Origin of the sequence: Atopobium sp., assembly GCF_034113385.1 — a bacterium.
Taxonomy (GTDB): Bacteria; Actinomycetota; Coriobacteriia; order Coriobacteriales; family Atopobiaceae; genus Atopobium.
The window spans coordinates 1-57,671 of record NZ_JAXEXL010000009.1 but is presented as its reverse complement, the minus strand read 5'-3'; the positions used below and the strand labels follow the sequence as shown (position 1 = coordinate 57,671).

At 47.1% G+C, this 57,671-nt stretch carries 45 protein-coding genes (1 of these 45 running past the window's edge); 11 read left to right on the top strand and 34 right to left on the bottom strand.

Annotated elements, in window-relative coordinates; translation table 11 throughout:
- Positions 1-1,053, bottom strand: the 5' portion of a protein-coding gene (dcm, locus tag SPD80_RS01910) for a DNA (cytosine-5-)-methyltransferase (RefSeq protein ID WP_320828249.1). Its footprint begins 222 nt before the window's first position; the window shows 1,053 of its 1,275 coding nt (coding positions 1-1,053); its start codon is at positions 1,051-1,053; its stop codon lies off the left edge, out of view.
- 228 nt (positions 1,054-1,281) lie between these two features.
- On the opposite strand from dcm, the gene SPD80_RS01905 reads away from it, so the two are divergent.
- Entirely contained in the window at positions 1,282-2,766 is a 1,485-nt protein-coding gene (locus SPD80_RS01905) for a MutH/Sau3AI family endonuclease (protein WP_320828247.1), read from the top strand.
- A gap of 129 nt (positions 2,767-2,895) precedes the next feature.
- On the opposite strand, the gene SPD80_RS01900 is transcribed toward SPD80_RS01905, so the two are convergent.
- From SPD80_RS01900 to gatC, 24 genes are all read right to left on the bottom strand, one after another.
- Positions 2,896-3,411, bottom strand: coding sequence for a ferritin (locus SPD80_RS01900; RefSeq protein WP_320828246.1), 516 nt, complete (start codon positions 3,409-3,411; stop codon positions 2,896-2,898).
- 143 nt (positions 3,412-3,554) lie between these two features.
- Complete coding sequence (locus SPD80_RS01895; RefSeq protein WP_002563995.1) at positions 3,555-3,758, bottom strand: cold-shock protein; 204 nt, start codon at positions 3,756-3,758, stop codon at positions 3,555-3,557.
- Between the two features lie 184 nt (positions 3,759-3,942).
- Positions 3,943-4,338, bottom strand: coding sequence for a hypothetical protein (locus SPD80_RS01890; RefSeq protein WP_320828245.1), 396 nt, complete (start codon positions 4,336-4,338; stop codon positions 3,943-3,945).
- Between the two features lies 1 nt (position 4,339).
- Positions 4,340-5,401, bottom strand: coding sequence for a Holliday junction branch migration DNA helicase RuvB (gene ruvB / locus SPD80_RS01885; RefSeq protein ID WP_320828244.1), 1,062 nt, complete (start codon positions 5,399-5,401; stop codon positions 4,340-4,342).
- Positions 5,402-6,034: a Holliday junction branch migration protein RuvA gene (ruvA, locus tag SPD80_RS01880; RefSeq protein WP_320828243.1), complete on the bottom strand. Its 633-nt coding sequence runs from the start codon at positions 6,032-6,034 to the stop codon at positions 5,402-5,404.
- Positions 6,035-6,045: 11 nt separating this feature from the next.
- Complete coding sequence (ruvC, locus tag SPD80_RS01875; RefSeq protein WP_320605347.1) at positions 6,046-6,543, bottom strand: crossover junction endodeoxyribonuclease RuvC; 498 nt, start codon at positions 6,541-6,543, stop codon at positions 6,046-6,048.
- A 41-nt stretch (positions 6,544-6,584) separates the two neighbouring features.
- Positions 6,585-8,399 (bottom strand): nitrilase-related carbon-nitrogen hydrolase, encoded by a 1,815-nt coding sequence (locus SPD80_RS01870; protein WP_320605345.1) that lies wholly within the window; start codon positions 8,397-8,399, stop codon positions 6,585-6,587.
- A gap of 151 nt (positions 8,400-8,550) precedes the next feature.
- Complete coding sequence (locus SPD80_RS01865; RefSeq protein WP_320605344.1) at positions 8,551-8,943, bottom strand: desulfoferrodoxin family protein; 393 nt, start codon at positions 8,941-8,943, stop codon at positions 8,551-8,553.
- Between the two features lie 183 nt (positions 8,944-9,126).
- The gene (locus tag SPD80_RS01860) at positions 9,127-11,241 is read right to left on the bottom strand and encodes a sulfatase-like hydrolase/transferase (protein WP_320828241.1); all 2,115 of its coding nucleotides are present in this window, start codon (positions 11,239-11,241) and stop codon (positions 9,127-9,129) included.
- Positions 11,242-11,293: 52 nt separating this feature from the next.
- The gene (locus SPD80_RS01855) at positions 11,294-13,459 is read right to left on the bottom strand and encodes a sulfatase-like hydrolase/transferase (protein WP_320604973.1); all 2,166 of its coding nucleotides are present in this window, start codon (positions 13,457-13,459) and stop codon (positions 11,294-11,296) included.
- On the bottom strand, positions 13,449-15,365 hold the full coding sequence (locus SPD80_RS01850; protein ID WP_320828240.1) for a YidC/Oxa1 family membrane protein insertase: 1,917 nt from the start codon (positions 15,363-15,365) through the stop codon (positions 13,449-13,451). The genes SPD80_RS01855 and SPD80_RS01850 overlap by 11 nt, the downstream gene beginning before the upstream one ends.
- 90 nt (positions 15,366-15,455) lie before the next feature.
- The gene (locus SPD80_RS01845) at positions 15,456-16,391 is read right to left on the bottom strand and encodes a DMT family transporter (protein ID WP_320828239.1); all 936 of its coding nucleotides are present in this window, start codon (positions 16,389-16,391) and stop codon (positions 15,456-15,458) included.
- 23 nt (positions 16,392-16,414) lie between these two features.
- A complete protein-coding gene (locus tag SPD80_RS01840; protein ID WP_320828237.1) occupies positions 16,415-18,199 on the bottom strand; it encodes a phosphotransferase in 1,785 nt (594 codons plus the stop codon).
- 183 nt (positions 18,200-18,382) lie between these two features.
- Complete coding sequence (locus SPD80_RS01835) at positions 18,383-18,811, bottom strand: peptidylprolyl isomerase (RefSeq protein ID WP_320828236.1); 429 nt, start codon at positions 18,809-18,811, stop codon at positions 18,383-18,385.
- Between the two features lie 52 nt (positions 18,812-18,863).
- Positions 18,864-22,757: a DNA polymerase III subunit alpha gene (gene dnaE / locus SPD80_RS01830; protein ID WP_320828235.1), complete on the bottom strand. Its 3,894-nt coding sequence runs from the start codon at positions 22,755-22,757 to the stop codon at positions 18,864-18,866.
- Positions 22,758-22,835: 78 nt separating this feature from the next.
- Positions 22,836-26,417, bottom strand: a complete 3,582-nt coding sequence (locus SPD80_RS01825) for a UvrD-helicase domain-containing protein (RefSeq protein ID WP_320828234.1) — start codon at positions 26,415-26,417, stop codon at positions 22,836-22,838.
- Positions 26,417-29,527, bottom strand: coding sequence for a PD-(D/E)XK nuclease family protein (locus SPD80_RS01820; RefSeq protein ID WP_320828232.1), 3,111 nt, complete (start codon positions 29,525-29,527; stop codon positions 26,417-26,419). The genes SPD80_RS01825 and SPD80_RS01820 overlap by 1 nt, the downstream gene beginning before the upstream one ends.
- 53 nt (positions 29,528-29,580) lie before the next feature.
- The gene (locus SPD80_RS01815; RefSeq protein WP_320604283.1) at positions 29,581-29,769 is read right to left on the bottom strand and encodes a type II toxin-antitoxin system RelB/DinJ family antitoxin; all 189 of its coding nucleotides are present in this window, start codon (positions 29,767-29,769) and stop codon (positions 29,581-29,583) included.
- Positions 29,770-29,931: 162 nt separating this feature from the next.
- Positions 29,932-31,335, bottom strand: coding sequence for an asparagine--tRNA ligase (asnS, locus tag SPD80_RS01810; protein ID WP_320828230.1), 1,404 nt, complete (start codon positions 31,333-31,335; stop codon positions 29,932-29,934).
- 69 nt (positions 31,336-31,404) lie between these two features.
- Positions 31,405-32,076 carry a histidine phosphatase family protein gene (locus SPD80_RS01805; protein ID WP_320828228.1) on the bottom strand — a complete coding sequence of 224 codons (672 nt, stop codon included), beginning with the start codon at positions 32,074-32,076 and terminating at the stop codon, positions 31,405-31,407.
- On the bottom strand, positions 32,030-32,428 hold the full coding sequence (locus tag SPD80_RS01800) for a GIY-YIG nuclease family protein (RefSeq protein WP_320828226.1): 399 nt from the start codon (positions 32,426-32,428) through the stop codon (positions 32,030-32,032). Before SPD80_RS01800 ends, SPD80_RS01805 begins: the two co-directional genes overlap by 47 nt.
- A 34-nt stretch (positions 32,429-32,462) precedes the next feature.
- Positions 32,463-33,995 carry an Asp-tRNA(Asn)/Glu-tRNA(Gln) amidotransferase subunit GatB gene (gene gatB, locus SPD80_RS01795; RefSeq protein ID WP_320828224.1) on the bottom strand — a complete coding sequence of 511 codons (1,533 nt, stop codon included), beginning with the start codon at positions 33,993-33,995 and terminating at the stop codon, positions 32,463-32,465.
- Positions 33,992-35,488: an Asp-tRNA(Asn)/Glu-tRNA(Gln) amidotransferase subunit GatA gene (gatA, locus tag SPD80_RS01790; protein ID WP_320828222.1), complete on the bottom strand. Its 1,497-nt coding sequence runs from the start codon at positions 35,486-35,488 to the stop codon at positions 33,992-33,994. The genes gatB and gatA overlap by 4 nt, the downstream gene beginning before the upstream one ends.
- The gene (gene gatC, locus SPD80_RS01785; RefSeq protein ID WP_320605685.1) at positions 35,488-35,805 is read right to left on the bottom strand and encodes an Asp-tRNA(Asn)/Glu-tRNA(Gln) amidotransferase subunit GatC; all 318 of its coding nucleotides are present in this window, start codon (positions 35,803-35,805) and stop codon (positions 35,488-35,490) included. Before gatC ends, gatA begins: the two co-directional genes overlap by 1 nt.
- A gap of 315 nt (positions 35,806-36,120) precedes the next feature.
- Between gatC and sufC the strand changes: the two genes are divergently transcribed.
- The 8 genes from sufC (at position 36,121) to SPD80_RS01745 (ending at position 43,251) form a co-directional block, all read left to right on the top strand.
- Positions 36,121-36,888, top strand: a complete 768-nt coding sequence (gene sufC / locus SPD80_RS01780; RefSeq protein ID WP_320605683.1) for a Fe-S cluster assembly ATPase SufC — start codon at positions 36,121-36,123, stop codon at positions 36,886-36,888.
- The gene (gene sufB, locus SPD80_RS01775) at positions 36,888-38,291 is read left to right on the top strand and encodes a Fe-S cluster assembly protein SufB (RefSeq protein ID WP_320605681.1); all 1,404 of its coding nucleotides are present in this window, start codon (positions 36,888-36,890) and stop codon (positions 38,289-38,291) included. Before sufC ends, sufB begins: the two co-directional genes overlap by 1 nt.
- A complete protein-coding gene (locus tag SPD80_RS01770) occupies positions 38,291-39,397 on the top strand; it encodes a SufD family Fe-S cluster assembly protein (RefSeq protein WP_320605679.1) in 1,107 nt (368 codons plus the stop codon). The genes sufB and SPD80_RS01770 overlap by 1 nt, the downstream gene beginning before the upstream one ends.
- Positions 39,398-39,403: 6 nt before the next feature.
- On the top strand, positions 39,404-40,648 hold the full coding sequence (locus SPD80_RS01765) for a SufS family cysteine desulfurase (RefSeq protein ID WP_320828220.1): 1,245 nt from the start codon (positions 39,404-39,406) through the stop codon (positions 40,646-40,648).
- Entirely contained in the window at positions 40,641-41,102 is a 462-nt protein-coding gene (gene sufU / locus SPD80_RS01760; protein ID WP_320828219.1) for a Fe-S cluster assembly sulfur transfer protein SufU, read from the top strand. The genes SPD80_RS01765 and sufU overlap by 8 nt, the downstream gene beginning before the upstream one ends.
- On the top strand, positions 41,102-41,551 hold the full coding sequence (locus SPD80_RS01755) for an Rrf2 family transcriptional regulator (RefSeq protein WP_320828217.1): 450 nt from the start codon (positions 41,102-41,104) through the stop codon (positions 41,549-41,551). Before sufU ends, SPD80_RS01755 begins: the two co-directional genes overlap by 1 nt.
- A gap of 66 nt (positions 41,552-41,617) precedes the next feature.
- Positions 41,618-42,649, top strand: coding sequence for a hypothetical protein (locus SPD80_RS01750; protein ID WP_320828215.1), 1,032 nt, complete (start codon positions 41,618-41,620; stop codon positions 42,647-42,649).
- Positions 42,650-42,654: 5 nt separating this feature from the next.
- Entirely contained in the window at positions 42,655-43,251 is a 597-nt protein-coding gene (locus tag SPD80_RS01745; protein WP_320828213.1) for a DUF4256 domain-containing protein, read from the top strand.
- A 182-nt stretch (positions 43,252-43,433) separates the two neighbouring features.
- Here SPD80_RS01745 and SPD80_RS01740 read toward each other — a convergent pair whose 3' ends face one another.
- Positions 43,434-44,531, bottom strand: a complete 1,098-nt coding sequence (locus SPD80_RS01740; protein WP_320828211.1) for an NlpC/P60 family protein — start codon at positions 44,529-44,531, stop codon at positions 43,434-43,436.
- A 315-nt stretch (positions 44,532-44,846) separates the two neighbouring features.
- The gene (gene fba / locus SPD80_RS01735) at positions 44,847-45,719 is read right to left on the bottom strand and encodes a class II fructose-1,6-bisphosphate aldolase (RefSeq protein ID WP_320828209.1); all 873 of its coding nucleotides are present in this window, start codon (positions 45,717-45,719) and stop codon (positions 44,847-44,849) included.
- 232 nt (positions 45,720-45,951) lie between these two features.
- On the opposite strand from fba, the gene SPD80_RS01730 reads away from it, so the two are divergent.
- Positions 45,952-49,671 carry a phosphoribosylformylglycinamidine synthase gene (locus SPD80_RS01730; RefSeq protein WP_320828207.1) on the top strand — a complete coding sequence of 1,240 codons (3,720 nt, stop codon included), beginning with the start codon at positions 45,952-45,954 and terminating at the stop codon, positions 49,669-49,671.
- Positions 49,672-49,800: 129 nt separating this feature from the next.
- Here the strand turns inward: SPD80_RS01730 and SPD80_RS01725 are convergent, their stop codons facing one another.
- The 7 genes from SPD80_RS01725 to SPD80_RS01695 all read right to left on the bottom strand — a co-directional run bounded on the left by SPD80_RS01725 (position 49,801) and on the right by SPD80_RS01695 (position 56,345).
- On the bottom strand, positions 49,801-50,652 hold the full coding sequence (locus SPD80_RS01725; RefSeq protein ID WP_320828205.1) for an L-ribulose-5-phosphate 3-epimerase: 852 nt from the start codon (positions 50,650-50,652) through the stop codon (positions 49,801-49,803).
- Between the two features lie 2 nt (positions 50,653-50,654).
- Positions 50,655-51,365, bottom strand: coding sequence for an L-ribulose-5-phosphate 4-epimerase (locus SPD80_RS01720; protein ID WP_414429687.1), 711 nt, complete (start codon positions 51,363-51,365; stop codon positions 50,655-50,657).
- 15 nt (positions 51,366-51,380) lie between these two features.
- Positions 51,381-52,499, bottom strand: a complete 1,119-nt coding sequence (gene ulaG, locus SPD80_RS01715) for an L-ascorbate 6-phosphate lactonase (RefSeq protein ID WP_320828204.1) — start codon at positions 52,497-52,499, stop codon at positions 51,381-51,383.
- Between the two features lie 60 nt (positions 52,500-52,559).
- Entirely contained in the window at positions 52,560-53,618 is a 1,059-nt protein-coding gene (locus tag SPD80_RS01710; RefSeq protein WP_320828203.1) for a hypothetical protein, read from the bottom strand.
- A gap of 46 nt (positions 53,619-53,664) precedes the next feature.
- Positions 53,665-53,976: a PTS sugar transporter subunit IIB gene (locus SPD80_RS01705; protein WP_320605335.1), complete on the bottom strand. Its 312-nt coding sequence runs from the start codon at positions 53,974-53,976 to the stop codon at positions 53,665-53,667.
- Positions 53,977-54,129: 153 nt separating this feature from the next.
- On the bottom strand, positions 54,130-55,740 hold the full coding sequence (locus SPD80_RS01700) for a PTS ascorbate transporter subunit IIC (protein WP_320828201.1): 1,611 nt from the start codon (positions 55,738-55,740) through the stop codon (positions 54,130-54,132).
- 140 nt (positions 55,741-55,880) lie between these two features.
- A complete protein-coding gene (locus tag SPD80_RS01695; protein WP_320828200.1) occupies positions 55,881-56,345 on the bottom strand; it encodes a PTS sugar transporter subunit IIA in 465 nt (154 codons plus the stop codon).
- Between the two features lie 374 nt (positions 56,346-56,719).
- Between SPD80_RS01695 and SPD80_RS01690 the strand changes: the two genes are divergently transcribed.
- On the top strand, positions 56,720-57,496 hold the full coding sequence (locus SPD80_RS01690) for a DeoR/GlpR family DNA-binding transcription regulator (RefSeq protein WP_320828198.1): 777 nt from the start codon (positions 56,720-56,722) through the stop codon (positions 57,494-57,496).
- Positions 57,497-57,671 lie beyond the last annotated feature (175 nt).

Genomic DNA, 57,671 nt, shown 5'->3' with positions numbered 1-57,671 from the left:
CGTTAAGATAGTCCTTGAGGGATTGGTCAATAAATCTGGAAACGCCATTGACCCTTCAGAGTATCTGTACGCAAACCCTGTTTTTTTATTTACACGCTGTTCGCTTTTGGAACCCTTCAAATATTGCCAACGCGGAAGCTGCTCATTTGAGATATAAAACTGTTCTGGAACACTGTTCTCGTCTACCAGCACATCACCTAGAGTTTTTTTGACCCCCTCAAACCAAGTTTCAGCTTTGAAGGTATATACCGTATTACCAATCATAATGCCTGTATCTGCAAAAACAGATACTTTAGCATGCTCACTATTAAAGCACTCACTTGCCTCATAGGGGTCTGTAGGGATAGACACGGTCGTAACCGTAGAGACGGGCTCGTAAGGAAATGCGCGTGCCATAACACCCGTATGCATACGCTGCTTGCAATCCCATGTAGTCAGACGCTCGGCAAAAAGGTAGACGCGCTTACGTCTTTGAGCAAAACCATACTCCGCGCTATTGATAACACGCCACTCAACACAATAACCCAATGCAGCAAGACAACTCAAAATGATAGCAAAATCACGGCCACGACGCGAAGCGGGTGACTTGAGCAAACGATCTACATTTTCTAGCAGCACCCAACGGGCGTTATGAGCATCCTTCTTAATCTGCAAATCTAAAAAGCGATAGATGTCCCACCACAACACGCCCTTCTTGCCCTCAATGCCACCAGCCTGAGAAAGAGGACGAGCCACTGAATAGTCTTGACAAGGAAACCCTCCAACGACCATATCGACAGAAGGAATATCTCGATTTCCTTGCTCATATTCATTAATAACCTGATTGATGTCAGCATTTACAACGCTTTTCTCGCCAAAATGAGCTTCGTAGCAACGTGCTGCAAATTGACGGGCAGGTGTTCCGGGAGGCTCCCATTGATTAGCCCAAATAGTTTTATAAGGACCTGCAGATGGCATATTCCAACCTTTTGCCTGATCAAAATAGCCCTCTAAGCCCAATCTAAATCCACCGACCCCTGCAAAGAGCTCGGCTACCGTGATGGTGTTGGACACGTTTCTCCAATCGCTGCTGTGTCCTTGTTTGACTTCTAATACTACCCGATCATGCCAAAACTTTTTTTGAAAAACTATCTCATACGTAGAATTAAAAGATTGAACCAGGCACTCGCAGGGCAATCCATTCTTTTCTAAGGTGCTTTGAGTAGAATTATGAGTAGTGCTGATGCGCATCCCAATCCCATACCGTACGCTCATGGGCTTCATATACGAAAGGAAAGCTCTATGTATCCTGTAGTTGATAGCCATGCATTTACCATGACAGGACTTAAGCAAAGACTCGAAGCCACGCTTGGCAAAACACTTGCAGAGGTTGATTCTGCAGGAGTATTTAAGAGCCACCAAAACAATAAAAAAGTAACTGGTATTGCTGGACATGTTATTGAACAATCTGTTTTGGAATATCCCCCTGACAATGCACAAAAACCAGATTTGCTCGTAGATGGCACACCCACAGAACTTAAAACAACTGGCCTCAGGCTCTCCAAAAAGCAAGAAGGTTATGAAGCAAAAGAGCCCATGTCTATTACTGCGGTCTCAATCAACAAGATTGCACAAGAGAACTTCAACACCTCTCACTTTTGGCATAAGCTTGAGCATATGCTTATTGTGTACTATCTGTATGACGCACCATCTGCCGTCAGCGCACAAGACTATGCCAACTTTGTTATTAAGGGATACCAGTTCCATGAGTTTACGCCACAGGAAATTGAAATCTTAAAGAATGACTGGCTGCTCGTACAATCTTTTATTACCCGCATCCAAGACGAGAACCCCAACGAGGAAGACCGCAAGAAACTCTACCCTAAGCTTTCCTCTGCCTTACGCAAGGAACTGATGTTTATTGACACGGCTCCTAAATACCCTCATCCACCACGCTTTCGCCTTAAGCGCAGTGTTGTTACCACTATGGCTCGTAAAAACTTTGGTGCCAAACTAGAGCAGCTACCGCGTGCCTATACTTCATACAACGATATTGACCAGATGATTGCACAAAAGTCTTCTCGGTTTATTGGGAAGACCATTAACCAAATCTGTGATGATTTAGGTCTTGCATATTCGCAATCAAAAAATATTTCTGAGCAGATTATCTGCAACATTTTTGATGGCAAAGCTGGCAAGATTTCCAATATCGAGTTTTTCTCAAAAATTGGTCTTACCGCAAAATCTATCACTCTTACTAAGCAACATACACGTACTGAAGATATGAAGCTTTTTACCATTGATTTTGATGAGTTTTTAAATCCCAATAGTACGTTTGAGGATTCTCAATTCTATGATTACTTCTATAATCGTCAGATTCTTTTTACTATTTTTGAAGAACCAAGTGAGCATGCTTCTCTTGGAGAGAACGTTCTTGTTGGGTTTAAACGCTTTACCTTTAGCGATGTATTTATTGATAGTGAAGTGAAACGTACCTGGCAAGAGATTAAAGACTTGATTTCTTATAAGAGGCTCAGGTTTATTCCAAAGATTAACAAACGTACTGGCAAACAGATTATCAATAAAACGGGTGTCCCAGCTGGCGCTCCCAATTTTCCTAAGTCAAAAGATCACACTGTTTTTGTACGCGGCACCAGTAGTGACTCAACTCATATGCCCGAATGTATTAACGGTATATCCATGTATAAACAACAGGCATGGATTAAAGGAACATTTATTGCCTCACTGCTTGAGGAAGAGTTTTTTAATCCAAGGGCTTCTCAATAGCTCTAGTTCTATAAGTACAGGCGTATGAATGCGCTATTCACACTTCAAAACAGGGACCCAAAACCAAAAGGTCTGGAGTCCCTGTTTTGGCACGCTGCAATACTGCGAAACGACTCTTACATTGGACTCTTACATTGACATAGCAGGGGCAGTAAAAGCACGAGCCTGATACTCACGGTCAAGCTCAAATAAACCCTTTGCATCGTTGCCAAAAAGCTCCATGTTCTTAATCATGTCAGAAGCGTTGGTTTCTTCTTCGCCCTGCTCTTTTACAAACCAATCGAGCAACTGCATAGTCCGGAAATCATGCTGCTCATAAGCTAAGGTATAGCACTCATTAATAGAAGCTGTAATGTACTTCTCATGCTCATACGCTGCAATAAGAGGGTCCATATCATTAGTAAATGTTTTATCAGGTTGGGCAATAGCAAGCATCTTTACCTGGTACTCGTTGTCCAAAAGATAACGACGGAGAATCTTTGCATGAGCCAATTCTTCCTCAACCTGAATCATGTACCAATTAGCAAAACCTTTAAGCCCACGATCCTCATAGTAGTCTGCAAAGGTCAGATACAAATATGCAGAATAGATTTCCTTATTAATCTGCTCATTAAGCGCATTACCCAGTGTTGCATCAATAGCCATATAAACCCTCTCCTTTACTGCCTATACGCCATACAATACCTGTATATAGCTGTATACCCATATGGCAATCTGCCAGAGCCCTGCTATAGAAAAAGCTCGCACCCAAAAGGATGCGAGCTTAACAAGACTATGTAAAAACTAACTTATGCCTTGCGAACGTTGGAAGCCTGCTGCTTACCATTCTGACCAGTGGTGATGTCAAACTCGACAGCCTGGCCCTCATCAAGAGTCTTAAAACCATCCATCTGAATCTCGGAGAAGTGTACGAACAAATCGTCGCCGTCCTCGCGAGAGATGAAGCCGTAACCCTTGTCTGGATTGAACCACTTAACAGTACCCTGAGCCATGACGTGCCTTTCTTTCTTTGCTCCCCTTGTGGAGCATAACTATGCGCTCCCGCGCGATACAAATGGCCGTTTATGGCCACAAGAGTTAGTGTACTCTATATCAAGCAATAAATCGTCGTAAAAAGGCTAACGGTAAATTATGCCGTTAACCGAAAATAACACGATGATGTTGTGTTGTATAAGCTTAATCCTTCAAATCTGCGTCAATAAGTTCCATGCCTTTTGGAACATCAGACAACTGCCAGCCAAAGGCAACAGCAACAGCACGTGCTTGTGCACGACGGACTTCTCCCTTGTTTTTCTCACCCATACGCTCATAAGCGTCTGCAAGTTTTCCCAGCGTATAGCTAACATAACTCGCAGTAGCATCACCAATACCAGACAAGTGCATCATGGTAACTAAGGATTCTGGAGACAAAGAAAAAGCTGTCTTTGCATCTAAATCCATAAGCTCTGCCAAGGCTTGCTCTGTTTGTTGGGCTTCCGCAGGATTGTGGCGAATAAAAGCGCCACGCAAACTAAAAGCCACAGTATCCACAAAGGTTTCTATAACTTCTAGGATGTAATCACGCTCCAGCATGTTATCCCCTTTCTGGAGGAACTTCCATAGATAGGTGCTCGAATGCCGCATAGGTTGCCTTGCGTCCTTGCGGTGTACGGACAAGTAAACCACGCTGCAACAAGTATGGCTCATAAACATCTTCTATGGTAGAAGCATCCTCGCCTACTGCGCTTGCAATCGTAGAAAGACCCACGGGACGTCCACGGAAGGTAGCGCACAGAGCAGTAAGGATTTTTACATCCATCCAGTCTAGACCCATCTCATCAATTTCAAAGAAGGTAAGTGCTTGCGCCGCTACTTCCCAAGTAATAGTGCCATTAGCACGCACTTGTGCATAGTCACGCACACGTTTAAGTAAACGGTTTGCTAAACGTGGTGTACCACGACTACGGCTTGCAATTTCTGCTGCACCTTGGCTATCTATCGTGACACCTAAAATAGCCGCAGACCGACTTACAATATCTGCAAGCTCGTCTGGTGTGTAGTAATCCAAACGAAAAGAAATACCAAAACGGTCACGCAATGGACCCGTAAGTAAGCCCGTACGAGTAGTAGCTCCTACCAGCGTAAACTTAGGAATATCTAACCTAATAGAACGAGCAGCGGGGCCTTTACCAATAACAATATCCAAAAAGAAGTCTTCCATAGCTGGATACAAAACTTCTTCTACCATGTGATTAAGACGATGAATCTCATCTATAAACAGAACGTCTCCTGCTTCAAGATTGGTAAGAATTGCCGCTAAATCACCCGTACGCTCAATGGCAGGGCCACTGGTGGTGTGAAGCTTTGACCCCATCTCATTAGCAAGAACATTTGCAAGAGTGGTTTTACCAAGCCCCGGAGGACCTGAAAAAAGTACGTGATCGAGGGGCTCTTCTCGTGTTTTGGCAGCCTCAATAAGCACGCGCAAATTATCGCGCACGCGCTCCTGTCCTACGTATTGGTCGAGCGTTTTAGGACGAAGTGTGCGGTCAACCTCTAGATCATCTTCAGTAAGCTCTGCGGTAACAGGACGGGTTTTCCCCAACTGCTGGGTCTTATCGCCAAACAGATCCTGTAAAGGATTTGCTTCCCACATTTATGCCTTACCTCCCAGCCTGCGCAGTGCATAGGCCACTATTTGCTCTACGGTAGCAGCACCAGCCTGCTCATATCCATCCAATGCAAGCTCCACTTCCTGAGGAGTAAAGCCCATAGAAAGAAGTGCGGCCTGTACATCAGATTCAAGAGACGAACCAGTAAGAGATGGTGTAGCCACGTCATCCGTAACTCCAGCAGAAGTAACCAGCCCACGCAACTCTACATCAGATGCAAAGACACTTTGAAGCTCTACCAGCAGGCGCGTAGCCGTCTTTTTGCCCACGCCTGGAACGGTGGCCATACGTGTAGCATCATTTGTGGCAACAATAGCTGCACATGCAGCAGGTGTAAAGGTGGACAAGACAGACAATGCCAAAGAAGGCCCCACGCCAGACACTGCTATAAGACGATCAAATAACGTGCGCTCTTCCCGAGAAGCAAATCCAAACAGCGTCATAGAGTTTTCCCGTACCGCAAGGCGCGTAAGCAGCGTAACGCCAGACGTTCCTACGGCTGGTACTGATGCAGCGGTCATAGCAGAGCAGCGCAGCTCATACCCCACGCCATTAACGTCAAGCACAAGTACACTAGGAGTTACCTCTATGAGTGAGCCAGTTAATTGAACTATCATAGATTTACCTTTCATAGGGTTTGTTGAGCAAGACGCAGCGTACGCGTAGAGTGAGCATGACAGACAGCGGCGGCGAGTGCATCTGCACAGTGATCTGGTTTAGGATCATGATCTAGCGCAAGCACATTACGAACCATATAGGTAACCTGGCCCTTATCTGCAGCACCTGTACCTACAATTGCTTGCTTGATTTGCATGGGTGTATACTCTCCCACCTGAATACCTGCATAAGCACAAGCAGCAATAGCAGCACCACGAGCATGAGCAGTCCAAATAGCCGCACTTGTATTCGTACCAAAATAAATGGACTCAATAGCTACTGCGTCTGGATTATACTCACGAATTGCAAAGCCAATACGATTAAAAATGAGGCCTAAACGGTGGTCTAAGGTATCTTTTGCGTCTGTATGCACACAGTCATACGCACGAGCACGCATAAGCGAACCTCGTGTTTCTATAACACCCCAACCAGTATTTGCCAATCCAGGGTCAATTCCTAAAATGACCACGTGCACTCCTCAGACTAGAACATGCGTTCTATGATAGCACACTAGTTGTTGGAAAATGGTCCCGTGCCCCAGCGATTCTCGTCGTCTTTATCGTTGGCAACAGAAGAGATAACGTCACGCAGCATCTCAAATGCGTCATTAATCTTGCTGGTCTGGTCAGCATCGTGTGCCAGCTCAATGAGTTTATCGTTAATGTGCTTGTAGAAGTTCTCTACCTGTTTAAGCTCATCTTTTGAACGATACGCATCTTCCCAGCTCGCATTGATAGGACGCGAGTTTTCTGTGATAGTTCGGGCAGAGACAGAAGCAAAGGATGGTAAGGCACGACGAGCAATTTCCTGAGCATGCATACGTGTAAGGATTGCTGTTACTAACTGAGGGTCATTGCCTAAGTCCACAAGCGCGTTAAAACTCATGTTTTTCTCGATAGAAGAACGTAAAATTGAATCCACCAAGCTAAGCTGAGCTTCCTTCCCCATTGACGCGGGCAGGCCCTCAAAATGATGAGAACGCAACACTGGCACGGTAAAACGTTTAAGCACCGCCTCTGGCAAGGCCGCAGATTGCGCCTGCCGATAGCGCGCCAGCGCCAAAAGGTCAGAGCGATACACATCACCAAAAGGCAGATAACTTGCAGCACTGACAGAGGCATTGCCCCCTTGCTGCAATTCAAGTGCTAAGGTGGTTTTGTCTGCTGGCGATACCACCAACGCAGAATGCTCGGCAGCCACGCTTTGCAAGCGGGCAGCAACCAATAGGTCTAAAGCGCTCTCATCATTCATATCAAGCTGTAGTGCTCTGCCTGCGATTGTAACGTCTCGTACCGTAAGCTCATCCGTAGAAAGACGCAAGTTATGCGCCAGTTGCTTGGCATCACGATAAGCCGCTTCATCCATACGAGGCACCAGCACTGCATGTACGCGCGTAGGGCCCACGGCATCTATTGCCAAAGCAGCAAGCGTAGCTGATGCCATACTTCCGTCCAAAGCAAGCACTACATCATGCAGGCGCTTATCAAATTGTAAAAAGTCACGTAGCGCAAGGGTTAATCCATCCCACAACAAGGCATTGGCATTATAGGGAGGCGCGGGCTGTGGGTGAGCCAAAGGACCCTCAAAAGCAGGATTAACGTCTACCAAACAAAAGTCTTCCTCAAAAGAAGGCATCTGTGCAGCTACTTCTCCCCATGGAGCCATAACAAAGCTGCCGCCTGCAAAGACCACGTCATCGTATCCGCCAACACCCCCAACGGCCACAAGCCACGCATTCAGTGTGGACACATCTTGCGTAAATAAGCCGCGGGAAAGGGCTGGTGCCAGCAGAGTACTTTCATCGTCGGTAGTAAAACAATTCCCTTGTAGATAAAACAAGATGTCCAAATCAGCATGAGCATCTACTAACGCACGGAACTGCTCCTGATTAAAGACAACCGCACAATTTATATCACCTAACACAAACCCCATGGTCTCTTGACTAGGAGGAACCATCCATCCGCTTGGGCCCTCATGCGCCATAAGGGCATGAGAGGCATAGCGCAGTGGCATAACAGAACCCTCTTTAATGCAGACAACTTCCTGAAAGGTGCCAAAAGGAGCGGGAGCCAGCAGGGGAATCAAGGCAGCAATCTGAAGCTTTTCTAGCTCACGTGCAAGCGTTACCTGCGCCAAAGCAAGAGACTGACCAAAAGAATCCAGTGCTCCCATACCGCCAAAATCAGGTCCGGTAAACGCTGGAAATGGAAACACTATGAGCTCTGCATCCTGGCTTTTTGCAAGGCGCGCTTGAGCAACCATACGCGTGAGCGTGGTATCAAAATCTGCTGCATGTGTGCTCATCTGAGAGATGGCAATTTTCATGTAAAACTCCTGCTTAGCTTTCATACATTCATGAGGTATTCGTGAGGTCCCTCATAGTATTACCTAAACACACATCTGCTAAACAAAATGGCTCGCACCTACAAGCACGAGCCATCAGCACTGTACAAATCAAAATTAAAGCAACGTCTACTTACTTAACGTCAGCAGCCCAAAGACCGTGCAGGTTACAGTATGCATATACGGTTGCACCCTCTACCTCATGAGCGCAGAAGGTAACACGGGGCTTATCGTTAGCCTTAAGACGCTTAATATTGATGTCGCCATTAGCCTTAACAAGAGCAACAAACTCAATAAGGTGTGCCTCAGTCATGGGGTGCTCTACAGAACCAATGGTTACTACAAGCTTGTCATCCTCCCTGCTTACAACAGGAACGTGCTTCTCATTAGCAGCATCAGTAGTATTGGGGACCAACAGCTCCATGGAATCATCTGCACCACAGCGATTAGAGCTGTCCTCCCCCTCATGAAGAAGAGCTACAACATTACCACAGCGATTACAACGATAAAAACTTGCCTCTGTCATGTTCTTTTCCTTCCAGTATGATGAACGCATGTCTATGCGTTTCTCCTTACTCAACACTATTCCCTAAAGGCAGAGTGGCTGTCGGTAAATCGCAAAATCAATTGTTACTACACAACTAACATAAGTCATTGTTAGCTTACTTTAAAGGCAAGACGTTTACTCCTAGACGTCCACCCCTAAAAACTAATTCCAGACTTTGCCCGTCTTTTTCCAGTCACCAAAATTGAGGGCATCTCCCCTAATCTCATACTCTTGCCACTCAGCATCGATTTTCTTGCTTGCATCATGAATGGTTGCTAAGTACGTACGAGTACGGGGTTCTGGGCCTACTAACCGCGTAGGAATACCATATTTAGAATAATCCCCACCTATGGCATCAATAACCGTTGCTGCGTAGTCCTCATGTCCCGTGGGCACCGTAGAAACCTGACAGGGCACGGTATCATACTCTGCAGATTGTGCAGGTTTAATAAGCCATAGAGGGCACGTAGCCCTACCAATATCCTTGCCATCATTCGTAAGACCGGCATTGCCAAGTGCATTGGGGTCAAACCCCTTCACCCATGAAGCCGTAAAGTCAAAACGACCATGATCTGCTGTCACAATAATGGTTGTGTTTTCATACACACCTAGGTCCTTAAGCTGCTGGATATAATCGGCAACAATCTTAAGAGAACCGCGTGCCTGGGCATCAATATCGGATTTACCCGTCTGGAAGCCTTCTGCATTAAGCACGTAGGGGGCATGGGTGCCCAAAAGGTGGATAAACCTAAACGCACCATTTTGACCTTCATCACTTGCAGTAAGTTTCTTTTGGACGAGTTTCTCGTGGAAAGCTCCGTCTTTTTCTACATAGGGAACGCCTGCAGGATCACTGTTGGAATGATCAACGATATTCTCGTTTAGTTGATCTTGATAAAACCAGAAGAATGGCTTTACAACCCAAGGAGCACTCTTGTAAATACCACACTTAGTAAGGATGCGGATGGTACCTTGAGCATTAATGTCCGGTGCTTTAAGGGTATGAATGTTGATGGTTTTATCGGCAATTTGATTTGTATGATGCACTGAACCATCATCGGAGTAAATACCAATGGAATAACCCGCGTCCTTGATGTCAGACAAGAACGAGCTGCGAGAATACATGGTTCGGCACCAATTGCCAAATGTCTCATCCTTTGCGGGCTGTACACCAGAAAGCAGATACGGAATGGCGTAGCGCGTAGGAATCATTTTGCCACTTGAGTTTTTATAAAACGTAAATCCATTAAAAGCAGCAAGGGTATCTTTGTCTTGGCCCTCCAGACGCAAAATGTCCTCTGTATCAAAGGTGTCTAAGATAAACACAACGGTGTTCTTCTTTTTAGAAACCGTAAAGAGGCCTTCTTCTGTCATACGGACGGTTTCCGCATCTTTGTTGGCATTGTTTGCAGCAACAACACCCGTTACCAAACTGACGGTCTGCACCAAAACCAGCACGGCACATACGGCAATTTGAACCAGCCTCGAAAGACTTTCGAGCTTATGGGCCATCACAAAATACGCCGCAATGATAAGCGCCCAAACTCCAGCACCAATGAGCATTTGATTTCTAAATGAGCCCCATGCAACAGAGATGCCCGTTGCATCTGGCAACCCCGCATTGAGCACCAATGATTGCAGGAACATACCGAGCGTGCAGGCAGCAACAAGCGTTACCAAAGCAGAATAGCCCTTGCCCCAAAAAACAGAAAGTATGAGCGCAAGCACTACCCCACACACCAAGGCAAACACCAGCATGATGCCCAAAACGTTGGTGGTTTTAAATGCCAGCTGAGACTCTGCGCCAACAATCATTTCTAAGGGCGAGAAAAACAAGAGAGAAAGCGAGCAAGCAAGCGCTGGCACCAAGGCAAACAACAACCTTTTTACCCAACCCATACGATGAGGCGTTGCTGTTTGAGCAGTCGTACCACAAGCATTTACAGCCCCTAGCTGAATTGCTGGCACCTGGCCATCTGCATAGTAATGGACGTCAGGTTCTACCTCGCGCTTATCATCAACTTTAAGAAGCTTAACAACATGGCGCCTAATGCGACGCCATGCAACGCCAATAACTGCAGACAAAGCAACGGCTACACCGGCTAACGCCTGAATGGTGTAGGTCATAACCGAAGGATCGACGTATGCTTGAGCTGGCGTAGGCACAGCCAGCAACCATACCAATACCAGGCTTATGACGCTCACTGCATCATACGCAAACAATACTGTTTTAGATAGTACGCCCTGCACCATGCCGACGCGTTGCTTGACTTTCACGAGAACTTCTCCGCTTTATTTCTTGATGACTGTATTTTTTAATGATTGCAACTTAGCCCACCGTACGAGAGCCGCGGTCCTCCCACCAAGAGGCTTCGTTACGTGGATAGTGCATAACCCAACCCGTTGGCTTCCAGTTTGTAAAATCGTTTGCGTCACCAACGATGCTGTACTCTACAACGCCATACTCAAATCCACTGCTATTTCGGCTGAGCATTGCAAAGAAACGCTGGCGATTTGCATCGGTAACATCAAACGCATTCATGCCATCACCCTGACGTGTCATGGACACACCGGAAGCAGTGAGCGCAGTAGGCATTACATCCAACAAACTAATAGGTGCCTGAGAAATCTTACAAGGCTCTGCGTCTGCCTGTGCTGATTGAGCCGGTTTAACCAAAAAGATGGGATTAGCGGCAAAGGTTGTAAGGTCAAGATTACCAGTGCCAGACATATATCCATGATCAGAAATAATCATGATGGTTGTTTGATTGTAAATGCCTAGCTTCTTAAGCTGACGAATGTACTCACTTACGATATTCATGGAGCCAGTAGCCTGCTGAGCACGAGTAGATTGACCAATATCAACACCGTTCTCATCCATAGTGTTAGGCCAGTGTGGGCCAAGCAGATGAATAAAGCGGAAGCTACCTTCCTTGTTTTCACCCGCAAAAGAAAGCCTTACATTCTTAAGCTTTTGGAAATAAAGTGGGTCATTTGTCGTGTATGGAATCGTATCGTCATACACAGCACTTTGTGCAGGATCAGTACGCTTAATCATGGCATTGTTAACATCATCCGTGTAAAACCAAAAGAACGGCTTGAAGGGCCATGGCAAATCACGGAACAATGCACACTCATATATAGCCTTAAGCGTTCCTTTTACGTTAAGTTTTGGAGAATTGTCCGCCACCTTATCACTGGGCAAAACATTCATGACGTTCTTGTTTATTTGTTTTACCTGGGGATTAACATTCTCAGAATAAATGCCAATGTCATATCCAGCCTTAGTAAGATCACCCATAAAATCAGTGTAATCCCACCTATCCCATGCCATTTTATCCAAATTGGCATTGTGATTAGGCTGATAGCCCGTCAGGATTGCAGGAACAGCATCACGCGTAGGAGTGATAACAGACGTAACATTTTGGAACCACGTAAACCCAGTCATTTCCTGAAGCAATGCGGGATTAGACTTTGCAAGTGGAATTAAATCCATGGGCGTGTCGTACATATCCAACACAAAGATGACCGTGTTTTTCTTTGGCGATACGGTAAACATGCCCTTCTCGGTAACTGTATATTCCGCTTTATCCTCATCTGATGCACCAACATGAGCCTTTACGAATATGCTGCCCACGCCTACTAACTGCACCAAGATTAAAGCAACCGAAACGATGCTTACCACTTTACGAGCAAGATTGCGATTAAGCTGTGATAAAGCAAACGGCGCAATAAAAACGAGTGTCCAAACTACAAAGGTAAAGCAAGAAACCTTAGTGTAATCAGACCAAGCAATGGTTGCTCCCGTAGAGGTAGGCAAACCAATATTAAGGAAGAGAACCTGAACATAGCAAGCTAAGGTAAAACCAAACACCAACATAAGGAACAGGTTAAATACACGCTTGCGCAAAAGCGTCAAAACAGCGGTGGATACCGCAGTCACAAGCAATGCTGGAAGGATAAAAACCCACCATACTTGAGAGATAGAAAAGACCAAACTTGCAGCATTGCCTGCAATAATCTCGTATGGCGCCACAATAAGCAACGTAAAGGCAAAGAAGAAAGAGACGCACAATGCAGCAATCAAGCGCGTGGTCCACTTAGCAGAATCTTCCCCATCAAGAGGAGCTGCACCGTTGTTTTGCGAAAGAATACTTGTTGCAAGTGCAGTCTTTGCAGCAGTGTCTACGGTTGCCTTTTGGTCAGGCGTAATGGATGAAACAACCGGTTCTGTGACGCGCTTCTCTTCTATATGCAAAGCTTTCAAAATAAGCTTACGAGAACGTCTAAACGCAATACCCGCAACCGCAGATAAAGCAACAGCTACACCCGCTAACGCTTGAATGGTGTAGGTCATAACAGAAGGGTCAACATATGCTTGGGCTGGTGTAGGCACAGCCAAGGTCCAAATGAGCACCAAACTTAGGGCAAACACTACGTTGTTGGCAAGAAGGGCACGTTTGAGGAGCGTGATACGCGTGTTGTTAGTTTGCATTGGCATCTCCTTGCTTTGCCTGTTGATGAGCAAGGACCTCATCGAGGATGAACTTACCAGCTGCCTCTCCACCATGACCTAAGTTGCTAATCATAGTGTCACGCGTTTCTTGAATCTGAGAAGCCCAAGTCTGAGGATTTTCTACCATGTCATTGATAATCTCACACAACCCAGTCAGGTTCTTGGGGTCAACCGAACGGCCAATCTCATTACGAATGCTGATGTCTGAAGGCGTCCACTCGGTGATTTGTTTCCAATCGGGGTTAAGCTCCTTCATGGTTGTATCTACAAACAAGCAGGGTTTAAGTGTTGTAAAAGAAAACTCTGCAGAAATAGAAGACCAATCGGTAATCAAAATATCTGCTTCCAAAATGGAGCTATGACCAGAGAAATCACACTCAAACGTAAGCTCTGATGTTGGAGTGGAAGCATAACGCTCCATCAAAGCATCGAGCTTGGATTTATAACGTTTAATATACTCAGGATGAGGGCGTACCGTAATGTGATAGCCATGGCCCAACAGGTTATCCAACAAGTCATTGATGCAAGAATCCAAGATGTTGTCATAATTCCATGTTGGTGCAATCAAAATCTCGGGACGCTCATGGACGGTTTTCTCCATAGCCGCATAATCTGCAATTTCACGGTCGAGAAGATCATAGCCAACTAAAGGCAGTTTCTTTTCACGCGTGCCATAAAACTTCTCGACAGCGCGAAGATCCTTTTGCTGGTGGGGACCAACGCACAATATGCCATCGTAGTTGGTATACTCACCGCGCGTAGAGGTTACCGTCATAGAAGTCATATGGTGGCACATGTACAGATACTCGGTGTTTTTGCTTACATACGAACGCTTAATATAGAAGTTATCCAAATCACCCAAAGAGGTAACGACAACATCTGCATCCATCTTCATCATGAGGGTAATCAGACGGCGCTGCCCCAAATAATAAGGAAGAATGCGTGGCTCAGATTTTGCAATATCAAAAATCTGATCGTTTGGATCACTTGTTACATAATGAATGCGGATATCGGAGTGAGACAAAAGCCACTCAATAGCACCACGGAAATACTTATAGAAGCCAGAACCCTCGGAATAGAACACAAGATGCTTGTTATCAATCTTGAAAAAGCGTTTGTAGTCTGCGCGCTCACGTCCAGCATGAGGGTCACGTTGCCACCACTTGTGCTCAGACTTAGTAGCATTAACCATAGCTTCATATGAGCTGCGCGTTTCCTCGAGGCGCTCATAGTCAATATGCTTTGCTGGAGGAATAATAAGGTTGCACACTACCTGCACCACAATAGAAAGCAAATTGGAGCATACCCAATAAAAGGCCATGCCACAGGCAACGTAAAATGCCAAAAAGAGCGAAAGAGCAATAGACATGCCATTGGTCGTGTTTTTCTCTACAGCAGACTGCTCACGCTGCAAAGGATTGATTACATTGGAAGCAAAGCCCATTGCCACTGCAGAAAGCGTAGCAGCAACAACCATAATAAGAGAAGCACCACCGTTTATGGCAGGTACTAAGCCCAAAAACTCAGTACCTGCAGCTCCGCTATCTGTAATGGAATGAATGACATCTACCAGTGCAAAGAGAATAAAGATTTGCACAGCCAACGGAATTAAACTAAGCAGTGGATGATAATGATGCTTTTTATAAAGCTCACTTTGCATCTCACCAATAGTTTCTTTATCGCCAAAGTACTTTTCTTTAAGCTGGAAAAGGTCTGGCATAACCTTAACCATGATAATTGAGTTCTTTTGGCACCATAAAGAAAGTGGCATGAGTACAACCTTTGATACCAGCGTAAATACAAAGATTGCTACCCAGTAACTTCCAGTGAGGCCATGTGCCCAATCTACAATGGCCAAAAAAAGGTTAGTAAGCGGTTGCAGCATTTGAAATTAATCCTTACATAGATAGTCTCGTCATACCGCATAGCATTCTAACACCGCTTTATTGTTTGCTTAATTGTCAACCAATGTAAACTATGTATTTTTACGTGAACTGTCTAAAAGTTCCCGCCAATCGGACGATGCGGACAAAACAGTTCCCACAATAATGACTATGCAGCATACAATTTCAAGCATGCTGGGAATCACATGGAGAATAAGTGCACTAATACAAACTGCCCAAGCAGAATAAGAAATATTAAGCGCCATACCACGTGCTGCGCCAATCACATCAATGGCCTTGTAGTAGAACAAATACGATACAACACCCGCCAACGCGGCAAGTGCAACGACACCATTTTCTGGCGTAAACGCAACCTGAGAGAATGATCCCAAAGAACCAGAAAGTGGCATAACTACCAATACATACGCAAGCGCAGACGTAGTTTCACGGATTTGAAGAGCGGTTTCATTGTCTACCGCTTCTTCGTTCATGCCCCAAGCAAGTATAACTGCCTCAGAACCCCAGCCGCCAACGCACAGCAAGGCTCCTAAAATACCCGCTACGGGATTATCGATAGTCGCAGCCGTTGTAGAAGACCAACCAATACATACGATAGCGCACAAAGCAAGCAATAACATGCCTACTTGCTTGAGTTTCATGCGCTCTTTAAGAATCAGCACGGCCAGCAAAGTTCCAACTGCCGGATAAAATGCAGAAATCGCAGCAGTATAGCCAGGACCAATATGCTCAATAGCTGCAAGGTAGCCACTCATGCCAATAGGACCACCCAGCAGTGCCGCAAGCATAATAACTTGACCGTTGCGCGTTTTAAGTGCTGCAATGGTGTCGCCCAAACGACCACGAACGCCCATCCATACCAACAAAATAAGTGCCGCAAAAATATCGTGCATGCACGCAGAAACAAAGGAAGCATGAAGATCTGCTGCATACAACCCCATACCCAAGGCAATACCAAGAACAACGGTATCAATAGCCCAGAGTATGCCACTAAACAGTCCGTATTTCATGAGAGCTTTCTCCTGTCTTACTGTTAGTTGTTTTCGTACCAGCCCAAGACCTTATCGATATAATCAATTGCATAGCGATAGTAAATAAAGAGCCATTCTCCTACGTTATCGCCCTCTGCTTCCTTGGCCAAAGACCAGATATACCAACACCAACCAGCCAAAACCACATACGACCAGAAGTGACGGCGCTCTTCAAACGTGGCAGAACGACCAAAGTAATAATCAAGCGCTTGGTTAGCGCGCTCTTCTGTAAGTTCACTACATACGGTAAAGGTGCCAAAGTCATTTGCTACATCAGACATGCCCGCATATTCCCAGTCAATAAGGCTCATCTGACCATCTTCTTCTACCAAGAAGTTCAGCGGGAAGAAATCATTGTGAGAAACGCAATCGGGATAGCCGTCAGCACTTGCATACTCCTTAAGACGAACAATCTTGTTGCGCAGCTCATAATAGCCAGGAACCTGGATGGGACCATGCTCAAGCAAAAGCTGCTCGTACGACAGGCCCTCTTCAAAGAAGTCAAAATGACGCTTAAGCGTTGCGGTGGATTCATGAAGCTGTCGGCACATTTCCATGGCACGCTTAAGTTGTTTTTCATCAGTGGTATCCAGCGACTGTGCATGAGGAATAAAGCGTGAAAGCTTCCAACCGCGCTGCTCATCCTCATAGATAAAGGTGTTATCTAGGCCAAGATCACGTGCCAGACGCAGGCCGGCGGCCTCACTTGCACGACAAATCATTTTTTCAGTACCGACACCAGGGTGACGATATACATACTGTTTCTTTTGTTCGCCTTCACCTACCGAGAAGTGACATGACAAATTGGTAATTCCCTGTTTAAGTGGCCAAAACTCGTGAATATCACCCTTTTGACAGCCAAGAACCTCGACGATGTTATCGAGGATTTCTGAATCGACATTCTCGATAAAGTACTGATCAAAACTGCGCAATTCATCAAGCGAGTCAAACTCATTGATGATGCCATCTTCATAAGGACGAGCAACCATAGCGAGTTCGCTTATATGGTCTACGTAAATCTCTTCCCAGAGTTTATCGGCAGTTTCTGGTTTATGGTATACCGCTTCCAGAATCTGCCTATAGCGCTCGGAAAATGCCTTGTCAAAATAGACATGGCCTAGCATAACCAGTGAGTCAGCACCTCCCACCGTAACCTGTGTAATGCGGTTATTTGCACCGGTAGTAATGCACCACTCCTGAGTTGGACCGTCTACCTTAACGCAGGCGTAGTACGCCTCGTATACATAGGATTCAAACGGATTTTCTGTAAAGTAGTCATCCGAAGAACAAATATAGGTATTGGAAAGTATGTTGCGTATCAGCCATAACGTGCTGTTATTGTTTCTGTTGGCATACTCAGTATTAACCACAATCTTCACGTTATATTTGTTGCGTAAGTACAGGAAGTATTCCTTTTTATAGCCCACTACAACAGTGATGTCAGAAATACCTGCTTCAAGCAATTGCTCAATTTGGCGTTCAATAAGGATTTGACCACGCACGCGAAGCAAGCCTTTAGGGCGCTCATAAGAAATGGGAGCAAAACGAGAAGACAATCCTGCAGCCATAATAACTGCATTCTGTACTTTATACGGCTCAAGAGCAGCAAGGCCGTTTTGCGTAAGCAGACCGTCCACTACATACCCCGCTTTTTCGCAGCTTTTAAGTGCAGCATTCACAGAGCCCAGCGAAAGACCTGTTAATTGGCTGAGCAAGCGCTGACTTGGTGCTTCATCAGAAGATACCAATTCACGCATAATAAGAAATTCGTTCTTTGTTACGGTCATGACTACTCCAAGTATCGCACGATATATAGCAGTGATGTTCAACTATAACGACCAGATGATTATATCTGAACGTTCAATTTCTGTATATACAATACTTATTTTGAACAAAAAGGGAGGCCTCAAGCCTCCCCTGCTACCTCTTTTTAGACTGTTGGACTGACGCTTGTAAGCTAAGCGTGACGCTTAGTCATCAATAGACACAAGCTCAATCTCAAAAATAAGCGCTTTTCCTGCAAGCTCATGATTGGCATCTACATATACCTCATCGTCAGTAATCTGAGTAATGGTTGCAGGAATGGGCATACCACCAGGACCCGCTAAAGAAACCTGGTCATGCTCATGCAGCTGTTCCGCCTGGGGAACAGAACTTTTGGGAAATGCAATCACTAGGTCCTCATTGCGCTCGCCATATGCCTCGGAAGGTTGTAGCAAAACCTTCTTCTTCTCTCCTACCTGCATGTCCTCAACCGCTCTATCAAAGCCAGCAATCATCTGGCCAGCGCCACAGGTAAACTGCAAGGTTTGCCCGCGATCATACGAACTATCAAACTGAGTACCGTCCTCAAGCGTGCCACGGTAGTGGACAGAAAGTTTCTTTCCAGTATTAGACATGTGCTTTCTCCAATGTATAGGGCATGAGTGTATAAACCTTTGCAAGCGTACCCTAACCAACCATAGTTTTTCCGACGCCACGTAATAAATCATCAAGCTCTGCACGAAGCACAAAGTTTCCAGCATCCACCCTACAAGGCAACTCCATACGCATGGTTTCGCCTGTAGTCATCTCCATGCGAATTTCCACCCGATCCATACCTTCATACCTGCAGATAACTGCCTTGATTTCTTCCATATAGTGACGAGAAAAGCTGCTAGAAGGTATAAGAATTTCTAGTACTTTGGGCTGGTTGGTTTTCTCGTCCAGCTGTAAAGCCTCAATTTCCTGAGCGATAATTTGCACACCACGATCACCGCGTTCAAGCTTGCCATTAATGCGAACAAAGGCCTCTCCTGCTGTTTCTCCTGTTTGCTCGTTCACTTCAGGCGTTAAAGCAGCAGCAGACTTTTTATACAGCTTAGGGAAAATAACAACGGAAACTTCTCCTCCCATGTCTTCCACGGTAATCAGAGCCATAGGATCACCTTTTTTGGTGGACTTACGCTGTAAGCTGGAAACCATACCAGCAATCCAAAGCGTTTTTCCGTCAGGGATACGATAGCGTGTGGTTGTTCCACCTGTTGTGTAATCCTCTACATCCTCTGATTCCTCGATGGCATCAATGGTATAGTCACGCGCCTTAGACAGAGTATATTCATACGGCGCCAAGGGATGATCAGAGACGTAAATGCCCAAAACGTCCTTTTCAAGAGCAAGCTTCATCAAACGGTCCCACTCAATGCCATCAGGCTCAGGTACATCTGAAGTAAAGCCATCTGCCTCTGCGAACATATCAAACATGGAAACCTGGCCAGAAGCGCGATCCTTCTGATGGCGCGTTGCTGCATCAATAATATTCTCGGGGTTGTTCTTGTCAATAAAGGACATGCACTGCATGCGTGTATATCCGGTTGAGTCAAAAGCACCAGCCTTTACCAGTGCTTCCACAACACGGCGGTTTGCCTGGCTTGCATCTACACGATCAACAAAGTCATGGATATTTTTAAATGGTCCGCCAGACGTGCGCTCTGCAATAATACAGTCTGCAGCGCCGTCACCTACACCACGAATACCCGCAAAACCAAAGCGAATGCCGTCTTCAACAGCCGTGAACTCACGACCAGATTCATTGATGTCTGGCGGCAAAATCTGAAGACCTTCACGGCGGCAAGAGTTAACATAGTGCACAATTTTATCGGTCTTACCCATGTAGGAAGTAAGAACAGACGCCATGTACTCACGAGGAAAATGCGCCTTAATCCAGGCTGTTTGCATAACCAAAATGGCATAACCCGCAGAGTGAGACTTGTTAAATGCATAGGATGCAAACTCTAAAACGTCATCCCAAATTTTTTGAGCGGTTGCACGTTCATAACCATTATCCACCGCACCATTCATCCAGTGGTCATAGGTGGTCTCATCCTTACCATTGTCCCAGTGGAAAACAGTACTCGTAAGCAGTTTGATTTTCTTCTTTGCTACAGGCTTACGAATGCGTGAATCAGATTCACCAGCACTAAAGTTGGACATTTTAACGGAGATCTGCATGACCTGTTCTTGGTACACAATGGTACCGTAGGTCTCATTAAGAATCTCTCCCAATCGATCATCATAAAAGACAATGGGTTCCTTGCCATTCATACGATTGATATAGCTGGTAACCATACCAGCACCCAAAGGACCTGGACGGTACAGAGCGATAAGTGCAACAATCTGGCTATATTTTTTGGGCTGCATGTTCTTAATAGTTGCCGTCATACCCGCAGACTCAACCTGAAAAACACCAGCTGTATGACCAGAACCCAACAACTCATAGATTTTAGGATCAGAAAAATCGACCTTATCGACATCAATATCTACGCCGGTAGCACCAGGCTTAATGGTGTCTTGTACCGTTTGGGGCATCTTTTGAACGTCTAAAGCAGTAGGATAAGCTGCCTTAATATTACGTAAGGCCTTGTTAATGACCGTAAGTGTGCGTAAGCCCAAAAAGTCCATCTTAAGCAGACCCATATCTGCCACCGAATGACCCTCATACTGAGTAATGGTAACGTCACCTTTAGTGTCCAATTTAGTAGGTACATGGTCTGTTACTGGTGTAGGAGCAATGAGCGTTGCACAGGCATGCACGCCCTCGCCACGAGTCAGGCCTTCGATAGAAAGAGCAGCATCAATAACAGCACGTGCCTCTGCATCCTCGTTATAGGCTTGCTCAAAATCTGGCGAGAATTGCTCGGGGTGTTTTTCACTTCGGTGAAGCGCATGGGAAAGTGCAAGCTTAGGGTCACTCGATAACATCTTGGATAGCCGCTGAGCAGCATATACGGGCTGACCAAGTACACGCGCCGCATCATTAATAGCCTGCTTAGCCTTGATAGTTGAGTAGGTAATGACCTTACAAACGTGGTCTTCTCCGTAGACTTCACGCACATGCGCCAATACATCTTGGAGGTGCTCATCCTCAAAGTCCATATCAATATCGGGCATCTCGGAGCGCTCAGGTGATAAGAAGCGCTCAAACATAAGACCGTTTTCCAGCGGATCAAAAGTTGTAATGTTTAAAGCATAGGCAACAATAGCGCCCGCCGCAGATCCACGACCTGGTCCTACACCAATACCCTGATCTTTAGCCCACTGTACATAATCCTGAACAATCAAAAAGTAGTTTGCAAAGCCCTTATCGCAAATAACTTTATACTCGTATTCAAAGCGCTCTTGTACATTGATGCCATTGATAACTACATCGCGCCAGTCCTTACCATAACGAATAGCAAGGCCTTTTTCACATTCCTCACGGAACCGCGCTTCTGCTGTTTCTCCTTGGCGCAAACCAGGATACTGAGGCAAGTACATGCTGGACCAATCCAGCTCATACGTACACTTCTGAGCAACTTCTAGTGTATTGTCCAACGCCTGAGGACACCAATCAAAAATGGAACGCATTTCTGCTTCCGTCTTCATGTAAAACTCGGTGCCATCCATTTTTTTACGATTGGTATCATCAATACGAGAAGCGGTACCAATGCAACTCACAATATCTTGTACTTCAGCATCTTCACGCTTTAAGTAATGAACATCATTTGTGGCAACCACCTTAATATCCAAGCGGTCTGCCATTTTTACCAAGTGCTCAGCAAGGGTGCGGTCACTCCAGCCATTCCACTCTGCCGGCTGCAGCCCATGGTCTTGGATTTCTATATAAAAGTCATCACCAAAAATCTCTTTATAGGTGCGCGCCCACTGCTCTGCCTCTTCAAAGTTACCATTACGCACGTTCCATGGGATAATTCCCTGTACGCAGGCACTCAGACAAATAATGCCTTCATGATATTCTCGCAGCATATCTAAGGTAACACGGGGCTTGTAATACATCATCTCATGACCAGCGGCCTTAGACATGCACCGAATGAGGTTTACATAGCCTGTCTCATTTTTTGCGAGCAAAATGAGATGAAAACGCTGCTGCTTGGTACCACGTGGAATACATTCATCTTTAATGAAATAGGCCTCACAGCCAAAAATGGGCTGGATAAGCAAAGCGGGTTTATTGGCTTTTACTGCCTCAAGATCATGTGTTTGATTCCAAATGGCAACATCTGCTTCCCACTGTGCATGAGCACAATCATGTGGCAAAGCATCCGCTTTATCTGCAGCGGGCTCTTCCAAAGTCAATCCCTTTTGGAAGCACTCAACATCATGGCGCCACTGCATCATATCTGCAGCGCCATCATTATATTTACGACATTCCAAGTCAAAATTAGGAATGCCAAACATATAACCATGGTCTGTAAGAGCCAATGCAGGCATATGCTCGTCTACTGCCTTCTTTACCATTCCAGAAATACGTGTTGCAGCATCTAAAATGGAAAAGTCAGAGTGGTTATGTAGGTGGACAAATGCCATCCGAAAGACCCCCGTAAACCTAGAACAGGTGTTTGTTATTGCACAAGCATAGCCCAAACACAGCCATCATGCTTTGCACTATTTTTTGCTTCCTGCAGCTTCAGAAAACGTATACCGAACTACCACAGGTTGCCCCGTGCCATCATCACGTTCAACACATACAAAAGCACATTCAACAGACTCAAAACCTTGCCTTAAGAGCACATCTGCATAGATTTGTGCCTGCATGGCATGGCTGTCATACAGCTGCTCTGGTGTCTTATGGGCATCACCAGTTTTATAATCCACCACCAACGCGTGTTTCTCGCCCGGATTGGTGCACAAAAGATCAAGCGCGCCTTCTATATAGCGTCCAAAGTCAGACACGCGCTCACAAAAGAATGGGACCTCAGGCTGTACCTGCGCATATGTTAAAGCTTCGGCGCGAATATCAGAGTGCTCCCAACGCTGCAAAGCAAGCTGCAAGCGTTGTATTTGTGTTCGGCTACACTCCCAGCTCAGAGCAAGACGCTCAATTTGCTCTGGCGAGACAGACGAACGAGTTTGCACCATTATCTGAGCAAGCTCATGGAACGCAGAACCTAAGTTAGTAGCTTTGGGTTGGGTATCATCGGGATTATCGTCATGAACAAAAAGCAATGCTGAATTGGAGCCGTCTCCTGCGGGTCTGTTTGCAAACTCATCCACTACAGAAACACCCTGGCTCACATCCACAGCTGTAGCTAAACCAAAGTTTACATAGGCATGTGTATCTTGCGGAAGGCCTGCCTGCAACTCTGTGTTTTTGCTGAGTTGAGCTGCTATAGCAGAATAGCTATACACTCCCTCACGCAGCTGTATGCCAGACTGCTGAGGCTGCTTGGCAGTAGCAGGCACATACAATTGAAACGCCTGAGGCGCCACAGACTGGACATCCATGCCCTCTTCGCCCGAGCTGAGCTGTAGGAGTTTCTGAGCAACTCCACAGTCAGAGGGGTCGTCTGCTTCTATAAGCTTATTACCCGCTTCATCTGTATGAGCACTCAAACAAACCACGCGAGCAATGCCGCGCGCCCCTGCGTCACAGACAACATCATGCGCACCAGCGGCAAGCTCGCGCACATTTCCAAAGAGTATCTCTCCCACCTGAGCCCCCAATGCAGGAGTTATGCTCTTGGAGCTTAAGAGGAGTGGCACATGCAGTATGACCGTCTCTTTAGCGCGCGTAAGTGCCACGTACAACAGGCGGATTTTCTCGGCAGCTTCACCCACCGCATTACGTTCTTCCAAAAGCATGCGAACATCTGCTGCAGAACATGATGTGCTCATGCGTTCAGGCAACTCATAATTTTGGGCAGGACTAACACCAGATGGACGCAAGCCACACATAATTTTGTCATCTTGATAGGTTGCCAAAAGACCGCTTGCGCTGGGCTTACATGGAGCATCATCAAGCGCATCTACAACCGCTACCAGCGGAAACTCAAGACCTTTTGACGCGTGAATGGTCATAACAGAAACTGCATTAAGCTCACTTCCTACCAAGGTTGCAGGAGCAATCTTTGACTGAGCCAGCCACGCATCAAACCTCGCACTCATTTGGCTTGCACCCAAACAATACGTATCACACAACTGCTTAAGATACCGCACGCATGCCAATATATTTGCAGCTACGGCATCATTTGCCGCGCTGGTATGTTCCAGACGAGCAAGCCAGCCAGAGGCATGGAGCGCGTGACGAACCACTTCATACAAAGGCTTAGAGGGCAGCTCAGCCCATGCCTGGTTGAGCACCCTACGAGCAACTTGCAAACGAGCCGATGGCTTTTGTTTAAAAGGAAGCTCTTCCGCCCAAAGGCCAAACTCGATAGGCTGTTTATAGGCTCCCTGAGTTTCTTCATCAAGCGCGGTGCCCAAAAGCACCATATCGTCTGCATCCAAGGCAAACATATCGCTGGTAAGCAGTTCAAATAAGCGATTTGAACTATAGGGGTTAGCCAAAGCACTTACCAAATTGGCAACGGTCAAAACTTCAGGCGCAGACGAGAAGCCCGAGCCTCCCGTAACCACACTGTCAATACCGCGAGCGCGCAACGCCTCTACGTACAACTGGGCATTGGTAAGCTTACCCATGAGCAGTGCAATATCGCCAGGTTTAACCTGTTTCTTGTTGACAAAATACGCAATGCGGTCAGCCACCTGCTCCGCCGCTGCCACAACTCCATATTGTTTGCTTACCCCATAAACACGCTTGGTCACCTCAGCGTATATGCGTGGCACATCAGCCGCAAGGTATCCATCTTCTTCCTTGCGTTTGGCGATAAGGTCCATGAAGTGAGGAAGCATGTTTGGAGCTCCACACACCGTCGCAACAAAACGTAATATGTCATCGTGGCTGCGGAAGTTCTCACTCAGCTGCGGTTTATGCGATTCATCCAACTCGTCTCCCCTGCGCAAAAAGACATCTACATCTGCACCGCGAAAACGATAAATGGACTGTTGAGCATCGCCCACAGTTGTGAGGTGGCATGCGTCAGGACCAGCAAGCAACTTAATCATACGCACTTGCTGCTCACTCGTATCTTGAAACTCATCCACCATGACTAATTTAAAGCGATTAGCATACTGTGCGGCAATCTCTGGGTGCTGCTGAAGCGCGTCTGCTGCCATTGTAAGAAGGTCATCATTATCCAGTGCACTTTGTTTTTGTTTAAGCAACTGATACTGTTCCCACACCCGACGCGCAAGTGACATAAGAAGCGGACTCAATTCCTGCTCATGAGCAAGGGTGGCTTCAAACAACGCAGCATCGTAGGCATATTGCACTTCTTTGCAGAGTGGGCCCAGCACCTTACCACGCCACACAGTGCCGTTAGGCCGATGAAGTGTTGCTACCATATCAAGCATCGCAGAAGCTGTTTGAAGACCAGGCGCCATACAAGCAAACTCGTTGAGTTTTTGTATAGCTTCTTTAAGTGGGTTGGTAAGCTCTTCAGGCTTTTTTGCCTCATAAGCAGCGGATAACAATTCCTCATACCGATTGGTAAGCTCAGTTGCAGAGCTTACCGCTCCATATGGTGTGCCTGGAAAGGTTACCGCATCAAAACCAACCGGAGAATTGGTTACCGTTTGCATGAGGTCAAAAATCATGCCAGCAACTGATTGTTTAGACTCATCATTACGCATGGTTTTAGCACGAGCACGATGTACCTTAAACAAAGGAGCGTATTGTAAATCCCCTTCAATCAGCTTAAGTACCTCTTCAATTGCCGTGTTCATAAGCTGAGCTTGGTCCACTGAATCCAACATCTTAAACTCAGGGTCAATGCCTAAAGCAAATGCATGAGCACGCAAAATACGGCCACACATACCATGAATGGTAGAAATCCAAGCACCATCTACCTCAAGAGCTGCCTGAGTAAGCCCTTCTTTTTTGAGGGTGGTACGCACACGTTCTTTGATTTCTTCTGCTGCCGCACGGGTAAAGGTAATAACCAGCAACTGATCGAGAGAATCTAAATACGGCTTGCCCTCTTTGCCAGAACCAGGCATAAGTGCCCAAGCCACGCGCTGGGTAAGCGTAAATGTTTTGCCTGAACCTGCACCAGCGGCAACAAATAACGTAGTATCGAGGGTGGTAATGGTCTTCTTTTGCCCCTCCATAAAGGTTGAAAAGTCCATTAGGCACGCCTCTTTTCACAGTTGGTAACAGGACAATAATGACAGGCCCGATCATCAAGAGGCTTAGCCTCAATGTAACCAGCCTTTAAAAGCTCAATATACTGGGCAATACGTTCTTCACAGGTATCAAGATAGGTGTAAAAGTCCTCAATAGTTTCTCCCACACACATACTTTTAAAACGATCTGCCCATTGCTGTCCCCACACACGCTCAGCCATAGAAGCCGGCATGGCTCCCGCTATATCATAGGGACGCTTAATACCTAAGTACACAGCGCCCGCTGAAATAAGATTGTGTTCAGCCAAATATTTGCGAACTACCTGCGCATATATGAGTGATTGCACATGGCGCGGAAGCGATTGTGGTTCAAACTCATCATCTTTGTTAAACAGCTTGTACTCATTACCCAAAGACCCCTTGTATTTGTAATCAATGATAAGAGCATGACCTTGCTCATCTACATCAATACGATCAATACTTCCAACAAAGTTAGCGCCTGCATACGTTACTAAAACTCCATCCTTGCCACCAAAACGCAGCTCAAAATAACGAGGCTCAAATCCAAGCAATTTGTCTTCTTGGAACGATAAAGACTCTAACAGATCTTCTTTGAAGTATTGAAGTTCTTCTTTTTGAGAAGCCACATGAGGCACAAGCGCTTGATCACGGAACTTCTCGGCACGCTGAAGCTGATGCACATAATGAGCATCAAACTCACTTGCCAAAAGCTCCCGCGCGCGACCAATTGTTTGACTGGTAATACGTGAGCCAGCAATGCGCTCGCGCGGGTCTACAAAAGCATCTTTACCTAGGTCACCAAAGGGCTCTACGCCAGCAGCCTCACGCAACAGTGCACGATGTGTTACTTCAAGCACGCGGTGAGCAAACGACCCTTTTTCCAAGTTAGAAAAACCCGCATCAATACCGCTCAAGCCAAGGCGACGTAAGCTAAACCACTTATAAGGACATTCCAAATATGACTCAATTTGCGAAGCAGAAAGCATGAGTCCTTCATTGGGCAGCGTTGTCTTGCGACCCGCCACCACCAAAGGCGTGAGCTCATCGCTCACCTTGCCAGCGGCAGATGGGTTGCATATCTGGTCTGGTATATCACGTGTACGTGCGGCAGAAATATTTTGCGTAACTGCATCCTCACCTGCAGAATGGATAACAAAAGGCACGGTATTTTTCTTGGAAGGTTTATCAGAATCACACCCATAAAACTGCATAAACTCAGACAACATAACAGCTGGAAATGTAGGTTTTGCATCATCATCGGTAAGCGAACGCTCAAGCATAAGGTATTTTGTGGGAGCCTCAAGCGCTCGTAAAAACTGGGTACGAACTGACATCAAATCTTTAGTAGGACGATACACCTGCAGCTTGTCTTCTAACTGCATGCAGGCGCCATCATCAACCACAATGCTCATCTCTGCTGTGGTCATACCCGTGTAGATAAGCGCCTCTACGCTACGAGGCTCCAGCAATGCCGCGTCTTGCTGTGACATAATGCGCACACAAGCTGCATCAAACGCTGGCTCGGTACGACCGGTGGCAACGTGCTTGGCCTGTGTATCAACCTGCATATCAAGCTGCGTATCATCAGGCTCACAATCCTGCTTTGCACGCGCTTTACTTGAAGCAACAAGACTTGTGCGCTCCATAAGCACTCTCAGAAGCGCAACAACCTTTTGCAGATATGAACCAAGGTCTTGCTCTTCTTGTGGATATAGCGTACCAATTTGACGGGCAGTAGCTGCAAGAGTTGCCATAATGGCAATCTGATTTTGCAGATGCATGGATGGACTTGCAGCATATTGAGCTTCAAGCGCTAAACGGATTTTATCGGCAGCAGCACCAATTTTGCCACGCTGCAGATCACGAACTGCTTGTGCCACACGCGCAGAAGTAAACGATGTCTTCCCCAAGTCTGCCAATACCTTAGTAGGCGTCAGAATACGATTGCCTCGCCACCGACGATCCAACTGCCAGATTTGCTTAACATCCGTACCTGCACTATCAGACAATAAGAAATCTATGAGCGGAGCTGGTGCCCACCAGTCCATAGGCCCGAGGACTTTCTCTTCTCCCCAAGGACCTTCTAGTGGCTCGGGCCACGTTTGCTCAAGCTCTATCAAACGAGCAACGCAAGCAGCAAAATTAAGAAATCCAACGCCCGCAACGGTAGAAAAAACAGGCGTAGCAACACGACATTGTGCCTGTATCTGTTGCTGAATCAACTTAGGCATAAGCTGATTCCATGCATCGTACGTTTTGTTGCTACACACCACAATATTGCGCACACCCCGTGATACCAACGCTGCTACTTGTGAAGCAACAAGTTCCCACTCTGCCAAAGGACCAGCTGCATGCAACAGCTCTATAGCAATATCGCTTTGCAACGGCTCGGTGCCCAGCTGCTTGTTACAACACACAACGGTAACTTCATACAGACTTCCCAAGCCTTCAATCAATTTTTCTTGCGCTGCCGAGAAGTTCAAGAAACCCGCAAACACCACTGAAGGCATAGCGGCATCGCATGGCAGCACCTGTCCCAAACGAGCAAATACCTCGCATGACTCAATAAACTGATGGGCTACCATAAGCTGCTTATATAAAGAAAGACAGCGCAAGATGTCCAGCTCACCAGCACTATAGGTAGATGCTATTGATGCCTGAGCACTCACAGGCAGCTGCTCTGCCACCAACTGACCATCCTTGCTTGGAATAGCAAAAAGGCCATCTTGTGCTATCTGAGCAAGCACTCGCAAACTGCCTTCACCAGTGTGCACGGTACTTTCTTTATGCTGGTTAATATAGGTATCTAAAGCAATGCGCGCCAAGATTACGCGTGAGGCTTGGTCAATGATGCGCTCGCCCGAACCATACAAGCGCCACTGGTCTTCCACCCAAGAAGATACGGTACACACCGTTACTCCAAGCGTAAACCCTTCATGTGCAGCAAGCGCACGCTGTGCCTCAAGCACCTTATCATAGCTCGGTACGAGTAGCACCGCACGCCCACAACGCCTAAGAGAAGCACGTATATGCTCCAATACAGGCTGTGATAGCAGCGCACTTGTCTCTATAGAAATGTAATTAACAGACATAGCGGTCCCGTCCCAAGATGTATACAACCCTATGGTAGCGGGTTACTCGGACACTATTTGTCGAGAACCTCACGAGAGGACACGCCAATCTCAAAAGGAAATGTCCCGGCTTTGTTAAATGCCGAGATAAACATCCTAATTGCATTAGAGGGTGTGGTGCCAATTTGTTCTGTAGCAGCAAAAAACTTGTCCTTCTCGGACGGAAGAATCTTAGCTACTACCGGTGTCATTTTGTCTTGCATGTGCGTCTCTGCTTTAGTTTTGGTATGACTTAGTATAATTTAGTTATACCCTCTGCGTTATATAATAACACGGCCAGTCATAAAACTGACCGTGTTTTTGCACTTTTTTATTTTTTTAGGCGCTCTGCTAGGCGCTATGCTACCAGCTGTACCACAGCATTCTTAAAAGTCTGCATTACCTACCGTGCGAGGATGCGGCAAGACGTCGCGGATATTATCCACACCGGTGAGATACATAACAAGGCGCTCAAATCCCAAACCAAAACCTGCGTGGCGACAGCTACCATACCTACGCAAATCACAGTAGTAACGGTACTCTTCAGGATCCATGCCCAAATCACGAATACGCTGCTCCAGCAGGTCTAAACGCTCTTCACGCTGAGAACCACCAATAATCTCTCCAATACCTGGAACTAAACAGTCTGCAGCAGCAACAGTCTTGCCATCATCATTTAAGCGCATGTAAAACGCTTTAATGGCTGCAGGATAATCAGTTACAAAGGTTGGCTTCCCAAAGTGTTCCTCCGTCAAGAAACGCTCGTGCTCAGTTTGTAGATCAACGCCCCAAGACACGGGATATTCAAATTTGTGGCCATTTTCCACGGCCTTTTGAAGTATGCCAATAGCCTCTGTATAGGTTACGCGCGCAAAATCAGAAGAAGCAACATGCTTCAAGCGCTCAAGCAAGCCCTTATCAACAAAGTTTGTAAGCATAGCCAGCTCATCAGGGCATGCATCCATGACAGAAGAAATAACATACTTGAGCATCTCTTCTGCACAGGCCATATCATCGTTAAGGTCAGCAAAAGCCATCTCGGGCTCCACCATCCAAAACTCGGCAGCATGACGGCGTGTGTTGGAATCTTCTGCACGGAACGTAGGGCCAAAGGTGTATACATCACCAAAGCTCAAAGCAAAGTTCTCTGCCTGAAGCTGACCAGAAACCGTAAGGTTGGTAGCCTTGCCAAAGAAGTCCTTGGACCAATCAATACTGCCATCCGCAAGCTTTGGAGGGTTGCTCATATCCAGCGTTGTTACACGGAACATCTCGCCAGCACCCTCGGCATCAGAGGCGGTAATGATGGGCGTGTTTACATACACAAAGCCACGCGTCTGAAAGAACTCATGAATAGCAAAGGCGGCCACAGAACGAACACGAAAGACTGCACGAAACAAATTGGTGCGACTACGTAGATGCTGCTGTGTGCGCAAAAACTCCCGAGAAGCGCGCTTTTTTTGCATGGGGTAATCAGGACTGGACTCACCCTCCACTTTAATCGTGCATGCTTGCAGCTCAAAAGGCTGAGGACGATTGGGGGTAAGTTCAAGCTTACCGGTCACGATAAGTGCAGCGCCCACGTTTTGGGCGGCAATCTGATCGTAGCAGTCAAGCTGATCGCGGTTCATAACAACCTGCAGGTCTTTAAAGCAACTGCCATCATTAAGCGTTACAAATCCAAAGTTCTTCATGTCGCGCACAGAACGAATCCAGCCCGCGCAAAGCACTTCAACGCCATCATAGTTCTGAGGCGTTGCATATAAAGCAGCAATTGTTGTGCGATCCAAAATGGACCTCCTTACAGCAGTGTTACATACCGTGTTAACTATAGCGAAGATGACATTCAGCTGCAGCGCTTAGATGTGTTCATATAACCAGCTGGGATGAATGGTCTTCTCGTTAAGGCGAAGTGTATCCAGGCCACTAAAATCAGGAACCATAAGCTCTTGGGCGCTAAACTGGCCCTTCTCATAGCTATAGTGAATGATGGATGCATTGCCTGGCACTGCTACAGATTTATTGCCAGAGATACCAGGCATTTCTAGTTTGATTTTACTTGAGCTGCTATATGCCTCAAAAAATGCCAATGAGGATGAGCCGTGACTGACTGCCAACACATTTTGATGGTCTGGCTTATCCATAATTTGGGTAAGAGCACGTACCATGCGCCTTGTTACTTGGTAGGCAGATTCGCCACCATACTGCACCAATGCAGCACCAAAGGGCGTAGGAGGTGCCAGCGCAACACTCTCTCCTTCAAGTAAGCCAAAGCCAAACTCGCGCAGGTCATCTAAGCGTTCAAAGGGCATCTTGTTGCGCGTGGCAAGCATGAGCGTTTGTGCCGTACGACCCGAAGTTGAACAATACGCATGATCAAAACTAATCCCACGCTCATCCAACATATCTGCCACACGCTTTGCCTGAGCTTCTCCGTAGGGTGAAAGCGGAGAATCACACCAACCTTGAATCTTTTTTCGTTCATTAAAGACGGTTAGCGCATGACGCATCAGATACAGATGTTTTGCCATTAAGCCCCTCCCCTAAGTATGCACGCTCTGATACAGGTACTACTTCAAAGGTCCACTCCAGTTTTTGTGCAGATACCGCCAATTCACATACCTGTTGTGGCGCCGCTAAAAGTTGGTCTTTTTGTATACGAGACAGCCGTTTTATACGCCACTCAAGCCATGAAGCAGCAGCTTTACCCTGCGTTTTCCACAAACCCTCCAGTGCTACAGGCTTATGCGTACGCGTATACTTTGCGCCCTTAAGACCCCCATCAATATGCTCAGATAGACGACGCGCCACGTCCACGGTTATGCCAGTGTAGAGGCTGTTATCTTCACAACGCAGGATATATATGTAATAGGTTTGGTCCATCTGGTGTGCATGCCTGTGCATAGATGCTGATGCGCTATTGAGAAAGACTCTGTACAAGCAGTTGATTAAATAGTTTAGGATTGCCGGTGCCCTTGCTAGCCTTCATGCACTGCCCCACCAAAAAGCCAATGACCTTAGTATTGCCGTTTTGATATTGCTGCACCTGATCAGTACTGCGAGCCAGCACCTCATCTACTATGGCCTGAAGTGCATCCACGTCTGTAGTCTGGCGCATACCACGCTCATCCACAACCTTAACAGGGTCGATAGTAGTACCAGTAATAGCATCCAGCACTTCTCGTGCCTGAGCAAAAGTAATAGCGTCGCTGTAAAGAAGCTCGGCAAGGCTGGCTACTTGTTGTGGCTCAGAAACATCATAGCCAGGAAGCAGGTTTACCAGCACGTTAGCAACGGTGGGAATGGCGCGCGCTTCTACAAGCTCCACGCACTTCTCAAAAAGCGAGGCGCTCGCAAGATCTGCTGCAATCTGTGAGGCATCAGCCTGTTTGAGCGCATAGTCTGCTACATAGCGGTCACGCTTCTGGCGAGGCAGCTCTGGAATGCGCCGTGCGCAAGCAGCAATAAACTCATCAGATAAATCAAATGGTGCTAAATCAGGGTCGGGGAACAGGCGGTAGTCATCTGCTGTTTCCTTTACGCGCATAACAACGGTGCGTTTGTGTGCAGGTTCCCAGTGGCGCGTTTCTTGATAGATGATGCCGCCCTCTTCGAGCACTTCTGCTTGACGGCAAATCTCATACTCTAAAGCGTCGTGTAGACTCTTAAAAGAGTTCATGTTTTTCATCTCTGTTTTAGTGCCCAACTTGGTGGAGCCGCGGCGACGCAAGCTAACGTTGCCATCGCAGCGCATAGAGCCCTTCTCGAGAGAACAGTCAGAAATGCCCAGCGTGCGGAAGGTTTGTTGGAGCGTTTCCATAAACAGACGAGCCTCTTCTGGCGTGCGCAAATCAGGCTCTGTAACCAATTCAATAAGCGGAGTACCACAGCGATTGTAATCAATCAAAGATTCTGTTGCGGCAGTAATACGGCCTTCTGTACCACCCACATGCACCATTTTTGCTGCATCTTCTTCCATGTGGATACGCAAAATGCGAATGGGAACAGTATAGGAACCATCCTCTGCTTGCTCGATTTTCTCGCCAGTAGCTGTTGTGTATGCAAAGTCTGGACGCTCTGCTGCGCCAGCGCCACGTACCTCAAGCTCAAGATTACCATGCATACAAAATGCTACCGGCCCCTGCGTAGTCTGAAAGTTCTTGGCCATGTCAGGATAAAAATAATGCTTACGATAAAACATTGAATGGCGCATGATTTGGCAGTTAGTAGCAAGGCCTGCCATAACAATGGATTCGATTGCCTTTTTATTAGGTACTGGCAGCGCTCCTGGTAAGCCTAGGCATACGGGGCAAACGTTAGCATTAGGTTCGTCATCATGGCTTAGACGACAATTACAAAACATCTTGGTTTCAAGCGTTGTGAGCTCTGTATGCACTTCCAAGCCAATAACAGCTTCCCAATCTTGCAAAACCTCAGCTAGCTTCTTCATGCAAGCTCACCTCCCTTACCAGCACAGGTGGGTGCCACGCCCAGACCTGCCTTTACTTCTTGCTCCAATGCAAAGGCAATCTGTAGCAACGTTTGATCTGCAAAGGCAGGGCCTTGCAGCTGAACGGACAGGGGCATGTTTGTCTGAGTGCCCAGGCCCATGGGCACAGAAATGCCTCCGTTACCCACAATATTGTTGGAAATGGTAAACAAATCTGATGCATACATTTGCGTAGGGTCTCCCATTTGGCCAAACGAGAAGGCCGTCGTGGGTGAAGTGGGCAATAACAAGGCATCACAGTTGGTAAATGCCTGCACATAATCTTCTGTAATGAGGGTACGCACCTGCTGAGCAGGATAGTAATACTTGTTGTATGCCTCACTAGAAAGTAAATATGCACCAAGCAGTTGCCTGCGGCGTGCCTCTTGGCCAAAACCAAGCGCACGACTCCGAGAGGTTTGCTCGGCAAGAGAGCTGCAATGAGGCTCAGTATAGCCATAGCGCACACCGTCAAACCGGGCAAGATTAGAAAAAGCCTCACAGGGTGCAATGACATAATATGCCGCAATAGCTGCACCAATATGAGGAAGCTCTACGTCTACAAGCACGGCACCCAGGCGTTCAAAAGCGCTCATTGCCTGCTGCATGGCATCGCGCACCTCAGCAGTAATGCCTTCCATATCTAACAGGGACCGAACAATACCTATGCGCTTGCCCTCAATGGGATTGTGCAACGAACTCATAAAATCTACGGCATATGCTTGACTCGTAGAATCCAGAGGGTCAGCGCCTGCACCAACCAGAGCATTCATAGCCAAAGCAACATCTTCTACGCTGCGCCCAAAAGGACCAACCTGATCAAGAGAAGAGCCAAAAGCTACAACACCATATCGAGACACGACGCCATAAGTTGGCTTAAATCCCACAACACCACAAAATGATGCCGGCTGACGAATTGATCCTCCTGTATCGGAACCTAAACTCAAGCTCACTTCTCCTGCAGCAACCGCAGCAGCAGAACCGCCCGAAGAGCCTCCGGGAACACGCGACGTATCCCAAGGATTTGCCGTAGGATGAAAATAACTGGACTCCGTAGAAGAACCAAAGGCAAACTCATCCATATTGGTCTTGCCCATAGGAGTGGCACCTGCTGCAAGCATGCGAGAAACGCAGGTAGCCGTAAACACACTCTCATAGTTTTCTAACATTTTGGAAGCGCAGGTAGTACGAGTTCCCACCAAATGAAGGTTATCTTTAAAGGCAACGGGCACACCAGCTAAAGCACCCAATTGCTTTTTAGCCGCACGGTTTTTATCAGTAATTGCAGCAGCTTCGAGTGCTAAATCAGCTGATACCTGTAAAAATGCCTGTATGGCTCCATCGCGTTTCTCGATTGCATCAAGGGATGCCTGGGCCACCTCAGTGGCAGAAAACTCACCAGCAACAACACCTGCAGCAATCTGCGCCGCAGAAAGTTCATCAAGAGTAGCCATTAGCGATCCCCTCCTTCATCGCCCAAAATAGAGGGAACACGGAAAAAGCGCTCGTGTGTAGCAGACGCATTGGACAGCGCGGTATCTACATCCAGTGCACGAACATCACAATCTACTTCATCTTCACCCATAACATTAGACAAATCACCAATAGGATGATACGTGGGCTCAACACCATCAAGTTCATATTGGCGAATGGGTTCCAAGAGTTCTATTGCCTCATTAAGATAGCTTGTCATATGCGCTAGCTCATCCTCAGACAAAGCTATGCGCGCGTAGTCAGCAATGCTGGCCACATCCTGCTGGGAAAGCGTCATGCGTGCTCCTGTGCAACATCTTTTTTTAGAAATCCAGATGGAAATCTCATACTACGTAATTCGTATTATTCTACGGCACTTTGCTGCAGAAATGCCCATGGCATTGTTACGTTGCTGTGAATATAGGCTGTGATTCCTAAAATACCCAAAAAGTTGTAGGAATAAAGTGCGCTCTTTGAGGGATAATATCCTAGTGCTGAAGTAGGTTTTATTTGCCATGGTTAACTTTTTAAGCACCAAACAAGGTGTCATCGCTCATGGCCATCCCTACTTCATATGAGGAGGAGTCCCCTTGGGGGCGTGAGGAGAGAAACAATGACACAACCTCTGCTTCGCGTAAGCGAGCTTTGTGCTGGCACGGAGGATAAAGCCATCCTCCACAACATCAATCTTGACGTAAGACCTGGTCAAACCCATGTTTTAATGGGTCATAATGGTGCCGGTAAATCCACCTTAGGCCATGTAATTATGGGTGACCCCGTCTACCAAGTTACGAGTGGCTCACTTGTATTTGACAGCCAGGACATCACCGAGTTGTCTTCCGATAAGCGCGCACTATCAGGCATTTTCTTATCCTATCAAGCACCTGTAGAAATCCCAGGTGTACCCCTGAGGAGTTATTTGCGCGCCATTGTAGATAAACGTCCTGAGCTCAAAATGAAGTCCAAACAGTTCCGTGCTCGTGTGGCCGAGTTGGCAACACAGCTTGACATGGATCTTTCTTACTTGGATCGTGAACTCAATGTAGGATTTTCTGGTGGCGAGAAGAAAAAGGTAGAGATGCTCCAACTCTTGTTGCTCCAGCCTAAACTCGCTATTCTCGATGAAACTGACTCTGGCTTGGATGTAGACGCCTTGGGCGTAGTTTCTCGTGGCATTGAAGCCTATCGCGAATCCTGCAACGGTGCCCTTATTGTTATCACGCACAATACACGCATTCTTGAGCGCCTTGATGTCGATAAAACCCACGTCATGATGCGTGGACACATGGTTGCCGAAGGCGATGCTGAGCTTATCACTACGATTGATCGTGAGGGCTTTGAGCAATTTGAGTCCTACTTTACTCAGAAAGACAACGCATAATGACAGAGCAGGTAAACGATATTGATCGCAGCCTGTATGACTTTACTAAGTCCGAAGAAGGCTACGAGCGTTATGCAGATGGTCTCACACCCCAAATCGTAGAGGCTATCTCTCAAAAAAAGCAAGAGCCCGCATGGATGCTCGACTTGCGCATGAAGTCACTTGAGCTGTACCAAAAAATGGAAATGCCTGCTAATTGGGGTCCCGCAATTGATGGTTTAGATATAAATCACATTTCCACCTATGTGGCACCCAAAACCAAACAGGCAAGCACTTGGGAAGATGTGCCTGATGAAGTACGTGACACCTTTGAGCGTCTGGGTATTCCTCAAGCAGAGCGTGCATATTTAGCTGGTGTTGGTGCCCAGTATGACTCTGAGCTGGTATACCATAATATGCAAAGCACCGCATCCAAGATGGGTGTTGTATATTCTGGCATTGAAGAAGCTTTGCATGGCGAGTATGCAGACCTTATCAAAGATCATTTTATGAAACTCATTCCCCCTCATGATCACAAATTTGCAGCACTGCATGGAGCGGTGTGGTCTGGCGGCTCGTTTGTATATGTGCCTGAAGGCGTAGAGGTTGCATTCCCCCTACAAAGTTACTTCCGCCTTAATGCCGCGGGAGCTGGGCAATTTGAGCACACGCTTATTATTGTTGAAGAAGGCGCCAAATTACACTTTATTGAAGGCTGCTCGGCTCCTAAATATAACGTAGCCAACCTTCATGCTGGTGCAGTAGAGCTCTTTGTAGGCAAACATGCAAGTTTGCGCTACTCCACCATAGAAAACTGGTCCAAAAATATGTACAACCTCAATACCAAGCGTGCCCAGGTAGCAGAGGGTGGCAACATGGAATGGGTCTCGGGCAGCTTTGGCAGTCATGTAGGGTACCTCTACCCTTCCACTTTTCTAACAGGCGCAGGCTCTACCTGTGAATTTACAGGCATTACCTTTGCTGGTGCCACACAAAATTTGGACACTGGTTGCAAGGTAATTATGTCTGCTCCTGATACCAAAACATCTATCTCTACCAAGTCTCTTTCCAAGGGCGGGGGCATTTCTACGTTCCGTAGTTCCATTGTAGTAACACCCGCAGCAGACCGCGCAAAAGCTACCGTAAGTTGTGCATCTCTTATGTTGGATGACATCAGCCGTTCAGATACCATCCCTGCCATGGACGTGCGTAACGCTACCGCATCGGTTGGTCACGAAGCAACCATTGGTCGCATTTCTGATGACACGATATTCTACCTGATGAGCCGTGGTATTTCTGAAGAAGAAGCCCGCACTATGGTTGTTAATGGCTTTGCAAACCCCGTCTCAAAGGAACTTCCTTTAGAGTATGCCGTCGAGATGAACAATCTCATCAAGCTCGAAATGGAAGGGGCGATTGGATAATGGCAACACAAACGCTCACAAACGTTAACGTCCCTCCTGCTCAGACCTGGAATTACTTGAACATCAACGATATTACGCTTACGGTTCCCGCTGCCAAGAAACCCTTCGAGGCTGCACTGCTCCCTTCGCGCAGCGCAGAGCTCTCCGCGCTAGAAATGGGCTGTGGAACACAAGCATCCACCTGGATTGACCAAATATCTGATGCGCGTACAACGTTGTTTGTTCCTGCACACACCACGCAAGACGTGAATATTCTTGTTTCCGACGCTGCCCCCTACCTCACCACCGATATCGTGGTAGAAGACGGTGCTACCACAACCATCACTATCGTAGAGACACGTAGCGCCACCGCAGATGCAATGCCTCCTACTGCAAACGACGCTCCCGCCCAAGAAGAATCGGCGCCCCCTGCCGCAGCGCAAGGTTTGCGCATTATAGCGCGTCCACACGCACAGGTTATTCTGACCAGCTTTACCTGCGGCGCTGATCGCAGCTACCTAGACAATATTGGTATTGAGCTGCAAGAACATGCCACGCTTGATGCAAAGCAGTTTGTCCTTTCTGGCACCACTACCGCAAGTGGAATGGCTATCAATCTGGCTGGCGCTAATGCGCGTGCTTCTTTGTATGTACGCTACTTGGTGCGCGCCCAGCAAACGCTCGATATGAACTACATTGCACGTATGCGTGGCTGCAATACTCGCTGCGATATTGCTATTTCTGGCGTACTTGAAGAGGGTGGATCAAAAACCCTCCGCGACACTATCGACCTTATTCATGGCGCTAAAGGCGCTGCTGGCCTAGAAAATGAAACCGTCCTTTTAGCTGGCCGCAATGTAGTTAATAAGAGTCTTCCTGTTATTTTGTGTGGCGAGGACGACGTAGCTGGAGATCATGGCGCTACCATTGGCACCATTTTGCCTGAGCAGCTTGAGTATCTTAATGCTCGTGGCCTTACCAAGTCAGAAGCCATTGCGCTCATCTCGCATGCTGTGTGCGATGATGCCTACGCACATGCAACCACCACCGAAGCACGCCGTGCTGTTTTAGCAGCTACCGAGCGTATCTATGGCAGTCAAGACGCTCAGGAACTGGAACAGAGGTAATCACACATGAATCAAAGCACCCATCAGGGTACCGATATTACAATCAATCCGTTTAAGCAGGACTTCCCCCTATTGGCAAACAATCCACAGCTTTCATTTTTGGATAGCGCTGCCACTGCTCAACGTCCTGCTGTTGTACTTGAGGCTCAAAAAACCTTCTATGAGACCATGAACGCCAACCCTTTGCGTGGCCTGTATACTCTTTCGGTTCAGGCTACCCAGGCTATCGAGAAGGCCCGCGAGCACGTAGCTGCTCATATTGGTGCCACTCATCCCGAAGAAATTGTATTCACCCGCAATGCTTCTGAATCCCTTAACTTAGTTGCACAAACACTCGGCAAACAGCTTGTGCACCAAGGTGATGAAGTGGTCATTTCCATTATGGAACACCACTCCAACCTTATCCCCTGGCAACAGCTGTGCGCCCAGACGGGAGCTACGCTGGTGTATCTGCGTCCGCTTAAGGATGGCACCATCACACAAGAGCAAATTGAGGCTGCCATTGGCCCCAAAGCAAAAATCGTCTCGATAACGCACGTTTCCAACGTGCTTGGTGTAGAAACCCCCATCAAACACATCATTGATCGTGCACACCAGATGGACGCTCTTGCCATAGTAGATGGCGCGCAAAGCGTTCCACATATCCACGTTGATGTACAAGATCTAGACTGCGACCTCATGGCTTTCTCGGCACATAAGGCTCTTGGCCCCATGGGAATTGGCGTATTGTGGGGAAAGCTGGACATTCTTAATGCCATGCCCCCCTTCCTTACGGGCGGGGAAATGATTGATTCCGTAACAGAAACAGACGCTAGCTGGGCACCCGTTCCTCTAAAGTTTGAGGCTGGCACCCAAGATGCTGCTGGTATTTATGCTTTTGACGCTGCTATTTCTTATATTGAAGGCATTGGCATGGACATAATAGAGCAGCGTGAACGCAAGCTTGCTGCCTATCTGTGCGAGCAATTAAGTTCACTTGACTTCATTGACATCCATGGTCCCGCCGAGGCCACTCGCCACATTGGTGCGGTGTCCTTTAGCATGCACAACGTACACCCTCATGACGTTGCCTCCATTCTTGATATGTCTCAGGTGGCCATTCGTGCAGGTCATCACTGTGCTCAGCCGCTCTTGGCATGGCTTGGCACAGACAGCACCTGCCGCGCATCCATTGCGTTTTATAACGATACAACCGACATAGACAAGCTCATTGCTGGCCTGCACAACGTAAGGAAGATTTTTCATGCCTAATACCACCATCTATACGCAGGCTCTCATGGACCATGTTGCCCACCCTGATTACAACTATGAACTCGACGATGCTACGTGCTCACATGAGGGCATTAACCCTTCCTGCGGCGATGATCTTACTCTGCATGTTCGCCTTACCCCTGATGGAACCATTGACGAGACAAGCTGGACGGGTAGCGGCTGTGCCATTAGCCAAGCATCTGCAGACATGATGAGCGAGCTTGTGGAAGGTAAAACCATCGCCGAGGCTCGTGACGCATGTGCATTATTTACACGTATGATTCGCGGTGAAGAAACTGATCCAACCGTACTAGCACAGCTTGAAGATGCAAGCTGTTTTGAAAGCATTTCTCACATGCCTGCACGAGTAAAGTGTGCAGAACTTGCATGGCGTACGCTTGACGAGATGCTTTCACAATCGCTTAATCAAGCTCCTAAAGAGGTGAGTAACTAATGCCCGGTATGTTTTCCACAAAAGGCCGTTATGCCCTCCGCGTCATGTCTGACCTTGCCGTACATGAAGGCTGGGTTTCCTTAGGTGATATTTCCAAGCGCCAAGGCATTTCTCGCAAGTATCTTGAACAGGTTACTTCCCTATTGCTTAAGGGTGGTCTTGTGGATAGCCAGCGCGGCAAAGGAGGTGGCTATAAACTGTCTCGCAAGCCTGAGGACTATACGCTCGGAGAGATTTTGCGTGTTGCAGAAGGTGGAACGCTTGCGCCGGTTAACTGCCTTGACTGTAGTTCTGGTGAAATCTGTGAGCACATTAAAACCTGTACAACTCTTCCCATTTGGCGTGATTTAGGAGTTGTTACCAGTCAATTTTTGGACAGCAAGCACCTTACTGACTTAATTGCTTCAGATAACCCTAAGGATGATGTTACTACCCTTGCCTCGCTCTAACTAAGCTCGTACGTATATAGTATGTATAAGGACTTCGTGCATGCCCTATCTTTATGGAGGTAGCCCATGTGGTTCTTCATAGGTGCAATAGTATTCCACCTCGTCGCTTTGGGCATGTTTATAGCAACCATATATTTAGTTGTTGTTTTTACAAAAGCCGTACGTCGTCATCAGCATATTCCTGCCTGGATGTACAAGATTGGTCACGTCCTCAAGGGACGCGGCGCAGATTCACTCGAAAATCTTACCGATGTAGCTGCCCTTAAAGAGACGTATGTGTTTTTATGCGGCTTTGTAGTCCTTAATGGTGCGTGGTATCTTTGGATGCTTGGCAAGGGGCTTACTGTCCACCAAGCACTCTTTTCATGCCTTAAGCACGAGGTCTTTATCTGCCTCAGTTTGATGGCTCTTCATAACCTCATAAGAATCATCATTACATCAATCCATGAGCATATCGATAAAACCTATCGATCTCATAACTATGCTTCCACCAGCGCAGTTGTTGGAATGCTTTTCATGTCTTGCTTTATCCAGATGTTTGCGCTGATGTTTACTGGTGTTCCCGCTCGTCCATATACCATTTCTATTGCACAAAATCGCGTTGTCATAGGAACTACCCATGCTTCCGAATTATTACAACAAGGCTTTACTTTTGAAGATAGACGCCCCGAAGACATGATTGTTAATCAGCGTAATAACCATGCCATCTATGGCCAGTCCTTTGAACTTACCCGTAATGGCATATCCTATGGCACCATACTCGTCACGCCTGAATGGACTACCACAGCTCGATTACAAGACTGCGTAATTACCAGTTTTTCTATATCCAATACAGACGGTGGATTTAATGAAATATACCTTGAAGGCAAACAACTTACCCAGCTTACCCGCCAATACCTACACGGAAAGAAGCTTGTTGATGTCTTAGGACTTACTCCTGCTGACTATAGAGAGACGCAGGGAAAAACTGGTGTAAGCCTTCAATTGCAAACTCATCCGTACACGCTCTGGAAACGGTATCTATTGGAGGAAGGCTATAACTCAGCCGGTGAGCCTCAGTATTTTGCAATCCGTGCCCATCACATTGTATGGGAATAGAGCATATGGGGATACCTACCAACATACAAGCTAATTACTATAAGAATGGAACTCGTATGGACCTCAATGAACTTCTCGCACTTTTACAAACACGCTTTGAGAAGCACGCAAGTCGTCATCCCAACATCTCTTGGGAGTTGGTAGTTAAGGCAATTTCTGCCAGCAAAGATGCCCAAGCAGCATTAACTGCGATGGAATCCACGGGTGGTGAACCCGATGTTATTGAGGCGCTTGCCACTTCTGAGCATGCCATTGTCTTTGTGGATTGTTACGCCAAGCCTACCAAAGACCGCACAAGCCTATGCTACGACCATGAAGCGCTTATCAGCCGCAAAAAGAACCCTCCTCGCTCCAGTGTTGAAGATGCCATTGCAGCCTGGGGCAGCTCTGCTCGCCTGCTGTCAGAAGCTGAATACTATGCTGTCCAACAAATCACAGAGCTGGATACTAAGGTTTCTTGCTGGATAGCTACACCAGAAGAACTGCGCTCCTATGGTGGTGCCCTCTTTTGCGAGAAACGCTATGGCCGCGTCTTTACCTTCCATAACGGGGCAGATTCGTATTACGGCAGCCGCGGTTATCGTACCGTTTTATACCTTTAGTTTAGGGCTATAAGACAAAACTCTCTGAGTAGGACGGCTGTTGTGTCGTACCTAATTGTTTGTGGCAACCCGCACAAAGAACATCTTTACCTCTGCAAAAAAATCCGGCAGCCTTACGGCCGCCGGATTTGTCTTACTTGCATATAGTTTCTTGTGGATGCAAACGCATCCTTACAAGCAGCTTACACGGGTGAACCAGAGCGACTAAAGCTACTCAAAGAGCCATACGTAATTCCTTGGCTGGGGCTCATTGCCTCAATGGTAGTGCCACCACCAATGTAAATACCTACGTGACCAGGACGCCATACAATATCACCAGGCTGAGCCTGAGAAGCAGGCTTGGTGCAGTAAGCAGCCTGAGAAGCAGAACTGTGTGGGATATATACACCAATGGTGCCATACGCATACTGCGTCAAACCTGAGCAGTCATAAATGGTAGGACCTTCAGCACCCAAACGATAGCCTCCACCAATCTTTGAGGTAGCGGCTGCAATAACGGTGTTGCGCCAATTGCTGCTTACCTGAGAATTGTTTGAGTTAGTCTTACCACTGTTGTTGATAGTAGAAGGATCAAAGTAGTTGCCATTATTGGCTTCTGCTGCACGACGAGCAGCCTCTGCCTTGGCACGAGCCTCAGCCTCTGCAGCCTTACGCTCTTCCTCCATCTTGTCCTTAACCTGCTGGTCAAGGTTGTTTACGTACTCTTCGGCCTTCTTGGATTCCTCTTCAAGCTGCGCCTGTTGAGACTTCTGAGTAGCCAGTAAGTTCTCTTGCTGTTGTTTTTGCTCAGTCAACTGAGACTGCTTTGCATCAAGCTCGGCCTGAACAGTCTTTACTTGGTCAATGACCTTCTCGTCAGACTCATTAGCCTTCTGTGCGTAGTACAGATTATTAGCAAGCTCCTCAAAATTTGATGAGCTCAAAATAATCTCGAGCATTGAAGTGCCACCGCTTTTGTAGTTAGCAGATACGCGACTAGAAAGCGTTTGCTGAGCTTTTGCAAGCTCTTCCTTCTTTGCCTCAATGTCTTTGTTGGTCTGCTCAATGTCTTTGTTGGTGGCATCAAGCTGAACCTGCGTCTCGTTCAGAGCCTCGCCCACTTGCTCGGCCTGCTCATACAGTTTATCCAACTGAATCTTGGCGTCATTAAGTTTTGCCTGGAGTGCAGCGGAGGATTCATCTGCAACGGCAACCTGAGGAAGTGCCAAGCCAACGGTACATACCGACAAAGAAGTTGAAAGCATAACAGCAACAACCTTTTTATACATCTTTCGAGTCATAGGGCCTCTTTCTGATCGGGTACAGATAAGCAGCGGGCCTGCCGCCGAAAGAATCTATTTAATTCTACCCAGCTTCAATACGTCATTCCACTTTTTTTCATGAGCGTACATATTCGCAGGTAAAAGGCTATACAGTTATGAATTTATAAGTTTTTTCTAGCTCTAGGGTTACTTGAACTAGAAGGTTAGTTGAACTCAAAAAAGAAGCTTAAAAAGAAGAACCCCGAAGGGTTCTTCTTGCACAAGAATCTCTCTACCGTAGAAGCCATCACTGCCTTTTCTGAGCAGACAGGCTGGCATATCTAGGTTAATTGCTTAGTTCCAGCCCTTACCATCAGAGCCAAATTGCACCATAAGCTCCTTTGTGCGCGTAACAATAGCATCACGACCAGGCTTAAGAAGCTTGCGAGGATCATAGCCCTTACCCTGCTCATCTGCCCCAGACTCAATATACGCACGGGTTGCCTGAGCAAAGGCAACCTGAAGGTCAGTATTTACGTTGATCTTGGAAATGCCCAGCTCAATAGCCTTCTTAATTTGATCTACAGGAATGCCGGTACCGCCGTGAAGCACCAAAGGCAGCTCTCCAGTCAGAGCCTTAATCTCACCCAAACGCTCAAAGGACAGACCTGCCCAGTTATCTGGATAGAGACCATGAATGTTACCAATACCGCAGGCCAAGAAGTCTACGCCCAGGTCTGCAATCTGCTTGCATTCACGAGGATCAGCAAGCTCACCATTGGAGGTTACGCCATCCTCAGTACCACCAATACCACCAACTTCAGCCTCAACAGAGATGCCCTTACTGTGAGCAAGCTTTACAATCTCCTCAGTGCGAGCCAAGTTAATTGCAAAGGTTTCCTCATGGGAGCCATCATACATAATGGAAGTAAAGCCGGCAGCAATGCATTCCAAAGACTGCTCATAGGTACCATGATCAAGGTGCAGGGCAACAGGAACGGTAATGTTCTTGTCTTCAACCAGCTGATGAACCATTAAAGAAACCATCTTAAAGCTGGTCTGCCATTTAGCAGCACCACCCGTACACTGAATAATAAGTGGAGATTGAAGCTCCTCCGCAGCATCCAAAATAGAAGATGCCCACTCAAGGTTGTTGGTATTAAATGCACCAATACCATAATGACCGCGTTCTGCACTCTGAAGCATTGCTGTTGCATTAACAAGCATGTAAGCCTCCATCTAAATGGGATTAAAAACCGTGCTATGTAAATAATACCTTTATCAACCTTCTATAAGCGCTACAAACTACAACAAACAAAACTCAGAGTCATGTCTTTTTCTTTCCATCAAGTGAACTCCTCACATATCAGTCAACTTTTTTGGTAGAGCGACGTATGATGTAAAGGAGTAAACACAGGCTCACCGTACGGCACTTTTAACCCACAGAAGGGCAGGACAGATGGTCTTACGTGTTTTTGTCGAGAAGCGCTCCGAGTTTGCTGGAGAAGCTCACGCACTTTGCAATGAGCTACGTACAACGCTTGGTATTTCCACACTTACTGATGTGCGAATCATCAATCGCTACGACATTGAAGGCATTTCACAAGAACTATTTACTCAATGTATTCCCACCGTCTTTAGTGAGCCCCAAGTAGACACCGTATCTATGCAGATGCCAACTGCAAACGATGCGGTTATTTTTGCTGTTGAGTTTTTGCCTGGTCAGTTTGACCAACGTGCGGAATCCGCAAGCGAATGCATCCAACTCATTGGCCAAGGCGAGCGCCCTGTTGTTCGCTCGGCAAAGGTGTATGTACTCTTTGGCAAGCTTACCAACACAGACATAGCCGCTATTAAACACTATGTTATCAACCCTGTTGAAGCGCGCGAGGCATCACTCGAGCTACCTGCTACCTTGCAAATGCAACTTGCAACCCCCAAGCCTGTAGAAGTTCTTACTGACTTCCTTGAGCTTTCTACAGACGAGCTCACAGAGTTTATCGCCAGCCGTGGGCTTGCTATGGACTTGGCCGACATCAAGTTTTGCCAGCAATACTTTGCTCAAGAGGGTCGTTGTCCCACCATCACAGAGATCAAGGTCATTGATACCTATTGGTCAGACCACTGTCGCCACACCACATTTGGCACTGAATTGGATGCTATTCAGTTTGATGATGCCACAGTCCATAAGGCCTTCCAGCGCTATCTTGCCATGCGCCAAGAACTTGGTCGTGAGCATAAACCCATTTGCCTTATGGACATGGGTACCATTGGCGCCAAATACCTCAAACATACCGGTAGGCTTACCAATCTAGATGAGTCTGACGAGATTAACGCCTGTACCGTTAAGGTGCACGTAGATGTCAATGGCGTGGACGAAGACTGGCTCTTCCTCTTTAAAAATGAGACGCACAACCATCCTACAGAGATTGAACCGTTTGGTGGTGCAGCAACCTGCATTGGTGGCGCTATTCGAGACCCGCTGTCTGGTCGTAGCTATGTATACCAGGCCATGCGCGTAACAGGCGCGGGTGACCCCACCGTCCCTGTTTCCCAAACACTTGAAGGAAAGTTGCCGCAGCGTAAGCTTGTTACCACCGCTGCAGCCGGCTACTCTTCCTATGGCAATCAAATTGGTTTAGCAACTGGTCAAGTACATGAGCTATATCACCCAGGCTATATAGCTAAACGCATGGAAATTGGTGCAGTTGTAGGTGCCACTCCCGCCAATCATGTCCGTCGAGAAGAACCAGCACCCAATGACGTTATCATCTTGCTGGGTGGCCGTACTGGCCGCGATGGTATTGGTGGCGCAACGGGCTCCTCTAAGGCACATAACATGGACTCTTTGGAGGACTGTGGCGCTGAGGTGCAAAAGGGTAACGCACCTGTAGAGCGCAAGCTCCAGCGTTTATTCCGTCGCAAAGACGCATGCCAGCTCATTAAACGCTGCAACGATTTTGGTGCTGGTGGCGTAAGCGTAGCCATTGGCGAGCTTGCAGATGGACTTCTGGTAAACCTGAATGCCATACCTAAAAAGTATGAGGGCCTTGACGGCACTGAACTTGCTCTGAGTGAATCCCAGGAGCGCATGGCTGTTGCTCTGGCTCCCGCAGATGTAGACACCTTCCTTGGCTATGCCCATGAAGAAAATCTTGAAGCTACGCCTGTTGCACTTGTTACTCAAGCCAAACGCTTAGTCATGCGCTGGAATGATACGAACATCGTGGATATCTCCCGTGAGTTCCTCGCATCCAATGGTGCCCCCAAGCACCAAAACGCGCATGTCACCGCAGCCACAACGTATACTCCCCGCTGGGAAGGCACCACATTTGCACAGCAAATGATGTCTTTGGTATCTGACATCAATGTGGCTTCTAACAAGGGTTTGTCAGAACGCTTTGACTCCACCATTGGTGCTGCAACAGTGCTCATGCCCTTTGGTGGCACCCATCAGCTCACACCCGCTCTTTCCATGGTTGCTAAACTGCCTGTAGACGGCACCACCACTACCTGCTCTGGCATGGCTTGGGGCTTTAACCCTTATCTTTCCGAGAAAAACCAGTACGCTGGCGCTTACTGCGCGGTGGTAGAGTCTCTTTCCAAGCTCATTGCCACTGGCTTTACACGCAAGAATACCTACCTAACCTTCCAAGAATACTTCGAGCGCTTGCGCACTGACGATACCCGATGGGGCAAACCGGTCGCCAGTGTTCTTGGCGCACTCATGGCTCAAATTGATTTAGGCGTGGGCGCTATTGGCGGCAAGGATTCCATGTCTGGCTCCTTTGAAAACCTTGATGTTCCGCCCACACTTGTTTCATTTGCAACCGCATGTGGCAAGGTCGACAATATTGTCTCCCCCGAGTTTAAGGCTGCCAATCATCAGCTTATTTCAGTGGTGCCCACTTACACCAAGGGCGGTATTATGCCAGAGGCAGCATCGCTTAGTGCTGCCATGGACTTCATCGAGAAACTCATTGCTACAAAGAAAGCTGTTGCAGTAACCACCCCTGGGTATGGCGGTGTAGCAGAGGCATTGTTTAAGTCTTGCTTAGGCAACCGTGTGGGTGTTAAACTCGATGAGCACTTCTCGGCAGAAAGCTTGCTCAGCCTTGCCTATGGCAGCTTTATTGTTGAACTTGCGCCAGGCACCATTTTGCCTGAGGTACCCGCACAGCTAACTGTATCGTACCTCGGCACCACCACAGCAGACTATCACTTTAATGCCTGCAAAGAACTACTTGATCTTGCTGAGTTACAAGAAACTTGGGAAGCTGCACTTGAAGGGGTCTATCCGTACCGCAGCACCTCAGAGCCTACGCACAAAGTAAGTTTTACCGCATCTAACACGAGTCATGCGCGTGTAAGCACGGCAAAACCACGCGTAATCATCCCCGTATTTCCCGGAAACAACTGTGAGTATGACTCTGCTCGTGCATTTGAGCGCGCTGGTGGGCTTTCAACTACCTTTGTCATCAATAACCTCACCCCTCAAGCGGTCGCAGAATCCACAAAGCAACTTGCTCAATACATTCGCCAGTCTCAGATTGTCATGATTCCTGGTGGCTTTTCTGGCGGCGATGAGCCCGACGGCTCTGCAAAGTTTATTACCGCGTTCTTCCGTGCTCCCGAGGTTACCGAAGCCGTTCGTGATCTTCTTAACAATCGCGATGGACTTATGCTTGGCATCTGCAATGGCTTCCAGGCTCTAATTAAGCTGGGCCTAGTTCCCTATGGTGACATCATCCCTATGGACGACACTTGCCCCACACTCACCTTTAATACCATTGGTCGCCATCAAAGCCGTCTGGTACGCACGCGCATTGCCTCCACCATGTCTCCTTGGCTTTCCAAATGCTCTGTGGACGATATTCACACTATTGCAATCAGCCATGGCGAAGGTCGCTTTGTTGCCTCTCCTGAGCTGTGTTCCTCTCTCGAGAAGACCGGTCAAATAGCCACACAATATTGTGATGAGACCGGCATGCCAGCCATGGGTCTTGAGGTTAATCCCAACGGTTCTATGTGGGCTATAGAAGGTATTACGAGCCCCGATGGGCGCGTCTTGGGCAAGATGGGTCACACCGAGCGTTCTGGTGAAGGTCTATATAAGAACGTTGCAGGCACTACCTTCCAGCCTCTTATTGAAGGCGGCGTGGCTTACTTTACCGAGTAAGGCAGGCGCAAGAACTCTTTTGCCTTCTCTTTTGCCTTCTCTACGACAACATGCCTAGCTGAATTACTACTCAGCTAGGCATGTTACTATCTTAGGAGCAGCATTGTGTGCCCGTTTAGTTATCCATCTTTACCTTAGACATGCTTCAATCTTTGTACGTGCAAATTCAGACGCATGAGCAATATCTTTTTTCCAGTTAGGTGAACCTAAATACCACTGCTCACACACAAAGCGCCGCACACCCTGAGAAAGCAATTGACTCAAAGCACCTGTGTAATCCGTGGTGCCCTCCCCAAAGAACATATCACGATACTGACCAGCTCGCGTCTCTTTAAGGTGTGCTGCAAAAATATGACCAGCACCCGTAGCAATATCATCTGCAACAGATGTACCATACAAAAAAGAAGCATTGGTAAGATTTCCTACGTCAGGATACACTCCCAAAAAGGGGCTCTGTATCTGATTGACATAGTGCATGGATTTAGCAACCGTATCCATAAAGGGTGTTTCCATAGTCTCAAATCCTAAAACAACACCAGCTGCCGCTGCCATCTCGGTAGCTCGTGCGAGGTTCTCGGCAAAATACGCCTCAGAGCCATCCCAGGCATCCTCATCGTAATAGGCATCGTAGCCTGCCAATTGGATAATGTGCAGTCCAAGATCACAAGCAAGCTCAAGGGCTTTATCCATCATCTCTAAACTATATGAACGTTTTTTGGGGTCCTTGGCGCCAAATGGCCATTTTCGACTGCCAGAAAGACACATAGAGCCGAGCGGCACACCAGTAGCGCGCATGGCCGCAACGACAGCATGGCGCTCTTGTGCTGTCCAATCAAGACGAGCCTGGCGTTCTTTTGACTCATCAATAGAGATTTCCACATAGTCAAAACCGCAGCTCGCTGCATTAGTTAGGCGCTCTTCCCAGCTAAGCTGTTGGGGCATGGCCTTCTCATATAGTCCAAGCCTATACGTTGTATCCACAGCTACTCCTTTTGACCGTAATATGCGCCTGGTCCATGTTTGCGCAGATAATGCTTATCCAAAAGGTATTGAGGTGCCTGAGCAATCTCGCACGATTGATTTGCGGTCTTGCAAAGAAGCTCTGTGTTGTATGACATCTTTGCTACTTCTTCCACAACCACCGCATGGTATACCGCAGCTGCAGCATTCTTTCCCCATGAGAAGGGCCCGTGATTGCGTACTAAGCAGCCAGGCTGTACAAGAGGATTATGCCCCTCAAAGCCTTCAACAATTACCTTGCCCGTATTACGCTCATAGGCATCTTCTATTTCCTGCTGGGTAAGCCCACGCATGCAGGGGACCTCACCATAAAAATAGTCAGCCTGCGTTGTGCCATAACAAGGAATAGAACGTCCAGCTTGAGCCCAGGCAGTTGCCGCTGCAGAATGTGTATGGACAATACCGCCAACCGTATCCCATGCGCGATATAAATACGCATGTGTTGCTGTATCAGATGATGGATTGAGGGTGCCTTCGACCACCGTGCCATCCATATCACACACAACCATAGATTCCGGGCTTAAGTCATCATAGCTAACACCCGAAGGCTTAATCACAAAGAGGCCCTTATCGCGATCAATTTCTGAGGCATTTCCCCAGGTAAAAACAACTAATCCATGCTCAGGAAGATCCATGTTGGCCTCATAGACCTTCTCACGCAATTCTTTGAGCATTATATAAGCCGCCCCCTAAAGCACTGAGCGGAATGGAACATTGGGCTCATGATCAAAGCAATCATGGAAGCCGCGGTCGTACATAAACTCCTTCTTGTCCTTATCCAAAGGATAGGTATACTCGCCGCCAACCTTCCAATAATACGGCGTAAAGTGGTACTCAAGACGGTCCTTACGCATCTGATAGAGCACCTCAATCTCACGCAAATCAGCTGCAAAGTTAGTCCAAACATCCCAGTGGATAGGGATAACAACTTTAGCCTGTAGAGCTTCAGCCATACGCAAAATGTCAGAAGCCTCCATCTTGTCCTGCATACCCAATGGATTACAACCATAGGAACCAAAGGCCACGTCAACGCCACCATATTCCTTCATGATGTCTTTGCCATGCTTAGCAAAGTAAATGGAATAGTGTGAGTCACCAGAGTGGTAGATATTGCCACCAGGCGTAATGAGCAAGTAATTAACGGCCTTCTCGTCCATATCCATTGGGCATTTGCCCCATAAATCCTCACGATCTGGGCCAGTAGAATCAGTTGTCGTAATGCAGGTACGATCAAAAGAATCCATGCATACGATTTGCATGTCTTTAATCTTGAACGTATCACCAGGCTTAACAACCCTAATACGATTCTCAGGAACGCCCCATGCGCGCCAAAAATCAGCAGACTTCTGAGGGCCAATAAAGGGCACAGGAATCTCATTGCCCTGCTCGTCAGTTGTGGTCATACCAGAGTTAACAACATGGGCCGCCCACTCTTTTGACATATGATCCTGGTGATAATGTGTTGCAAGAACAGCATCAACCTGTTTGAAACCAAAAGGATCAAAAACATACGGGATGTTACGCAAATTAGGTTGCATAACACGACAACCAGCCATGTTAGCCATCTGATGGCCAACCTTCATCTTGCCGTCGCCATGAGTACGCTTACCATTACCCGTCCAAAGATCAATGGTAATGTTGGCGTTACCAGGAGTTTTTATCCACATACCAGTGCAGCCAAGCCACCACATCTTAACATTGCCTTCAGGAACAACAGCATTCTCGATATCTTCATTCAGCCAAGTACCCCACTCGGGGAATGTGTTCATGATCCAACCCTCGCGGGTAATCTTATCAATAGCGGACATATGCATCTCCTTTATACCTACCGTGTACAACAACAAGCCCGTTGTGCTCCGTATTCTTAGCTACTCTGCACTCACCTGATACAAGGCTGCTTCATTTGTTTCTCGATTAGCCGAGATAATGACATCGTTGCCATCATTCTGAAATACCCACACGTTTGCAGGACCACAGTCATGATCGATTACTTCAACGCCGTACGCGCCATCCTTGTAGTACAAACGCAGTAAGTCGCGGTCGTCTTTTCGATTGCCTAAAACAGCACAGGCTTGACCTGCGAGAAAACCAGACCATATTGCATGCAAAAAGTCATGTTTTTGCGAATCCTCCCAAACCTTTTGGAACGTGTCTGGCTGCTCTTTTGCATGCCAGACACAAAGCGTGTCTCCGTGAAACGCCGAGATGGTAACCAGCTCATCAAGGCCATCGCCATCAAGGTCTATCAGGCACATATCACTTGTAGGCTGCACCGCCAAGCATGCAATCTGCCAGGTATCACCATCTTTTGCAGGTGGTACATAACGAAACACCCCAGCAGCAGTACCAATCAAAGCAAAACTGCGGTCAGGTGCCACATAAAAGCCATGATTTTGCAGCTGCAGGTTGGCAATTTGAGTTAGCGGCAATTGCTTTGTTTCGTTATACTGCTCAAGCTTGTCATCAAGCTTGGCAACGTACACCGCGCCAGGCGTTTTCCAGTCATTTTTAAATGCTCGACAGGCTGACTTAATCGTGCACGCAATCAGCCATTCCTGACCATCTGCCGCTTTTAGCACACCAAAACGGTGCACATACGGCAAATCACATATAACGGAACGTGCCCAGCTACCATCATCCATGTGCGTATAGCTCACAATCTTGGCATCGTCTGCGCCAAAATTGGGCGAGAAAAACTTATAGGTACTCAGAAGTTGATCGCTGCGACCGGGAGTTTGCATGACCGTCATAACACCACCAGGGCCTTCGCAGATATTCTCCAAAGCAGTGCCATCAAGAGAAAACCTACGAATGGGACCTTCTTTCTCGGTAGCAATTACAAAGCTGGGGCCATCAAAGCCATCAAACATTCCAATGGCGTAACACTTAGCCATATCGGTCGCAATAACCTTCTTCTGGTACTTCATGAACGCATCTCCTCAAATTAAAAACTCATGTGACAGATGGAGTGCGCTACTTTGCGAACTTCTTGTCCAAACCTGCCTCAACAAACTTCTCCTCGATTTCCTTATCGGAAAGAACGTTTTTTAGAGGAATGCAGATAACTTTTCCAGAATCAGCGGCAGACTTAAACATGTTTTCAAAGTTACGAGGGAAGCACGCAACGTCATACTTTGTTGCGGTGGAAGTCCCCTCTGCAAGTGCGCAGTGGTGAACCTCAGAGACATCCATATTGAGCTTCTTTGCCACACGCTCAACGGTAAGTTGCATCATAAGAGACGTGCCAGAACCATTTGCACAAGCACAAAGAATCTTTGCAGACATAGCGCTTTCCTTTCCATCTGTGGCATATGCCACAAGCGTACAGTTCTTGTAAGTACAGAACACCTCTGCGATAAAGAGGTTCAAGCGAGAAAACAACTAAGAAAGGTCGACCCTTACACGAGCAAGAGGTAAGGGCCGACCTCAAAGGGGATATTACTCTGTTTCTACTGTTGCCTTTTTATTGGCAGCATCACGATACTCAGCGTATTTCTCGTAATCCTCAACCTCGAGAAAGTAGGTGCTGTTACCGTTCTCATCCTTTGGAGCGGCCTTGTACTGCAACTGTGGAATAACCAAAAGCAGCAGGGCAACAACAGCAACGCCAGCCCAACCAAGGAACTTCATGACAACCGTGAAGAACGGCCATACGGTAACCCAGTCAAACATGCCAAGGTAACCACCGAAGGCATACATCTGTACCCAAGAAGCAATGAAAGCAGAGCCAAAGACCTGTAAGAGGCCGCAAATAAACGGAAGGATTAGGACAGCTTTAAGTCCACCCTTATTGTTGGCATACACGCCAATAACAGCGTTGTCAAAGAACAGAGGAATAAAGCCAGCAACTACCAAAACGGGACTGCGCATAGCAATCAAAGTACCAATAGCGATAAACTGACCTACTGCACCTGCCATAAAACCAAGAGTAACAGCGTTAGTGGAACCAAAACCAAAGGTAACGGCGCAGTCAACGCCAGGTACGGAACCCTTAAGCAGTTTGTTAGAAATACCAGTAAATGAAACGGTAAGCTCTGCAACAAAGGTACGAACACCGAGCTGAAGAATCGTAAGGTACACAGCAAACTGGAAGCAGTTATACAGGATGTAGAATACAAAGCTTTGGCCAGGTTTAAGTGCGGCAGAACCACTCAAAGCACCATCTTTGGTGAGTTGCATAAGATAGTCAGGGCCGATAACAACATAGATAATGCCAAAGAATACGGTCATAAGCAGTGCTGTAGAAACCATATTCTCATTAAACATAGAGAGCCAACCCGGCAGTTCAATATCTTCAAGCTTCTTATCGAAGATGGAAACCTTGCCAGGATTTTTTGCACGGCGGGCTTCATCACGGCGAGACATCCAACCAGCTGCCTTAGAAGCCAAAAAGATACCAAACATCTGCTGATGCCCGATGGCAAAGCCAGCTCCATCAGTAAGCTCCTGCGTTGGCGAGATGGTAAGGTTTGAACCAACCGCCCAATACAAACCCAATAAAATGGTCATCACAACAAGTGCGGGAACACTCACAAGGTTGGGGAAGCAAAACATAATAAGCCAAAGAGCCGTGGCTGCTTGCTGAACTTGGACATTGCCCGTTGTAAAAATGGAACGAAGCTTGGTGTATTTTTTAGCTGCAACCAAAGCAATGTTTAGAATGTAGGCAAACAGCAGCAGAAGCATATACTGCGAAATGTTTGCACCCTGCAAAAATGATACGTTGGCAAGAGAAAAGTCGCCGGCAGCTGCAGCCTTAACACCTGCATCAACAGCATTGTTACCAAAATAGGGGTCAATAACCATTGCTGCTAAGTCGAAGCGTCCCTTAAGACCAACGATAATGGGACGAAAGACGCTAATCAGACCGCCAGAACCAACGGCCAAAATCATATAGCCAACAGAAGCCTTGATAAAGCCAGCCAATACCTCATACCACTTCTTACCGAGAAGAGCATAGCCGATTACGACTATAAAGCCGATAATCCAGGCGGGCTGCGACAAGATGGTAGTGGCAAGCCACTTGACCACTGTCATAAAAATGTCCATTTCCTCTCCTTTACGTTTACCTTCTCGGAATCCTCTTTATAGGACTCCGCTAATCCCATACCGTGTGACATGCCCTGCGAGCTTTGCTAAAGGGACAAGCATACGTCCTCGCATACTTCAACATGAGCTTTCAACATGTACTATTCGTCACCAACAAGTGCATCAATTTCAAGCAGCTCTTCGGCCGTCTGTATCCTTGCAAGGCGCTCAACAACCTCTGGATTTGAGAGAACCATAGCAAGACGCTGCATATTTTGAAGATGCGACTGCGCATCCACATCACTGAGAGTAAAAAAGACAGTGGCTGTCGTATCGGGGTCATGTTCTTCCCCAAAATACACTGGTGTTTTGGTCACCATAAGACTTATTGCCTCACGATTAGCACCCACAGCACCTTCCACTGCATGCGGCATGGCAACACCGGGCAAAAGCACAATGTAAGGACCGTGCTTTTCGACATTTTTTATAAGGCAATCTGCGTATTCAGGCTCGACGCTTTTATCTGCAAGCAACGGCTCAATACCCTTGCGCAAAGCCTCACGCCAATCCATTGGATTGTCAACAATATTAAAATGGTTGAGTTCATACAGTTGACGAAGCAACATGTTTTTTGTTCCTCCCTGTTACAGCTCTTTACACAACGCTTCATCCTCTCCGAGAAGCGCTATCTTTGCGCGCAAGCGTTGCCTGCGCTTGCATAGAAAAACAAGCTCTGTTTTTCTTCTTCAGAGGTGAATGTTACACTGTTTCTGTTTGTTACGAACGTTATAAATTATCGTATCTATCGTTTAATGTGTGCGTATTGAACGTTTTTTGTTTACTTTCAATCATAGATATTAAATGCCTTATGATGATTGATAATTCGTTCTTTGAGAGTATGAACAATCGAACGTAGAATTTTTTTATCGTATGAAGGCAAAGAGCAGGATAAGCGGTAGAAATTTTCCGATAAGCGGTAGTTTGCCAAGGAGGTCTTGCGATGGGTACATCCAAAACGCTTGTAGAAAGAAGGCGCGCAGATATTGTCTCTACACTGAGCGAGCGTCCCCGCATGCGAGTGTTAGATTTGGCACAATACTTTGAGGTGTCGCCGCTTACCATCCGGCGTGACCTTGATTTTCTTTCCGAGAAAGGCATTGTCCAGCGCTCGCACGGCTTTGTGGAAATCATAGACCCGCTTGGTAGCCCCTTAAGCTCATCAGCTGTTCTTATTAAGCGCAGTATTGCAGCAGAAGCAGCACGCCTTGTAGAAGACGGCGATACCATCTTTATTAATACGAGCTCTACTGCACTTTCCGTCATTGAGCATATAACTGCACTTAACGTAACGGTGGTTACCAACAGTGGTAAAGCATTACAAATTACTCCACCACCAACACTTTCCGTCATCCTGACAGGCGGTGAAATTCGTCAACCTAAGTGGTCTATGTCTGGTGAGTTTTCTTTATCAACGGTAGGTCATATTAATGCAGCAAAAGCAATCCTGGGTTGCTCAGGGCTTTCTGCGGATCGAGGGCTTACCACACTTGTTTCTCATGAGACGAGTGTAAACTCCCTCATGCTTGAACATTCGGATATGCACATCATTGTTGCTGATCATACAAAAATTGGAACGAATGCAAGTTTTAAATATGGTGGCCCTGAACAAGTTCATATTCTGGTAACTGACCATGATACAAACAAAGAGGAAATCTCTCATCTAGAAAGAGCAGGTGTCCGTGCGGTGGTATACCCTTCTGAGAATAGCTGCCAATAGTAGCACTGCCTCAAACGCATACAACGGCATAACGGCTTCCCCCACCCACAAAAAAACACCTGCCTTGTGGCAGGTGTTTGTCTTACAAGCAAAATGTTCTTTGTTGGTCAGCGACGTCCTTATCTCCCACGGACTCACTCCGCAGTACCATCGGCGCTTAAGGGCTTAACTTCTG

Excerpts from the sequence above, each read along its gene's own strand:
- SPD80_RS01905 (WP_320828247.1), top strand. The coding sequence starts at position 1,282 with ATGTATCCTGTAGTTGATAGCCATGCATTTACCATGACAGGACTTAAG.
- SPD80_RS01900 (WP_320828246.1), bottom strand. The coding sequence starts at position 3,411 with ATGGCTATTGATGCAACACTGGGTAATGCGCTTAATGAGCAGATTAAT.
- SPD80_RS01895 (WP_002563995.1), bottom strand. The coding sequence starts at position 3,758 with ATGGCTCAGGGTACTGTTAAGTGGTTCAATCCAGACAAGGGTTACGGC.
- SPD80_RS01890 (WP_320828245.1), bottom strand. The coding sequence starts at position 4,338 with ATGCTGGAGCGTGATTACATCCTAGAAGTTATAGAAACCTTTGTGGAT.
- ruvB (WP_320828244.1), bottom strand. The coding sequence starts at position 5,401 with ATGTGGGAAGCAAATCCTTTACAGGATCTGTTTGGCGATAAGACCCAG.
- ruvA (WP_320828243.1), bottom strand. The coding sequence starts at position 6,034 with ATGATAGTTCAATTAACTGGCTCACTCATAGAGGTAACTCCTAGTGTA.
- SPD80_RS01870 (WP_320605345.1), bottom strand. The coding sequence starts at position 8,399 with ATGAAAATTGCCATCTCTCAGATGAGCACACATGCAGCAGATTTTGAT.
- SPD80_RS01865 (WP_320605344.1), bottom strand. The coding sequence starts at position 8,943 with ATGACAGAGGCAAGTTTTTATCGTTGTAATCGCTGTGGTAATGTTGTA.
- SPD80_RS01855 (WP_320604973.1), bottom strand. The coding sequence starts at position 13,459 with ATGCAAACTAACAACACGCGTATCACGCTCCTCAAACGTGCCCTTCTT.
- SPD80_RS01850 (WP_320828240.1), bottom strand. The coding sequence starts at position 15,365 with ATGCTGCAACCGCTTACTAACCTTTTTTTGGCCATTGTAGATTGGGCA.
- SPD80_RS01845 (WP_320828239.1), bottom strand. The coding sequence starts at position 16,391 with ATGAAATACGGACTGTTTAGTGGCATACTCTGGGCTATTGATACCGTT.
- SPD80_RS01840 (WP_320828237.1), bottom strand. The coding sequence starts at position 18,199 with ATGACCGTAACAAAGAACGAATTTCTTATTATGCGTGAATTGGTATCT.
- SPD80_RS01835 (WP_320828236.1), bottom strand. The coding sequence starts at position 18,811 with ATGTCTAATACTGGAAAGAAACTTTCTGTCCACTACCGTGGCACGCTT.
- dnaE (WP_320828235.1), bottom strand. The coding sequence starts at position 22,757 with ATGGCATTTGTCCACCTACATAACCACTCTGACTTTTCCATTTTAGAT.
- SPD80_RS01825 (WP_320828234.1), bottom strand. The coding sequence starts at position 26,417 with ATGGACTTTTCAACCTTTATGGAGGGGCAAAAGAAGACCATTACCACC.
- SPD80_RS01820 (WP_320828232.1), bottom strand. The coding sequence starts at position 29,527 with ATGTCTGTTAATTACATTTCTATAGAGACAAGTGCGCTGCTATCACAG.
- SPD80_RS01815 (WP_320604283.1), bottom strand. The coding sequence starts at position 29,769 with ATGCAAGACAAAATGACACCGGTAGTAGCTAAGATTCTTCCGTCCGAG.
- SPD80_RS01805 (WP_320828228.1), bottom strand. The coding sequence starts at position 32,076 with ATGGCAAAACATCTGTATCTGATGCGTCATGCGCTAACCGTCTTTAAT.
- SPD80_RS01800 (WP_320828226.1), bottom strand. The coding sequence starts at position 32,428 with ATGGACCAAACCTATTACATATATATCCTGCGTTGTGAAGATAACAGC.
- gatB (WP_320828224.1), bottom strand. The coding sequence starts at position 33,995 with ATGAAGAAGCTAGCTGAGGTTTTGCAAGATTGGGAAGCTGTTATTGGC.
- gatA (WP_320828222.1), bottom strand. The coding sequence starts at position 35,488 with ATGGCTACTCTTGATGAACTTTCTGCGGCGCAGATTGCTGCAGGTGTT.
- gatC (WP_320605685.1), bottom strand. The coding sequence starts at position 35,805 with ATGACGCTTTCCCAGCAGGATGTGGCCAGCATTGCTGACTACGCGCGC.
- sufC (WP_320605683.1), top strand. The coding sequence starts at position 36,121 with ATGACACAACCTCTGCTTCGCGTAAGCGAGCTTTGTGCTGGCACGGAG.
- sufB (WP_320605681.1), top strand. The coding sequence starts at position 36,888 with ATGACAGAGCAGGTAAACGATATTGATCGCAGCCTGTATGACTTTACT.
- SPD80_RS01770 (WP_320605679.1), top strand. The coding sequence starts at position 38,291 with ATGGCAACACAAACGCTCACAAACGTTAACGTCCCTCCTGCTCAGACC.
- SPD80_RS01765 (WP_320828220.1), top strand. The coding sequence starts at position 39,404 with ATGAATCAAAGCACCCATCAGGGTACCGATATTACAATCAATCCGTTT.
- sufU (WP_320828219.1), top strand. The coding sequence starts at position 40,641 with ATGCCTAATACCACCATCTATACGCAGGCTCTCATGGACCATGTTGCC.
- SPD80_RS01755 (WP_320828217.1), top strand. The coding sequence starts at position 41,102 with ATGCCCGGTATGTTTTCCACAAAAGGCCGTTATGCCCTCCGCGTCATG.
- SPD80_RS01750 (WP_320828215.1), top strand. The coding sequence starts at position 41,618 with ATGTGGTTCTTCATAGGTGCAATAGTATTCCACCTCGTCGCTTTGGGC.
- SPD80_RS01745 (WP_320828213.1), top strand. The coding sequence starts at position 42,655 with ATGGGGATACCTACCAACATACAAGCTAATTACTATAAGAATGGAACT.
- SPD80_RS01740 (WP_320828211.1), bottom strand. The coding sequence starts at position 44,531 with ATGACTCGAAAGATGTATAAAAAGGTTGTTGCTGTTATGCTTTCAACT.
- fba (WP_320828209.1), bottom strand. The coding sequence starts at position 45,719 with ATGCTTGTTAATGCAACAGCAATGCTTCAGAGTGCAGAACGCGGTCAT.
- SPD80_RS01730 (WP_320828207.1), top strand. The coding sequence starts at position 45,952 with ATGGTCTTACGTGTTTTTGTCGAGAAGCGCTCCGAGTTTGCTGGAGAA.
- SPD80_RS01720 (WP_414429687.1), bottom strand. The coding sequence starts at position 51,365 with ATGCTCAAAGAATTGCGTGAGAAGGTCTATGAGGCCAACATGGATCTT.
- ulaG (WP_320828204.1), bottom strand. The coding sequence starts at position 52,499 with ATGTCCGCTATTGATAAGATTACCCGCGAGGGTTGGATCATGAACACA.
- SPD80_RS01710 (WP_320828203.1), bottom strand. The coding sequence starts at position 53,618 with ATGAAGTACCAGAAGAAGGTTATTGCGACCGATATGGCTAAGTGTTAC.
- SPD80_RS01705 (WP_320605335.1), bottom strand. The coding sequence starts at position 53,976 with ATGTCTGCAAAGATTCTTTGTGCTTGTGCAAATGGTTCTGGCACGTCT.
- SPD80_RS01700 (WP_320828201.1), bottom strand. The coding sequence starts at position 55,740 with ATGGACATTTTTATGACAGTGGTCAAGTGGCTTGCCACTACCATCTTG.
- SPD80_RS01695 (WP_320828200.1), bottom strand. The coding sequence starts at position 56,345 with ATGTTGCTTCGTCAACTGTATGAACTCAACCATTTTAATATTGTTGAC.
- SPD80_RS01690 (WP_320828198.1), top strand. The coding sequence starts at position 56,720 with ATGGGTACATCCAAAACGCTTGTAGAAAGAAGGCGCGCAGATATTGTC.